Here is a 55,208-nt window from a genome sequence, read left to right on the forward strand (position 1 = left end):
CGCTTCCACGCCGCTTCCACGTCGCTTCCACGCCGCTTCCACATCGCTTCCACGTCGCTTCATCTGACGCACGATGAGGGCGAGTGTGGCGATGTGTGGAGGGAAGTGGCATCAAGCCGAACGAGATGGCGATGGGAGGTGTCAGCTGTCAAAAGCGGAGACCAGGCGTTGGTAGGGGGCGTTTGGCCAGATCGCTCAGTGAGCGATACTCGACCGGACACGGGGTTCCTCGATTGGACGTGGAGGGGGTGAACACCCCCACCCCTTCGTTTCAGGTGGAGTCGGGAAATGGAGGGGGAGGGGTGTTCAGCGACAGGCTGTCGTAGGGAGTTCTGTTCAATAAAACTAGACTAGTCGCCATATAAATGTAGAACACTAGACAATACTAGATAATACTAGACAATAGAAGAAATTTACACATCTGTTTCTTTTCTAGTGCGGCTTTGGTTATGGGGCATGTGTAATAAAGCTGTTCCTCTAGATTCAGTTCTATCTCACCGACCCCACCCCACCTTCTCTCCGTTCCACACGAAACGAAGGGGTGTGGGGGTACTCTCCCCCGCTTCCCGTGCATCAACTGGAGATTTCACTTCTCGATTTTTCCCACCGAGTTGAGCCCCTTCGTGGCTCTCTCAACGACGTGCTGATCCACGCGTCCCCCGCCAAGCTGAACCATCAATCACTGTACAGTGGTACACGGCACATCGACATCAAGCTCGCGCCGGCCGCGATAGAAACCACTCTCACATGGGGAGTGTTACGTTGTTACAGGCGACTTTCAGCCTCTCACGGGCTCGTTCAGATCGACACCTGAGGACGATTCTTTGTTCGTGACCGCAACGTTTAATATGATATTCCACCATCGGTTCCTCTGCATCAACTGGACGACCGGATTCGAGCCCTCGTGCCGCAATGGGCCTCTACCACCCGCATACGCCACGCTCGGTCGTCGCGCAGTATAGTTCCACACGAAATAGGGGGGTACGGAAACATGACTGACGATTCAACTTCAACCGAGACACCGGCCGACGAGGACACAGACGACGAGCGTGACGTATCGGGTTCCACCGAGCACCGAGAACCGGACTCCGACGTATCGTCGAACCCAGACCCTGCCGTCGAGGCACCGACCGACAGCGGCGACCGTTCCCCGGACGAACTGGTCGACGCAACGCTCTCTGATGAAGGTTCTCCAGTCGAAACAGGGGGGTCTTCGGAAGACGGCACCGCCGCCTCAGAGGGCGATACCGCCGATAACTCCCCACTCGCCGACGTCGGCACGGCGACCGCCGACCGGAGCGTCGACGGCTTCTCCGGCGACGTCGACCTGGACGATCTCGACCTCGACGCGGATTCAGAAAGTGAGGCCGACGAGGCCTCCCGCGGGCTCTTCGACGACCTGCTCGAAGGCGAACCCATCTTCGAGAACAAGGAGGTGCTCCGACCCTCCTACACCCCGCATAAACTCCCCCATCGTGAGGATCAGATCAATAACATGGCGACCATCCTCGTCACCGCGCTCCGGGGCGATACGCCATCCAACATCCTCATCTACGGAAAGACCGGCACGGGAAAAACCGCGAGCGCGAAGTTCGTCAGCGAGGAACTCGAAACGACCTCCCGGAAGTACGAGGTGCCGTGTGAAGTCGAGTACATCAACTGCGAAGTGACGGACACCCAGTATCGCGTCCTCGCACAGCTCGCAAACAAGTTCATCGACAAGAACGAGGAGTACATCGAAGAGCGCCTCGACGAATTCGAAACTCTCCGTGACGAGGCGGCCGAAGACCCCGATGCGCTCGCCGACAGCGAATTCGACAGCGTGGCCGGCGTCGAAACCGAGATTCGCGACCTTGAGGACGACCTCAAGGAGTTCGAGCCCGTCCCGATGACCGGATGGCCGACCGACCGCGTCTACCAGACGTTTTTCGACGCCGTCGACTACCACGAGCGCGTGGTCGTCATCATGCTCGACGAGATCGACAAGCTCGTCGAGAAATCGGGCGACGATACCCTTTACAATCTCTCGCGCATGAACTCCGAACTCGAGAACTCCCGGGTCTCTATCATGGGCATCTCCAACGACCTGAAATTCACCGATTTCCTGGATCCCCGTGTCAAATCCTCGCTGGGTGAGGAGGAGATCGTCTTCCCGCCCTACGACGCGACGCAACTCCGTGACATCCTCCAGCACCGTTCGGAAATCGCGTTCAAACCCGAGATTCTGACCGACGACGTCATTCCGTTGTGTGCAGCCTTCGCCGCACGGGAACATGGTGACGCTCGACGCGCGCTCGACCTTCTCCGAACGGCTGGAGAACTCGCAGAACGCGACCGCACGGAAAACGTCGAGGAGAAACACGTCCGCCATGCCCAGGAAAAGATCGAACTCGACCGTGTCGTCGAGGTCGTCCGCACCCTCCCGACCCAATCGAAGCTCGTCCTCTACGCCACCATCCTCCTCGAGAAGAACGGCGTCCACAACATCAACACCGGCGAGGTGTTCAACATCTACAAGCGGCTCTGCCAGGAGATTGACGCCGACGTTCTCACGCAGCGCCGCGTCACCGACCTCATCAGCGAACTCGACATGCTCGGTATCGTCAACGCCGTCGTCGTCTCGAAGGGTCGCTACGGCCGCACGAAAGAAATCAGCCTCTCGGTGCCTCTCGACGAAACCGAGGCTGTCCTGCTGTCGGATTCCCGCGTCGGCGAGGTTGAGGACGCCCAACCGTTCGTGCAGGCGCGATTCGACAACTGAATCTGAAGCGGCTCAAAAAGCGCCTTCCCTCACCCCCTACCGCCGAACCCCTTTGTTTCATATGGAGCTCTCAGTTATCATAACTCTCGCCAGCGCCGACCACGGCCTCGGCTTCGACTTCCACGACGTACTCCGAACCGATGAGTCTCGACACCTCAACCATACTTGAGGCGGGCCGAACGTCGCCGAAGAATTCCTCATGGACGCTGCCGACGGCCGCCCAGTCGTCGGCGTCAGTCACGTAAATTCGCGTACGGACGACGTCTTCTCGACGACCACCTGCCTCCTCGATTGCCGCCATGACGATTTCCAGCGCCCGCCGGGTCTGTGCCGCCGGGTCGCCCGGGGCGACGGGATTCCCGTCCTCGTCGGTGGCCGTTGTGCCCGAAACGAGGATGCGGTCTCCAACCCGCGTCGCTCGCGAGTAGCCGACCTTCGGCTCCCATTCGGTTCCACCCGAAACGTGGCGTCGTTCCATACCCCTTCCGCGCAGGCCACCCGCATAACTCCGGCGCGGGCGAACTGAAGGGTTTAAACGAATTCCGCCGGAACCCACGCATATGACTCAGGCCACCAAGGTCGTACTCGGGGCGCTCGGCGTGTCGCTCGTCGTCGGCCTCCTGCTGCTTGCAGTAATCACCGTCTAATGTTCGAGCGCCGCGAGGTGTCCGGCGAGCTGGCGGGGGTTCGCGACGAGCACGCGCCCGACGCGCTCGTCCTCGACAGCGACGGCGACTTCGAGACGATTCCGCCGTCGGTCGCCGAGAACCTCCTTCCCATCGTCGACAGCATCGACCCGCTCGACTACGATGAATCGTGGGTGCACGCGGACGCCCCGGAGACACTGCATCGCATCGCCGGCGACGAGTTCACCATCGGCGCGCCGGGTGACGGCGGCGTGGCGTGGACGCGACAGACCGTCCCGCCGACGGTGTTTCTCAAACCGCGACTCGAGGGGTCGCCCGAAGCGTTCATCGACTTCCTCGTCGCCGAGGCGTTCGTCGAAATCGGCCTCGGTCTTCCGGAGCAGTTCCTCGGCTTCTTCGAGAACGAGTATCGCGCCCTCGACGACGCCGTTCCGTTGTCGTCGGCCGACACCTACCAGCTCGCGGTCGCCCTGTTCGACGCCTACGTCGGTCTCCATAGCCGCGAGGTGTTCGAGGACTGGGCTGATGACTATCCCGGCCTCTACGACCAGTGGGTCGACGCCGGCGAACGGCTCGAACCACGCTTGACCGACCTTCCGAGCGACATCGCCCGTGGCCGAACGGAGTTCGCCGACGCGGCGGAGTTCGCTTGCAGCGCCCTCAAGCATGGCCTCGATTTACCGACGCCGTTCGACGCGCTGGACACGAGCGCCTACCGGCAACACGGGGCGCCCTACGCGGTGCAGTGGGCCGAGAAAACGTTCGAAGCGCTCACCGATACCGAGTAATCAAAATCCGAATCGGGCGACTGCGTTACTCGAAGGCCTGGAACCCGGTCAGGTCGGAACCGAGGATGAGGGTGTGGATGTCGTGGGTGCCCTCGTACGTGTAGACGGTCTCGAGGTTCGTCATGTGCCGCATCGGCGAGTAGTCGGCGGTGATACCGTTGCCACCGATCATCTCTCGGGCGACTCGGGACTGGTCGCGTGCCATCCGGACGTTGTTTCGTTTCGCCATCGACACCTGTTCGGGGCGCATCTCGCCGCGCTCCTTGAGGTCGGTTAGCCGGTAGACGAGCAGCTGGGCGAGCGAGATTTGGGTTGCCATCTCGGCGAGTTTGTCCTGCTGGAGCTGGAAGCGGGCGATGGGGCCGCCGAACTGCTCGCGGTCGGTGGCGTACTGCCGTGCGGTCTCGAAACAGTCGCGGGCGGCGCCGACGGCGCCCCACGCGATGCCGAACCGCGCCTGCGTGAGACAGGACAGCGGGCCTTTCATCCCCTCGACGCCGGGGAGCACGTCAGCCTCGTTGACTCGGACGTCGTCGAGGTGGATTTCACCGGTGATGGAGGCACGAAGCGAGAGCTTCTCCTCGATTTTGTTCGTTGTGACGCCGTCCGTGTCCGTATCGACGAGGAAGCCACGAACCGTGTCGTCGTCCGAGCGGTCTTTCGCCCACACGACCGCGACGTCGGAGATCGGGGAGTTCGTAATCCACGTCTTCGCGCCGTTGAGGATGTATTCGTCGCCGTCCTGTGTCGCCTCGGTCGACGCAGGGCTCGCCGAGCCGTGCTCGGCGGTGTCCTTCTCGGCGTGAGTCTCCATCGCTGTCGGGTTCGAGCCGTGTTCCGGTTCGGTGAGGCCGAAACAGCCGACCGTCTCACCGGTGCCGAGATCCCACAGATACTCCTCTTTCTGCGCTTCGCTGCCGTAGGAGTGAATCGGGTACATGACGAGCGCCCCCTGCACCGAGGCCATCGACCGGAGCCCGGAGTCACCGGCCTCCAGTTCCTGCATCAGGAGCCCGTAGGCGCGCTCCGAGAGGTCTGGCAGTCCGTAGCCGTCCAGGTTCGGCGCGTAAAAACCCAGCTCGCCCATCTCGGTGATAAGCTCCTTCGGGAAGGTGCCCTCGATCCAGTGTTCGCCCACGTCGGGTTTGACGTTCTCTTCGACGAACTCCCGAGCCGTATCGCGAACCATCCGCTCTTCCTCGTTTAGGTCGGCCTCCAGGCTGAGATAATCAAGCATGGCTGTTTGTTGGACTGTACCATCAAAAACGCTCGCACACGGGCCGGGAGTTGATACGTCCGAATCGGCGGAGCGGATTCAGTCGTCGGCCGCTGCCGTCTCCTCGGCACGGACCGTCGCACAGAAATTGTCGAACACGCGCTTTGCCGCCGTCGCGTCCGCAGTCGCGTCCTCGGTGATGCCCGCACAGACGGCCTCGATGCGCTCCTCCGAAAGGTGGTCTTTGCCCCGGACGACCGATTCGGCGGTTCGGGCGTCGTACTCCGGGTGCGCCTGAACGCCGTAGACGTCGCCGTGCCGGAAGCCGTGGATGCCGTAGTCGTTCTCGGCGATGCGTTCGGCGCCGTCGGGCAGTTCCGTGACCGCATCTGAGTGGGTCGTGAACACCGTGAACGACTCGGGGACGCCCTCGAAGAGGCGGTCGCCCGTGTGCCGCACCGTCCGGTAGCCGAGTTCGTACTCCCCCATGTCTTCGACCGTGCCGCCGAGTGCGTCGGCGAGTAGCTGGTGACCCCAACAGATGCCGAGCGCCGGCAGCCCGCGGTCGATGGCCGTCCGCGCCCACGAGCGCGTCTCGTCGATCCACGGCTCCTCCCAGTACACAGACGACCGCGACCCGGTGACGACGAAGGCGTCGAACTCGAAGCTCGACGGTAGCTCGCCGCCGCTGGCGTCGAACCGGGTCAGGTCGGCGTCGAGTTCCCGCCGGAAGTTCCGCGGAGTGTTCGGGTCGCCGTGGGAGGCGTCCAGCAGCGCGATTCGGGGTCGCATCAGTCGTCCGTATCGCTCCGAGGCACAAAAGCGCCGCGCCGCTGGCCCGATTCGCGGCGATCTGTGACAGCCACGTATCGGCCGAATCGCCGCTCAATCGCCGTTAGCGACGCTCGCGTCGATAAAATCGTCAAGCGCGTCCGTCACGGCCGGCGCGTGTTCGATGAAACAGCACCGTTTCCCCTCGACGGCCTCGAACCGCCCCCGTGGCAGGTCTGCGGCCAGTTCCTCGCCCGCCTCCATCGGCACGATTGGGTCGTCGACGCCGTGACAGACGAGCGTCGGCAGCGTGAGTTCGTAGAGCGGCTCGGCTTCGAATTCCTGGACGGCGTCGAGATGGCCGGCCAGCGCGTCGCCGGTCGCGTCCTCCTCGCGCCGCCACTCGACGATGCGGTCGACGAGGCCGGTTTCGGCGAAGAACGACTCGGAGAACGCAAAGGAAAGCGATTCCCGAAGTCGCGTCGGGTCGGAGGGGTGCAGCGCCGCCAGCGCATCGCTGTCGACCCGGTCGCCGGATTCGGCGGCGCCGAACACCGACAGCGAGCGTGCGCGGCCGTACTCGCGGGCGTAGCGGAGCGCGACCATTCCACCGAGGCCGGCCCCCACGATATGCGCCCGGCGCACACCTGCGTCGGCGAGGACGGCTTCCAGGTCGGCAGCGAACCGGTCGACGGTGTACGGTTCGTCGGCGTTGGAGCCGTCCGTTCCGCGCCCGGCGTAGACGACCGTCTGATACGGCCCGGCGAGCCCCGGTGCCTGCCAGCCCCACAGCCACGGCCCGAAGCCAGCGTCGGGGACGAACACGACCGTCGGCCGGTCGGCCTCTCCCGACACCTCGTAGTACAGCGTCGTTCCGTCGGTCGCGACCGTTGGCATACTCGCTTCGACGTGGGGTGGCCCTTTGCAGATTTCGGCTGGCCCCGACAGCCGCAGAGCCTTTGGGCTGGCCGCCGAAGCCATCCCATGGACACTGCGGCGCTCCGTGCTGACATCCCAGCCTGTGAGTCGTGTGCCTACCTGAACACGGGTGCGAGCGGCCCGAGCCCGCGACGCGTCCTCGATGCGGTCGAGGAGGCCCAGCGCGCACATGAATACGAGGCCTGTTCAGTCGGCCACTACGACGCAGCGGCCGACCTCCGCGAGGAGGCGCGTGCGTCGCTTGCGACCCATCTCGGCTGTCGGCCCGCTGATATCGCTCTCGTCGCCTCGACCGGCGACGGGCTCAGCCGCATCGCCAACGCCATCGAGTGGGAGCCCGGCGACCGCGTCGTCCGAACCGACCTCGAACACCCCTCCGGCGTGCTGCCGTGGCGCAGACAGCGCGACCGCGGCGTCGAGGTCGTGACGCTTCCCTGCCCCGACGGCCGGCTCCCGATGGATGCGTACACGGAGGCCGTCGCGGACGCTCGGCTCGTCTGTCTCAGCTCCGAAAGCTGGCTGCACGGCACCCGGCTCCGCATCGAGGAGGCGGTCGACATCGCTCACGACGCCGGTGCCCTGGTCGTCGTCGACGCCGTCCAGACGGTGGGACAACACTCCGTCGACGTCACCGAGTGGGGTGCTGACGCGGTCTGTGCGTCGGGGCACAAGTGGCTGCTCGGGCCGTGGGGGGCCGGATTCATCTACATCAATCCGGAATCACTCTCCGAGTTCCAGCCGCGCCATATCGGCTCCCGGAGCGCGGTCGACCCGACTGGCCCAGGGCTCGATTTCAAGCCTGACGCCAGTCGCTTCGAGGTTTCGACGACCGCAGTCGCACCGTACGCCGGGCTCGTCGAAGCCATCGACATCATCGAATCGCTCGGTATGGACAGGATCGAATCCCGAATCGAGAACCTGACCGACCGGCTCAAATCGCGGTTGGACGACCGCCTGAAATCGCCCGAGGCATACGAATCCGGGCTGGTCGCCTTCGAGGTCGACGACGCCCAGGGATTCGTCGAACACGCCAAGGAAAACGACGTTGTGGTTCGCGACATCCCGTCTGGCGACGTCCGGGCGTCGGTACATGCGTTCAACACCGACGGCGATATCGATGCGCTGCTCGAGTTGCTCTGAGCCACCGCCACGAAGCAATCGGGCCGACTGACGGCCGCTTCGACACGTTTCCGAAGATGCTACGGGGGCCGGTAACACACTATAATTATGTGTGTCGGGTTCTTCGAGTGGTGTATGCCGGAATGCCAGAACTGCGGCGCGTTCGTAACGGCAGCATATGCTCGGGTTTTCACGCCGAACGGAATCGAGAATCCGCGCGTCTGTCCCCAGTGCGAAGACAAGATCCGCGACGGGTCGGATGTCCGTGAAGCGCGCTCGACCCGCCGCACCTGACTGGCATCGCAACGGAATCACGGTACAGCAGCTGCGTTCCTTCTCACCGCCGCTTTCCCCGTCAGCGTGCGCTCTCGACTAGCTCCCTGGCCTCCGCCAGGAGTTTCTTCGCGTCTGCCTCCTCGCGAGCCTCCGCGGTCACCCGGATGAGCGGCTGGGTGCCGCTGGCTCGAATCAGGAACCACCCGCGCTCCGTTTCGACTCGAACGCCATCGAGCGTCGAAACGTCGTCGTAGTCGTCCAACACTCCTGTTTCGACGCTCGCCATCACGTCCCGCTTCCTCTCGACCTCGACGTTTGCACGCCGAATCGGGTACGACGGAAGTGCTGCGAGGCGCGATTCCAGTGGCTCCTCGGCAGCCATCTCGGCGACTCGAAGTGCGGCGAGCGCCCCATCCGGACACAGCGTCTCGTCGGGCCAGATCCACGCACCCGACGGCTCGCCGCCGAACGCGACGTCGGGTTCGGTCGCGGCCGCCGCCACGTAGACGTCCCCGACGGGCGTGCGCGTGACGCCGATATCCCGCTCGGCGAGGTAGTCCTCGACGGCGAGGCTGGTGTCGACGGGGACGGCGACCCGCTCGCCCGGTTCCGCAGCATCGGCCGCGAACAGCGCCAGCAGAGCGTCCCCCGAAAGGAAGGTGCCGTTGCCGGCGACCGCCCGCATCCGGTCGGCATCGCCATCGTGGGTGACACCGAGGTCGTACTCGCCCTCCGCGACGAGCGTCGCGAGCGCCTCGCAGTTCTCGGCGGTCGGTTCGGAGGGCCGGCCCGGAAACCGGCCGTCGGGCTGGGCGTTCACCGTCTCGACGTGGCAGCCGGTCTCGACCAGCGCATCGACGCTGACGCGTCCGGCGCCGTTCCCAAGGTCGACAGCCACGTCGAGGTTGAGTGTCGCTTCGCTCCCCGAGACGAGCGTGTCGACGTGGCGCTCGGCGGCGTCGGCAATCTCGCGCTCGCCTAACTCATTCCACGGCCGCAGTTCCGGCTCGTCGGCCTCGATGCGTGCCGTAATGCGCTCGCGTCCCTCGGCGTCGTACGCCTGGCCGGACGGCTGCCAGAGTTTCAGTCCGTTATCTTCCGGCGGATTGTGACTCGCCGTGACCGACACGCCGGCGTCGGCGTTCTCCCACGCGACGGCTCTGGCGACCGTCGGCGTCGCAGCCACGCCGATATCGACGACATCGGTGCCGAGTTCTCGAATCCCGGCGGCAAGCGAATCGACGAGCAGGGCGCCGCTCTCGCGGGGGTCGCGGCCGACGACGACCCGGTCGGTTTCGGCACCGAGCGCCCGCCCGACGCGGAGCGAAAGCGCTGCGGTTACCTCCTCACCGACGGGGCCCCGGATGCCGCTCGTTCCGAACATATCCACAGCTCTCGGCCGGCCGTGAAAACCTATTCGTCCGGCGACCACTGGCAGGCGGCGCCGTAGGTGAGCTCCGCGTCGTCGATGTGGGCATCGAGGCAGGCGTAGTTGCAGAACGCGCCCGCGGGGACGCGCTCGCCGTCCGCCGTCTTTTCGACGAACACCGGGTCGTAGTGTGCGAGGTCGCTCCCGCAGTAGGTACATTCCATACGCGTCTCTCGGAGTCGTCACCGCAAGTGCTTTTTCCGTATCGGTGCGAGAGACGCACATGAAACAGACCGGCGGTTCGGACGAGGCGAAGCGCCGCGCTGGCGAAAGCGCCGCCGACGCCGTCGTCGACGAGATGGTCGTCGGCCTGGGGACGGGGTCGACAGCCGCGGCCGCGATTCGGGCTCTCGGCCGCCGGGTCGACGCCGGCCTCGATATCCGCGGCGTTCCGACCTCATATCAGTCCCGACAGTTGGCCCGCGAGGTCGGGGTTCCGTTGACGACGCTTGAGGAGGCGACGCCGGACGTGGCCATCGACGGTGCCGACCGTATCGCGGACGGCGACTTAATCAAGGGCGGTGGCGCGGCTCACGCCCGCGAGAAACTGGTCGATGCCGCGGCTGACCGCTTCCTCGTAGTCGCCGACGAGACGAAACTCGCCGCGACGCTCGACGTGGCCGTGCCGGTCGAGGTGCTACCCGACGCCGTCCCCGTCGTCGAGGACACCCTCGAAGCGCTCGACGGCGTTCCGACGCTGCGGGCCGCAGAGCGGAAGGACGGCCCAGTCGTCACGGACAACGGCAATCTCGTCATCGACTGCGATTTCGGCGCGATTGCCGAGCCTGCGGCGCTTTCGGCCGATCTCGCTGCCATCCCGGGCGTCGTCGCACACGGCCTCTTTATCGACATGGCCGACGAGATACACGTCGGTACCGGTGACAGCGTTGACGTTCGCAACCGGGAGTAACGCTGGCGCTGCCGATAGCCGTCGCTGACCGGTAGCGCGAAAGAAAACAGAGCAGCCTCGACCTTACAGGTCGCGCGGCTGGACGGTCTTCCGGTCGTTTGCCTCGGCACGCCGTGCGGCGTCCTCGAGGAGCTCCTCGACCTCCTCGTCGAGGGCGTCGTAGAAGTCGGAGGCAACGTTCATATCATCGAGCGCTTCCTTCACAGCAGCTTTGACGATTAGGTCTGCCATACAGGCCGCGGTTTATCCGGCCCCCTTATATAATTTCCCAAAAGAGTGCCATTTGGCCGCTTCTAACGGCCGATTAGCCGTGAAGAACCGGGATGAACCAGATGTTCATTCGCCCTTTCATCTAATTTTTATGGCTGCCTCGACTGAATCGCGGTTGACGCCAACCGCGAGCCGACAGTTTCGTGGTTAGGGACACGAACGCGGATGTATGCGCGATATATTGGATGCGGTTGCGACAGGTGAGGTCTCTCCCGCGGAGGCGGAAGCCGAGCTTCGTGGCTACGCCCGCTCCGGCGCCGGGCGGTTCGACGCAGCTCGGGAGGCCCGCACCGGCATCCCCGAGGCTATCCTCTCCGAGGGGAAAACGCCCGAAGAGACCGCCGAAATGACTGTCACGGCAGTTGAGACGACCGGCAGCGCGCTCGTGACGCGGGCCGACGACGAGGCCGCTGCGGCCTGCCGGCAGCGACTCGCCGAGGAATTTCCCGACGCCGACATCGAACGCGACGGCCGGGCACACACCCTCGTCGTCCACGCTCCCTCGTACGAACCGCCAGCCCTCGACGCGACGGTGACCGTCGTCACGGCCGGCACTTCGGACGTGGCTGCCGCCAGCGAGGCCGCCGTCGTCGCGGATGAGATGGGCGCCACCGTCGAGTTCATCGACGATGTCGGCGTCGCGGGTATCGCCCGCCTGTTCGACCGCTTGGACGAGATACGAGCGGCCGACGCCCTTGTCGTCGCCGCGGGCCGGGAAGGCGCCCTGCCGACCGTCACCGCCGGACTGGTTGACGTGCCGCTCATCGGGCTGCCGGTCTCGACCGGATACGGCCACGGCGGCGACGGTGAGGCGGCGCTTTCCGGGATGATCCAGTCGTGTACACCAATCACGGTCGTCAACATCGATGCCGGGTTCACTGCGGGGGCTCAGGCCGGCCTCATCGCACGCTCTGTGTCGGCGGCTCGTGCGGAGCCGTGATCCCCGATATCGGCAGCGTGTTATGGTTCACCGAGGGTATTTGTGTATAGAGGCCGTATGACAACTGCCGACAATGGATACCCACGTCGGCGGCCATAATGCCCAGGTGTGACCACTGTGACGCGCACGTCTCGGATCGGTTCGCCCGCGTGTTCGCGGACGAACGGGGACAGGTGCATGCGTGTCCCAACTGCTCCGCGAACGCCGGAATCGCCGAGGTCTCGAGAGAGCGCGGACATGAGTGACGGCCGTGTGTCCGTGGAACCGTGTTCCAAACACAGGGTGCCCTCGTTTCTGTAATGCCACGTAGCGGCGGCCATCACGTCTACGTCGTCGAGTGTGCCGACGGGACGCTGTACACCGGCTACACCACCAACGTCGAGCGACGCCTCCGCGAACACAACGCCGGCGACGGCGCGAAATACACCCGCGGACGGACACCGGTTGAACTCGTCTACACCGAACCCTTCGACTCGAAATCGGCGGCGATGAGCCGCGAGTACGAACTCAAACAGCTCTCCCGGAACGAAAAAGAGCGCCTCGTCGACGGCGATTTGTAACCCTCTACGCCCCGCCGGTCGGCGTGGGCAGCGCCCGCAACTCCCGCGTCGGCACGAGGAAATTGCCGCGGTTCTTCACGAAGATGTACCGGAGGATGCCGTTGTTGACGCGCTGGCGAATCGCGGGCGTCTCCTCGACGACATCGGCCGCGTTCATCGCCTCACGGACGGCTTCGAACGACGAAATCTCCGTCTGGAGGCTCGGGAAATGGAGGCTCGCGATGTTCTCGTCGGTCGATTCGACGTGCCGGCGAACCAGCTTGGGGTTGCCCGACTCGTCGCGGTTCGCACGCGCCATCTTCTGGGCGTGGCCGATGGCGCCGTTGTCGCGCGCCTGCTCGACCAGTTGCTCGAGTTCCTCGGGGACGACACCGCTGTTGCTGCCGACGTTGTCGCCGACACCCTCGATATCGTCGGCGAGATGGGTGCTGAACAGTTTCTTCACCATCTCGTCGTGGTCGTTGTCCTCGTACCAGCGGTCGAGACGCTGTTGGAGTTTCGCGACGTGTTTCGTCGTGCCGCCGGCGAACGGCCCCGACTCGATCTCGATTGCCTCCTCGGTCGCCTGATTGCCGACGAAGCCGGCGTTGAACCCCATGAACAGTTTCGACGCTTCGGGCACGTCGGCGTCGTCCGGAATGCCATCGACCTCGTCCTGCCGTGCGGCGGGCATGCCGCGCCCGATGAAGCCCGTCCGTCGGTCGTCAACCGTGCCGGGGAACGACACCGCATCGATGCCGTTTGCCTCCGCTTTGTCGCCGAACAGCGCTTGTTCGGCTTCGAGCACCACGTCAGCGCGGTCGGAGGCGAGATGGAGCAACGCGTCCTGCGTGTCGAAGGTGGGGTTCTCGAAGTTCGACAACGCCCGCGGTTCGGGGAGGTCGACGCCCTCTGGCGGGGCGCCGTAGCGGTCGAAGTACGCCGGCGTGTAGCCGATAGAATGGATAAGGCCAGCCGGCGACCGCTCGTAGGCGCGGTCGAGCATCGACAGAGCTTCTCCCACCTGCGTCCGGTCGTCATCGGTCGGTTCGCCGTCGGCATCGAGCGTGACGTAGAGGAACGTCTGATGTCTCGGGAGGGCGTGGTTGCCGTGGTCGTCCGTTTCGAGCACGTCGTTCCAGGCGTGCTGGCGGGGTTCCAGTTGCGACGGGTCGTCGACGCCCTTCGGGACAGGGTCGGAGTCAGCAGAAAGGTCGAGACACGCCGACAGTGCGCTTGCACCGCCGGTCGCGACGGCGGCCTTCAGCAGCCGACGCCGCGTTGGCGTGTACCGGCGAGTCATTACACCTCTTTGTGCCCCTGCGGGCATGGTGGTTTTGGTTCAACTGACGAACAAGCGGGAACCGTCACTCGTAGCGGGCGGCGTGTTCCGCACAGAACGGCGGGTCGCGCAGTTGCGCCTCGACGAGTGCCGGCTGTCGGTGGGCGTCGTACAGCCGGCACTCGGGGTTCTCGCAAAACGCCTCGCCAGTCTCGAGGTAGTGATACGCGGCAAGGACGTACCCCTTCAGCGCCTCGGTCGTTCGGGGGTCGCCATCGACGAGGAAATCGCCGTCGACCTGCTCTTCGAGCACTTCACGCGGCGGCGCGTCGCCGGCCAGAAGCGCGTGCTGCTGTTTGGTCTTGTAGTAGGACTCGGGCTTCGCTGGCGCCTCGTAGAGACCGGGCACGCTCACGACCGCGGGCTGGCCAAGGACAGACACGCGTTTGTGCCAGCGAGCGTCGTGGTCGCCCCACGTCCCAACGACGCGGTCGAGAAGCGGGACGTGCAAGTGGTCGAGCGGCGTTTCAAGACGCTCACGGAGTGCGTCCTGTACTGCGAGCCCGTCGTAGATGACGCCGCCGGCTCGTTCGGGATGCTCCAGGGCGCGCTCTTCGTAACGTCGGATACCCAACATAGGGCCATCGCTCCGCGATGTCCCTTGCCCCGCGCTCGCTCCGCTCCCGCGGGACATCGTGTTGCCCGTCTCGCGTTCGTACGGCGAGGTGACACGCGCCTCCGCGAACGCTTCGGCGAGCGATTCGTCAGCGAGCTCTCCCAGCAGGCGGTCGTCGACGGCAACTGCACAGTCGATGCGCTTGCGGAGCCACTCGGCGATAGCGTCCGCGTCGACTTCGGTCGTCGGGGCGCGATAGAGGGTTATTCCGTCGGGCATAGCGAGTTCGAAGTATCCGGTGTAGCATCCGCGAGCGCTTCGCGCTCGTGGTTCCCGGCGACGAGACGGCGGAGCCGTCGAGTCGCCGTAGCGAGAGCCGACTAACGCGCCCGGAGGGCGCGGCTGGAGGCTCTCGCGCATATTTCCCCCAAGTTTTTGCCGAGAACCGGTATCGAGCGCTTCGCGCTCGATCCGCGTTCTCGTGCAAAAAGTGGGTGTTCAGTCGTCGGCGGGCTCCGCACGCGTCGTCATCTCGACGTCCGGTGCGTCGACCTCGAGCTCGTCGAGGGCGACCTGGGCGGCGCGCTTGCCCGACAGGAGCATCGCGCCGAAGGTCGGCCCCATGCGCGGGAGGCCGTACGTCGTCGCCGTGGCCATGCCGGTGACGATGAGGCCGTCGTGGGCGAGGCCGGTGTGTTCGACGACGGCGTCCTCGCTTTGGCCGACCCACATGGAGTCGTGGCCGGGCGAGTCGTGGCCGGGGGCACCATAGGAATCGTCGCCGGTATTGTCCATCCCTGTGTTGTTCTCCTCGGCGTGCTCGATGCCGGGGGCGTTGAGAACGCCGCGTTCCTGGAGTTTCGAGACGGCGACGGCGTCGTGACCAGTGGCGTCGATGACGAGGTCGGCCTCGACGGCGATGGGGTCGACGCAGGTGATCTCACGCGGCAGCGCGTGGACGGGCGTCCAGTTCATGACGATGCCGCCGACGCGGTGGTCTTCGCGGATGACGATGTCGGTGAACTCCGTCATGTTCTGCATCTTCGCGCCGGCGTCGCAGGCGGCCTTGATGAGGCCCGAACAGGCCTCCGGGCCGTTGGCGACGTACAACCCCTCCGAATCCTGGGACTGCTTGTAATCGACGTCGAGTTCGTCGAGTACCTGCTCTGCGGGGTCGCGCACGGTTACCTTGTTCATCAGGAAGCCGCCGAGCCAGAAGCCGCCGCCGAGGTAGTTGTTCTTCTCGACGACCATCGTCTTCACGCCGCGCTCGGAGAGCTCTTTGGCGGCCATCAGCCCTGAGGGGCCGCCACCGACGATGATGACGTCCGAGTCGGAGAAGTTCATGAACTCCTCGGTCCACTCCTGCCCGATGGCGCGCGTTACCTCCGCCTCGCCGACGTCGCTGAACTTGTCGAATCCAGTCATACCACCAAGTAGTATCACCCGCGAATACTAAGCCGTTGTGGTCGGCGAGAGCACGAACATCGAGCGGCGCTACGGGAGTACGACCGCGACAGTCTGGCTCGCCAGCGCGGCGACCGTCCCCGCGAGGAAGAACGCGGCGTTGGCTCGTGGATTCGCCGCCAGGGTGAGCTCGAAGCTGTGGTGGAACGACGAAGCGGGCGCGAACGGCCGAATCCCCATCGGCGTGATGCTGTCGGCGAGCAGATGCGAAGAGAGCGATATCGCAGCTGCGCCGCCGACGGTTGTGCCGAACGCGACGGGGCGGGCGAGGACGAGGCCCGCGAGCGTGCCCGAAAGCGCCGCAAGCAGCGCGACGCCGATGACGAACCAGACGGTGTGTGTCGGGCCGCGGTGCTCGATTGTGAGATGTTCGTCCGCGTCGGGCAGCGTCGACAGCGCGGCGGCGACGGCGAAGCCGACCAGTGCGAGCGTCGGGTCGCCGCCTGCGGTCAGAACGGCACCGACGGGCGCATACAGCAGGAGCGCCGCGCCAAAATGACCCACACGGTGCATACGCTCCGTTTCGCCCCGACGGCCATCAATCCCTCGCGGACGGGGTTCGTAAGGATTACCACGGGATGCCGCAAACACCGGTGTATGAGCGACAACGGCGACGAGGAAGCCGAGGCCGAGGCGGAGGAAGCCGAGCCAGCCGTCCCGCTCGGCGAGGGCGCCCCAGTCGAGGGCGCACCGCTGGCACGGGTAGCTTCCCGACTGCATTACGCCATCGAGAAGAGCGAAATCGAGCGCCGCGAGGGCGATACGACCATCCGAACGCCGGACGGCCCGCGAGAACTGGGCGATGTCCTCGCGGAGACCGACGAGGTCTACTTCGACACCCGGCAGTCCTTCGAGGACGCCGTTCGCGAGGTCATCGGCACCGGCACGATTCCGACCGCCGACGAGTAACTATCGCCGGTCGACGATGGCGATGTCGGTGTCCAGATTCTGAAGCCGCTCGAACGTGGGCGGCGAAATCAGTCGTGAGGCCCGGCTTCGGTCGCGGCTCGCGCCGATGATGACGAGGTCGTTCGTGCGCGCGATGCGCCGCAGGAACCGCTCGACCGAGGCGTTCGCGACGTGCGTTTCGATTCTGCCTTCGGCGGTCTCGACGAGGTTCGCGAGCATCCGGTCGCCCGCGCGGCGCCGCTTTTCGGAGTCGATGCAGTGGGCGACGCTCACGCGGCCGGTCGCACCCGCGATGCGGTGGGCGAAATCGATCATCGCGTGGGCAGTATCGCTGGGGCTTCTGACCGGCACGGCGATGCGTTGCCAGTCGGTCTGGCCCGTCTCGGATCTGTGGACGAGCACGTCGAGATCCGATTTCAGGAGCGTGCCGATGAACGGCGTTATCTCCCCGTCTTCGGTCTCGTAGGGCGCGGCGATCAAATCACAGTTGGTCTCGACCGCGGTCTGTTGCACCGTCCGGGCGGCCGACTGGCCCCGGGTCGCGACGACGACCTGACAGGGAACGTCGAGCGTCCCCTCGACCGTCCCGGCCAGCTCCTCGAGGCCGGAAACGGTCGCCGTGAGTTCCGGGTCGGCCTCCTCGTCAGTATCGTCCGGTGCCGCCTCCGGCGTCGTTTCCGCGTCCGCCTCCGCGTCGTCCTCCTCGACGACGTCGAGAAGCACGACCTTGCCGGCGTCGTGAGCGGCCGCAAGCCGGCCGGCGAGCATCGCCGTGGCCCGCGGATGGTCACCCCGGATCGGCACGAGCACGTGGTCGTCGCCCTTCGTCGACTGGTAGAGATACTCCGCGCGCTGTTCGTACAGCAAGTCGTGCCAGACCGTGAAGACGCCAGCGACGATGCTCGAGGCGATGAAGACGCTGAGGACGAACGGCACCTGCTGGCTTGGATCGACGAGGAGGCCGAGCAACGCCATCGAGAAGGCTGCGGCCTCCTCGATATCCAGAAGCCACGTGACGGCGCCGGTGAGCAAGACCGCGAAGGCGGCGCCCGGCGCATCCACCTCGATGGCTGACGGCGGAAGGGTCGGATAGACGACGTGTATCGCGACCTGCATCGCGATGACCGCACAGAGAGCGCCGGCGGTCAGTCCCGTGACGAACCGGACGGGTGAGGCGTACTCGCTTTCGGGGTTCGCGAACATCGCGTACGTCCCCGCGGCCAGCGGCGGGAAGACGAAAAAGGAGAGATACACCAGCCGGTTCGACAGGTAGGTCAAAAGGGCGACCAGGAACGGCACGAACAACAGAATCGAGACGTGGATGAGCGTGTTCGTCTCCTCCAGGCGCCTCCGGCCCGTCCGGAGCAGGCGACGGCCGAGCTGGCCGACCCGTCGCAGGCGGCCACTCGCCCGCTCGCGCAACCGATTCAGCATGTACGTCGACTCCGTGAGTGGCGACTTAAACTTACGGCGGCGGCCGGCGGTTCGGGTTCGGTCACGTTACCCCAGAAACCGCTCGAAGACGCCTCGCTCGTCGAGCGCCTTATAGAGGTACAGACACGGGAAAGCCAGAAAGAGGATGGACAACAGCGCGACGAAAAGCGCCGGGCCCGAAAGCAGGTCGGCGGCGTAGAGGGGGAGCATACTCGAGTGGTGCGCCGAGCCGGCCTTAACGGCTTCGAGAACTGCCGCCATCGACGCCTCCGGTGGCGCCGCCGCCGAACGCCGAGAGGTCGGCCTGGATGCCGGCGGCCATCGTCGATTTTCGCCGGAGGTCGGCCATCGAAACGGGGAGCTGCGGCACTAGGTGTCGGACGGCGTCGTGGAACGTCTCCGCGACCGCCGGCTCGCCGTCGAAGGCGTTCCGAATCGACTCGCGAATCTGCCAGACGCCGACCGGCGCCCAGTACTCGTTCGTGGCGTGCCGAATCACGAATACTTTCGCCTGTCGATCGCGCTCGGCCAACTCCTCTAAGACGCCGAGTCGGGAGGCGTAGTAGGCGCCCGAGGTCTCATCGACGTAGCTCGTCCGACCCTCGTAGCCCTCGCTGTCGGCAGCCATGTACAGCTGGCCGTTCGGGTCGGGATTCCAGATGGAGCCCGGCGCCTTGAGTTCGAGGAGTTCGAACTCCCACTCGCCGGGCGTCGCGATGACCCAGTAGTCGTTGCCGATGTAGCTGTTGTGCCACACGAACGTCTGGTCGATGCGTGGGGCGTTCCGAATCGTCCCCCGGAGATACGTTCCGAGCGTGTCATCGACGGCCGTAATCGACCACCGTGTCGGGACGAGCCGCCTGTTTTCGCCCTGTCCGAGCGCGCCGACAGAAAGGACGTTGTTGATGTCGTAGACATCGAAACCGCGGCGGTAGAGATACGTCATCGCGCCCTCGGCGCGCCAATCATCGTCAGAGAGCGTCTTCTCGATCGCACGCGGGACGTGAGGGTTCTCAGTCACCTGGGCGCTGCGTGCGTTCGCCCGGGGGCCGCGCGGGGCGGCGATGTCTTCGAGCGACCCATCGAGGTCGAACCCCGGCGAGTCGTTTAGGCCGAGTTCGATATCGACCGGGCGGTCGGCGATGGCGACCTCACGTTGGGTGCCGACGAAGCCGTCCCAGACGTCGTTGACGTCGACGTTCGCGCTCCGCGTGGAGTTGAGCAGGCCCGTCCGCCGCTGGAAAACGTCGTCGATGCTGTACCCCTGCTGGTACCACTCGCCGGTGGTGACGTACGACTCGGCGTCGGCCTCGTCGCCGACGGGTGCCAGCAATCCGGCCGAGACGTTGGGGTACGACGGCCGCCCGACGAAAACAGAGGGGGCCGTCGAGCCGACCATCGTATCGCCCGAGAGCGTCTCGTCGAAGCGCGTCCGGGCGTCGTCGAGGTGGTCGGTGATGGCGTAGGATTTCTCCTCGGCGAGCTTTCGCAACTCGACCGACTCGTCACGGTCGAGGTCGTCGACGTACTCGTCGAGGCGCATGCCGGTCGTTATGCGGGGACGGATAAAGGCTGTTCGGGGGCGGCGCTACGAGTGGATGCCCATCGCTTCGATCTGCTCTTGATAGCGGTTGCGGATGGTGACCTCGGTCACCTGCGCGACGTCGGCGACTTCACGCTGGGTTTTCTTCTCGTTGCAGAGCAGTGAGGCAGCGTAGATGGCTGCGGCCGCGTAGCCGGTGGGCGATTTCCCCGACAGCAGACCCTTCTCCGCAGTCGTTTCAATTATCTCGTTGGCTTTCGTCTGTACCTCCTCGCTCAACGCCAGTTCCGAGCAGAAACGGGGGACGTACTTCTTGGGGTCGACCGGCTCCATCTCGAGGCCGAGTTCCTGGGAGATGTAGCGGTAGGTGCGGCCGATCTCCTTGCGCTCGACACGGGAGACCTCGCTAATCTCCTCGAGCGAGCGGGGGATGCCCTCTTTGCGGCAGGCGGCATAGAGGGCAGCGGTCGAGACGCCCTCGATGGAGCGGCCACGGATGAGGTCGTCGTCGAGGGCGCGCCGGTAGATGACCGAGGCGACCTCGCGCACGGAGCGGGGGACGCCGAGCGCCGAGGCCATGCGGTCGGTTTCCGAAAGCGCAAACTGGAGGTTGCGTTCGCCGGCGTCTTTGGTTCGGATGCGCTCTTGCCATTTGCGGAGGCGATGCATCTGTGAGCGTTTCTTCGAGGAGATAGAGCGGCCGTAGGCGTCCTTGTCCTTCCAGTCGATGGTGGTTGTCAGCCCCTTGTCGTGCATCGTCTGGGTCGTCGGCGCGCCGACGCGGGATTTTTCCTGCCGTTCGGAATGGTTGAACGCCCGCCATTCCGGGCCGGGGTCGATGTGGTCTTCCTCGACGACGAGCCCACAGTCGTCACAGATCAGGTCACCCCTGTCGGCATCCTTAACGATATTGTCCGACTCACACTCCGGACAGACCGTCTCTGCCTCCTGTCCGGATGTCGTCTCGCCCTCGTCTTGCCGTTCGCGCTCCCGTTGGCGGGTGGGCCGTGTCATCGCATTTTTATACTGATTCGAGCGAGTCACTTAAACTCTCCCCAACACATTGTAAATTCTGACACGAACCGCCCGCAGGCGACGGGGTCGGTTTACCAGAACACCGTCTTCTGGATAGATACCGGAAGGGATAAAAATCGGAAGGAATGAGCGACGGACGATGCCCGTCATCGAATGTGACCCCGAGAACGCACGCGAGCGGCTGGAAGCCGCGGGAATCGACGTCGAGGCGGGCAATACCGAACACGAGCGATGGCGGGCCTCGCACGCGGGCGCGACTGCGGTCGCATACGATGACAAGGTCGTCATCCAGGGCGGCGAGCCGGCACGGCTCGTCGGCCTCCTGCAGGAGGGGGGTGGGCGCGCACACGTCTACTTCGATGGGGCCTGCCGCGGCAACCCAGGGCCGGGCGCCGTCGGGTGGGTCATCGTCACGAGCGACGGCATCGCGGCGGAGGGCTCGGAGCGCATCGGCCGCGTGACCAACAACCAGGCCGAGTACGAGGCGTTGGTTCGGGCGCTCGAAGCCGCCGTCGACTACGGTTTCGACGAACTCATCATCAAGGGTGATTCCGAACTCATCATCAAGCAGGTGCGCGGCGAGTGGGACACGAACGACCCGACGCTGCGCGAAAAGCGGGTTCGCGTTCGGGAGCTCCTCCAGCGGTTCGACGAGTGGTCTATCGACCACGTTCCGAGGGAGATAAACAGCCGCGCGGACGAACTAGCCAACGAGGCATTCGATGGCTGAAATCGACGACTCTACCGACACGCTGCCCGAGAACGTCGCCGAGCGTGCCGACCGGCTCACCCGGCTGGCACGCGACGCCGTAGACGAAAACGAGCGGGACGCCTACCTCGAAGAGCGGGCCGAACTGTTGGCCGAACACGGTTTCGCTGCCCGCCTCCGCGAGGACGACACCAGCGAAACGCTCGTGCTCCACCCCGAGGAGTGGCTCGAAGACGGCGTCGTCCAGATCGAGCGCATCGACGACACCGACCGTGCCGTCGAGCGGTCGCTCTCCGGCGTCGGCGACGCGGCGGATTGGGACGCGATCGAAGCGCACAATCGCGCGATCGCCGAGCGCGTCCGTGAGGAACACGGCGAGGCACACGGCGAGACGGCCCACGACTTCGCGGATTTCATGAGCAATCACTACGCCAAACGCATCGAAGCGGCGACGCCGGCCGAAAAGCGGGAGTTCCGCACGGAGTATTTCCCGCGGAACGCGTGGCCGACGGACGAACAGCTCGAGGTCGTCGAGCAGTCGCTCAGACTAATCGAAAACGCCGCTGAATAGCGGGTTAGTTCGCGTCGTCGACGAGGCCGCGGATGCGCTCTGCGCGCTCGTCGTCGGTGATGACCTTCGAGAACGTCCAGGAAAGCTGGTCGAGAACGGCGTCGAGTCCTTCTTCGGTGAGACCGTACTCGTTGGTTCGTTTGTCGAGTTCGCTCTTCTCGACGAGGCCCATCTCGACGAGGTCATCGAGGTTCGGATAGAGTCGACCGTGGTTGACCTCGCTGTCGTAGTAGGTCTCGAGCTCCCGCTTGATGGCGAGACCATAGCGGGCATCCTCTGCAAGGATGGTGAGAACGTTCTGCTGGAACGCCGTGAGGTCTTTTGCGACTCCCGGTTCGACGGTTGTTGTCTGCGCCTCTGACATATCAACCAACATGTCTGGAACGTACTTAACATTTATCAAACATCTATGGCTGTGCCGGTAAATCGACGCGAATGGCCCTGATATCCCGGATACCGGGCTTTTCTGCCGTCTCTCGGAGTTCTGATATAGCCGGGAGCGAGGCGGAACGGCCGCATGTCGAAAACTCTTTGCGGCCTAAGAGCGCACCCGCGAGCATGGCAAATCTCTGGGAAGACCTCGAGACGGGCCCGAACGCGCCCGAAGAGATCTACGCCGTCGTTGAGTGTCTGAAAGGCGAACGCAACAAATACGAGTACGACAAGGACATCCCGGGTGTCGTCCTCGACCGCGTCCTGCACTCGAACGTCCATTACCCCGCAGACTACGGCTTCATCCCGCAGTCGTACTACGACGACGAAGACCCCTTCGACGTCCTCGTGCTCGTCGAAGACCAGACGTTCCCCGGCTGCATCATCGAGGCCCGCCCCATCGCCCTCATGAAGATGGACGACGACGGCGAACAGGACGACAAGGTCATCGCGGTGCCGACCGAAGATCCCCGCTTCGACCACCTCGAAGACCTCGACGACATCCCACAGCAGACCATCGACGAGATCGACGAGTTCTTCTCGACGTACAAGAACCTCGAGGAGGGCAAGGAAGTCGAGACGCTCGGCTGGGAGGACAAACAGGCAGCGATGGACGCCATCGAACACGCCCAAGACCTTTACGAAGAGCACTTCGGCTAACGGCGAACTTCTGCGTTCTCTCGACCGCCCAGATGCATCGCTCGGCAGGGATCGAGATTCGCTCAACACATATGCTACGCGGTGAGATACCCAGTAGTAATCATGTATCGGCGCGCCGCTTGCTGTCGGTTTCTGGCCCATAATACCCGATAAGCATACCGAGTATTACGCCGATACATTATGCGTATGGAACGATACTTGATGGTAGAGCCGGAAGGGGTGTGTATGAGCGCCGAACAACGAGAGCCGCTTGGCATGCAGCATCTGACCGTCGTGCCGGAGAACTTCGAGCCGCCGGCCGAGGGCGAGGAATCCGACGACAGCTGACGTTGCCAGTTTTGCCGCTTTCGTGGAGCGGCGCCGCTTTTGGCAGTAGAAACGAACGTTCTTGTATCCACCTACCCAGGCAACGATATGGGATTGTTCGACCGGCTTCGCGGCGGCGAAGGGCCGCGAGTCGCCTTCTTCGGTATCGACGGCGTCCCGCACTCGCTGGTCGCCGAGAACGAAGAGACGTTTCCGAACCTCAACGCGATCGCCGACGAGGGCGCTGGCGGCGCTATCGACTCCATCGTCCCGCCCGAATCGAGCGCGTGTTGGCCGGCACTGACGACCGGCGTCAACCCCGGTGAGACCGGCGTCTACGGCTTCCAAGACCGCGAGGTCGGCAGCTACGACACGTACGTCCCGATGGGGCGTGACGTCCAGGCCACGCGCGTGTGGTCTCGTGTGACCGACGCCGGCCGCAACGCGACGGTGATGAACGTGCCCGTCACGTTCCCACCGGACAGGGACATCCAGCGGATGGTCAGCGGCTTCCTCTCGCCCGGCGTCGAGAAGGCCGCCTACCCCGACGAACTGCGGGACACGCTCGAAGGCCTCGATTACAAAATCGACGTCAACGCCAAACTCGGCCACGACGAGGACAAAGAGGAGTTCATCGAGGACGCCCACCGCACCCTCGACGCCCGCTTCGACGCGTTCAAACAGTACATCGAGCAGGACGACTGGGATCTGTTCTTCGGCGTCTTCATGACGACCGACCGGGTCAACCACTTCCTGTTCAAACACTACACACAGGACGGCGAGTACAAAGCGGAGTTCCTGGCCTTCTACGAGAAGGTCGACCAGTATCTCGGCGAACTGCGCGAGATGCTCGACGAGGAGACGACGATGGTCGTCGCCTCCGACCACGGCTTCACGCAACTCGACCACGAGGTCAAATGCAACGTCTGGCTCGAAGAGAACGGCTGGCTCTCCTACGAGGACGACGACCACGACAGCCTCGGCGACATCTCCGACGACACCGAGGCCTACTCACTCATCCCCGGTCGCTTCTATATCAACCTCGAGGGCCGAGAGCCGCGTGGTTCCGTCCCCGAAGACGAGTACGAGGCGGTACGGAGCGAGCTCAAGGCCGAACTGGAGGAGCTGGAAGGCCCCGACGGCCGGAAGGTCGCCGACCGCGTCGTGACCAAGGAGAAGGCCTTCCGTGGCGACCACGACGACATCGCACCCGACCTCGTCGTCATCCCGAACCACGGCTTCGACCTGAAGTCGGGGTTCAAGGGCGGCGACGACGTGTTCACCGTCGGCCCCCGAAACGGCATGCACAGCTTCGACAACGCCTGTCTGTTCATCGACGACGAGACCGCGAAGATTCAGGACGCCGACCTCTACGACATCGCGCCGACGCTTCTGGAGTTGGTTGACCTCGAAATCGACCGCAGCGACTTCGACGGCGCCTCGCTGGTGTAGGGCTGTCTCGGCACCACCACGGCCGAACATTTTTGAACGATTCCGGGGGCACACTCCCCCATGTCTCGAAACGACGCCGATTCGAGCCACGACCGCGATTCGGTCGAGCGCAGACTGGCCGCCGTCGAGCGGGCGCTCACCGAAAACGAGGACATCGACCGAACGACCAGGCTCGACGACCTCGATGAGCGCGTCACCGAACTCGAAGCGGCCGTGCAGGCGCTCCGTGGCTACGTCGGCTCCGTTCGCGCCGTCAACGACGACATCGAGCATCGGGCCGACCTCGCGCTTCGGAAGGCAGCAGCCCTCGAACGGCACGTCGGCGCAGTTCCCGAGACGCTCGAGCATGAGGGTGACGGCGACACCCGGGGAACACAGACCGAAACGGATGATGACGGCGGCGTACTCGCAGCACTTCGCCGCTAACGCCCGGGCACGTGCTTCGTCTCGTCCTCGCCGTGGTACTCGCGACGGCGCTTCTCGGCGCCAGTCTGCCGGCAGCAGAGCACGCCGAACGCGAGCGGAACACGGAACTCGCGACAGCAGAACTGGAGAGAGTCGCAACCGAAGCCGCCCGACTGGCGGCCCAGAACGACCCTATCGAATCCAGATACGCGCCCGCGAGGACAGTCATCGAGGTTGCCGTGCCACAGCCGACGCTGACCGACGGTGGACGACTCATCATTGAGTGTGACCGCCTCGTCTGGCAGCCGGTCGACGGCCGCAACCGAACCGTCGATAGCGATGTTCCGATTCACGTCGCCTCGCCGGTTCGGATTTCGGATCGAACACGGCTTCGGTTGTCGTTCGTCCGTATCGGCGGGCAAGCCGTGGTTCACGTCGAACGGGCGAGGGTTGAAAAGCGAAGCCGGAACCAGACGGCCCGTGCTCGAAGGATTGCTGCGTTCCGACGCCGAGTGCCGGTGTGAGGCGGAGTTCGAGGCAGATCACCTCCGCGTGGACAGCACCGACTGTGCCGGCGACGGACGGCTGGCCGAGAACCCGGCGTGTCGGGCAACCGTCGTGGAGGCGCTCGAAGCCCGCGATGCCGACATCGTTCACACCCGCTCATCCGGCTTCGAGCGCGTCTACGAGGACGGCGCCGCCGGGCTACTCGTCGCTGCCGGCCGCTTCGCTGCCGCGACGGCGTTCCACGACGGCGCGCTCGCAGAGCGGGCCCGGAGCGATCCACTCGGCGCCGCCCGAGTCGCGAGCGGCCGTGGTGACCCGCTGGCTCGAGTTGCCGCCGAGACCGGCTTGGCCTCGTTTCTCGGTGCCGAGTACGGAACCGCGTTGCGCCCGCACGTCGGCCCGACACTGGCTCGCTCGCGTGTCGCGGCACGACCGCCCGAGAACGCAACACTGCTCGACCGGCAGGAGCTCGACACGGGCGCTGTCGTCCGCCGGTACGGCACCGACGCCATGGACACCTTCCATCTCGTCCCGGTCGAACACCGGTTCGATCCTGCCGAAACAGCGACGCTCGCGGACGCCTACGAGCGGCTGGCCAGCGGTGCCGTCTCCGGAGGCGACCGGGCACCGGGCCGTGCCGTCCGCTCCGTCGCACCCTCGGGCGCGCCCGTCGAAACGCTCGTCGCCGCGCTCGAAAAGCACACGCGCGGCCTCGGCGTCATCGAGGATTGCTTCGCCGACCCGGCGGTCACCGACGTGTTCGCGACCGCGCCGGTCGCGGAGAATCTACTGCGCGTCCGCCGTGACGGCGAGACGCTCCGGACGAACGTCCGGCTCACCGACGAGGGCGCTGCCGCGCTCGCATCCCGGTTCCGTCGAGCCAGCGGCCGGGCCTTCTCGCGAGCGAGTCCGACGCTCGCAGCCACAGCCACGGCGGGCGACCGGCGGGTTCGCGTGGCCGGCGTAACCGACCCTGTCAGCGACGGCGTCGGCTTCACGTTCCGGGCCCACGATGAGTCGGCGTTCCGGCTGACCGACCTCGTGGCGAACGGGACGCTGTCCCCCGAGCCAGCCGGCTTTCTGTCGGTCGCAGTCGAGCGGGGCGCCGCCGTCCTGGTGGCTGGCGCCCGCGGTGCTGGCAAGACGACGCTTCTCGGCGCGCTGCTGTGGGAGCTGGCTCCGACCGTTCGGACGGTCGTCATCGAGGATACACCGGAGCTGCCGGTCGAGGAGCTCCAATCGGCGGGGCGAGACGTCCAGCCGCTCCGGGTCACGACCGACGACGGCGCCTCGATAACGCCGACCGAGGCGCTCCGAACCGCGCTCCGGCTCGGTGACGGTGCGCTCGTCGTCGGCGAAGTCCGGGGTGAGGAAGCGCAGGCGCTCTATGAGGCGATGCGCATCGGTGCCGCCGACGGAGCCGTCCTCGGCACCATTCACGGAGGGGGTGGTGACTCCGTTCGCGAGCGCGTCGTTACCGACCTCGGCGTTCCCGAAAGCGCGTTCGCCGACACCGACCTCGTTGTTACGCTCGAAGCATACGACAGCGAAGACGGACGAAAGCGGCGTCTTCGCTCCATCGAGTCGGTCACTCGAACGTCGTCCGGCGTCAGCTTCGAACCACTCCTCGACGCCGAACAGCGGACGCTCGACCTCCACGAAAGCCGACTGCCGGGTGCGCTGGCCGACCCGACGGAAACCGCCGCGGACGCTCGCGACGTGATCGAGTGTCGTATCGAAGCCTTCCAAGAGCGATGTGGGTAGGTAGGCTGCTCGCACGACTCTCGCCGCGTGACTCCGTCCCCGAATCGCTTCGAACGGTGTCGCCGTTTCTCGACAGCGACCCCTTGCTGTTGGCGAAAGCGGCGGACAGTGTCGGCATCGGTTTCGTGTGTGTCCTCAGTGCGATGGGTGTTCTGGTCGGTCGACCGTCGCTCCTGCTCGTCGCCGTCGGCGCGGGCTACGGTGCGACGGTTGCTGTACGCGGCGCTGCCGTTGCGGTGGCGAACGCCCGACAGAGCCGAGCACTCGGGGCTGCTCCGGCGCTCGTCAGCCGTGCCGTCCTCCGGACGCGAATCGAGCCGACTGCTGAGGCCGCAGCGGATTTCGCGGCCGGTTCCGGTGGACGACTCGGCGACCGCCTCGCCGAACACGTCAGGCGGGCACGCGGGACGCCACGATCCGGGCTGGGCACGTTCGCGGACGCGTGGCGCGAGGTGTTCCCCGCGCTGCATCGGTCGGTGACGCTGGTCGCCGCCGCGGCCGCCGCCCCGCCCGGCGAGCGCGACCGAGCACTCGACCGGGCGATGGACGCGATTCTCGATGGCACGCGAACCCGTGCGGTCGACGCAGCCGAATCGCTTCGCGGGCCCGCGACGGCCATCTACGCGTTCGGGGTGCTCCTGCCACTTGCGCTTGTCAGCGTGGTTCCAGCCGCCGGCGCCGCCGGCGTCGCCGCGACGCTACCGGCCATCGTCGTCATCTACGACCTCGTATTACCCGTTGGGCTACTGTGCGCCGGTGGCTGGCTCCTCGCGAATCGCCCGGTCGTGTTCCCTCCGGCGAGCATCGATAGCGCCCGGAAACGCCACCGGGCCGTGCCGCTCGCCGTTGGTGGGGTCGCTGGCACCTGTGGCTGGCTTTTGGCTGGCCTCATGGTACCGTCGTGGACGCGGCCGCTCGCGGCGCTTGGGATCGGCGTCGGCACGGCGCTGATCAGCCACTATCGCCCCATCGTCACCGTTCGGAAACGGGCCGACGAACTCGACGCCGCGCTTCCGGACGCACTCTATCTCGTCGGTCGGCGCGTCGCCGACGGCGTCGCGGTCGAACGCGCCGTCGCGGAGACGGCAACGGAGCTCGACGGCGTCGCCGGCACTGCCTTTGAGTCGGCCGCGAGACGCCAGCGGCACCTTCGCGTCGGCGTCGAAACAGCGTTTAACGGCGAGCACGGCGCGTTCGAATCGATGCCGAGTCGACGAGCCGAAAGCGTGGGACGACTGCTCGGCGTCGCGGCCGAATCCGGGCCCCCGGCTGGACGGGCACTCATCGAGACAGCCGACCATCTGGACAGCCTCCGCCGCGTCGAGGAAGAGGCCCGCCGTGACCTCGGGCGCGTGACCGCGACGCTGGGGAACACAGCTGCATTCTTCGCCCCGCTCGTCGGCGGCGCGACCGTTGCGCTTGCCGACAACGTCGGCACCGTGAGTACGCTCGGCGGGAGCGCACCCGAAACGGCGGGGTTGGGCACCGCCATCGGCGTCTACGTCCTCCTCTTGGCCGCGATACTCACGGTACTTTCGACCGGGCTCTCACGGGGCCTCGACCGCGCCACCGTCGGCTATCGAACCGGCGCAGCGCTGTGTGCAGCCACCGCCACGTATCTCGTCGCGTTCGCTGCCACCGGGATGGCTGCCGGGGGTTTATAACCCAAACCGCGACCAGGAGCCGTATGTTCGACATCCCGCTCGATGCGTTGTACGTTTGGCTCGGGCTCACCGTCGTCAGCGGGGCGGCGTTCGGCGTTGCGAGTGCGGTTCCAGCCGCGCCACCGCCAGACGCGAGCGGCGCAGCCGAAACGGTCGATAGCGTCGCAGCGAGTCGATACGGCTCGGTCGGATCGCATCCACTCTCGGCTGCCGACGCTGTCCGCATCGGCCGCGATACGGTATCGCTCCGCGGCCCCGGCGAGACGACCCACGCGACGCTTGGATACGGCCCAGTGACGCCGGCGACCACCAACGAGCGGTTGCTGGCCGTCCTCCACGGCGAACCACCGGAACGCGTCTTCGCGACGGCCGAAGCCTTCGAGCGCGCCGTCGAGTCGGCGCGAGCGGCCGACCCACGGTGGCACCGAACCGACCGACTCCTCGTCCGCCGGATTTCATGGGAGGAAACCGATGTCGTCCTCGTCGGGTAGGGGGCAAACCGAACCAGTGGCCGCGCTGGTCGCCGTCTTCGCTGTCGGCATGGGGTTGTCGCTGTATATCGGCGCCGTCGACGCGACGCTGCCGGCGCACTCGTCTGACCGGAACCTGGCGCCGACTGCAGCCGATCGGCTCATCGCGGAAACGTCGACACTCGGTGCGGTCGTTCCACCGCTCGAGACGGCGGCTACGGCCAGCCGCCCGACCGCCCACGAACTCAATGCGACACTTGATGCCGGCGACGAGGGCTGGGTCGTCGGGCCACCGGCACCGCGGTCGGCCGAGTGCGAACACCGACGCGTCAGCGTCCGCGTCGCTCCGGGCCGGATTCGGCCCGGTTGGCTGGAGGTGTGTGTATGGCGCGCGGCGTGAGCACAGTGCTCGACGTCACTGTGTGTCTGCTGCTCATCAGCGCCGCCGTCGCCACGCTTGCGGCCGTGTCCCCAGCGGATGGGGGCGACCAATCCCCGAGCGCGGACGCGACCGCAGCGAGACTCGCGACCGTGACGGCCGCGGTGCCAACGGCGGACGGACGGCTACAACACGACACGCTGGCTGGCCATCTCGCGACCGCAGCCGTCGAAAACACAGCACAGCCCACCGCCGAGTATCAACGGAACACGAGAAACGAGACGGTCGCACACGTCGACAACCGGACGTTCGTCACCGTGGTGTGGGAACCGTTCCGGAACGCGTCGGTCAGCAGTCGTTTCACGCTCGGGGCGGAGCCGCCGGAGCACGTCGATGTTGCTGTGACGACGCTGACCGTCGACATGGGGGTTCGGCCCCCGGAACGCCGGTCGTCGTTCACTGCGCTTGCCGATGCGCTCGCGGGCGCGTACGTCGACCGGCTGTTTCCGCCCGAGCGGACACGAGCAGCGCTTGTGGATTCACGAGCGGCGCCGTGGGCAATCTCCCGGTACCGGACGGCGACGACGAAGCTCGGCCTCGGTATCGACGTGGCTGACCCAATTACGGCGGCGAATGCACGTCGAGCCAACCGCATCCTTGCGAGCGCCCTCGCGGCCCGGTTCGAGCAGTCGCTTCGCGCAGAGTATCGAACGCCGGAGGCGGCCGCAGCCAACGTGACGACCGACGAGGTTCGCATCGTGGTTCGGCGGTGGGAGCCGTGAACGACCGCGCTCGCGTTCCGTTCGCGCTCGTCGGCGTGGTGCTTCTGATATCTAGCACGACGCTCGCGGCGACGGTCGGTACCCACGCCCCGCCGGGCAAGCCCGCTGCCGACCGAGCGGTCGACGGTGCGACGGCGGAACTGGCGACCGCCCTCCGCGGGGCGGCCGACGAAGCGGCGACGGACGCCGCGACAGCGCCCGTCACCACTCGGGCAAATACGACCGCAGGGCGCGCACTGAACGAGAGCCAACCGTTCCGGGACGCACTTCGACTGCGCATCTACCTTCGCGCGCGAGCCCGCCTCGGCGAGATCGCCGTTCGACGTGGTGGCGTTACCGTGACTGCCTCGTTGCCGGCCATTGAACCGACAACGGAGGGATATCGAACTGCCATCGAGCGCGTTCGAGTCGAGCGAGCTGGCAGCGATGGCGCCGCGCTCCGGGTCGAGCTGGATGGCGTCGAGCTGATAGCAGCCGACGGGAACCGAATCATCGCAACGGCCGAGCGCTCCCCCTCGTTCGTTATCGCCAACCCGTCCCTGCTGTTGCACGACCGAACAGCGCGGTTCGAGACGCGGGCGAACGCACCGGCCACGAGGCCGGGCACTGGGCGGCGGCTTACCGCACGGCTCTATCCGCTCGTCTGGACGCGCGGCTACGCCCAGTACGGCGGCGCACCCGTCAGTAACGTCCTCGCGACGCGACACGTGGAGGTGGCGACGAACGATGCGCTCCTCGCTGAGCAGCGGGCGGTGTTCGGAGCGGTCGACCCGGCGGGCCGACGCGGGATGGCAGCCGCCGGTCGACGAGTCGCCGTAACCGACGCGTTAGCCGCAGTTGGTGGTGAGAAGGCACGAACCGACGACGTGCTGGAGGCTGCGAACGGCCTCGATGCGGCACAGCCCGCACACGAGCCCGTCGGCGCACGGCGGAGGCAGACGCCAGCACCGGAACTACGCGTCGGCATCAACGCCTCCGCCGACCGGGCGCTCGCAGATCTCGTCGGCATCGATAGCGAAGACGACCTCTCGCGACTCATCGAACGCGTCCAGACGGTCGAGGCACGCGTCCACGTCGAGCGCGAACACCGCGGTAGCACCCAGCGGGGCGACGACAGCGCTGGCAGCGGCTGGGAGCGAACCGGGGTAACCACGACCAGTCGCGTCGAACTCCGGAGGGCCGACGGGACGCCACCGAAACCCGACGGCTGGAAGACGCGCGAGAGCGCGACCTTCGATGCAACTATAACGGAGACGACGACCCGAACGTGGCGACGGGGCAACGAGACGCGAACGACGACTGCCACCGTCGAACGGCGCTCGCGCATACGCGTCGCCGTACAGGCTCGCACGCTCCCGGTCGACGGTGCGCCGGCGGGGGCACTCGATGGCCGACTGGCCAACGCGACGGAGCGAGCGACGCGACGTGCAACACAGTCGGCTGGCGGTCTTCGAGGCGCTGCTCGAACGGCGGCCAGCGGACAGACGACAGCTGAGGCAGCGAGAGCGACCGCGACAGCACAGCACACGACCGACCGCGCACGGCTGGAATCGCGTCTTCGCCGCCTCCACCAGCACGTTCGAAACGTTTCGGTGACCGTCTCGGCACCAGCGGCCGGCGGTGGTCGTGCGAATCCGCCGGCTCTGCTCCGAGACGAGCTGGCCGACACACGCGAGGGGTTTCGAAGCGACGCAGGAACCACGCCCCAGCATCGAGCGAGACTCGCCGCCGAAGCCGCGTATCTCGACGCTGTCGAGACGCGGCTCGAAACGCGAGCTGACCGGCACGTCGAGACCAACGCTGGCATCGATGACGCGACTGCGGAATACCTCGACAACGACCGGCTCGACGGTGCGCTCGCAGCACACCGCCAAGCGAGTCAGCCGACGGCTGAATCGTACACCGACCCCGCAGGGAACCTCTCGCTTGCGGTCGACACTGCGCCGGCGTATCTGCCGACCGGTAGCGTGCAGCGCGACCGCATCGATGTCCGCGGCGGCGGCTCGATACGCCCGCTATCGACACGCAACGTCAACGTCTTCGTGACCCCTCACGGGCGGATTGCCAAATCACTCGTCAATCGAATCCCGTTCATCGGCGGCGACCGCGTCGCGCTTTCGACGGCCGCGGAAACGCTCGCAGCGATGGATACATCCGTGCCCAAGGAGCGACGGCGGCCACTGAAACGTGCGGTCGCCGCATCGGCGGCCCACGTCCGCGGCGAGTTGCTGGCCGCGATGGTCGATTCGGGCATCTCCGAACAGGCCGCCAGGCAGTCACTGGAAACCGACGCCACGACCGCTGACGCTGCGCTGGCACTGGCGAACGGAACGGTGGTCGACGAAGCGGTCAACTCGACTGATGCGGATGGCGTCGAGCGCGAACGCCTTCGACTTCGGCTGGAGACCACGCTCGACGACGCGCTCCGGGATGACGCTGCCCGACCGCCACGACGCCCGACGACGGCTGCCGCTGCTGCGGCACGCAGGTCGTATCGCAAGCAGCTTGAAACCCTGGCTTCGGACGGCATCCAGTCAGCCGAGGAGCGCGCCCGACGGCGTGCGCTCGGGAAACGAATGGGGTCGCTCCCGGCCGGCCTCCCCATCGCCCCTGTTCCTGGGTACTGGTATGCAACGGCGAACGTCTGGTATGTCAGTGTCGGGGGCACGTACGAGCGGTTCGCGGTTCGGGCCAATCGCGGCGGCCCGGCCGGAGCGACGACGTATCTTCGGGATGGCCGGGCAGCGTGGGTTCATCACGACGGCGAGCGGCGGCGTCTCGGGACGGCCACACGCGTCTCCTTTCGCACCGAAACGGCCGTGGTGGTCGTCGTGCCGCCGGGGCGCAGCGGCGTCGGCGATACGAACGGCGTTCCCGACGAGCGGTCATCGGGGTGGCCACCGTGACGGCAGCGACCCCGAACCGTACTTCAATCGGGAGGCCAAAGCGGGGGGTATGATTCACGAGGTCACCGAAAATCCCCACGAGTACACGCCGGCAGAGCTGCGCGAGCTGTACGAGGCCGAGCTCAGAGCGGCCATCGACGCACACGGGATACAGGAGGTCGCGGACGCTTCGGGCGTCGAACGGGCGACGCTTCGAGAGCTCCGAGATGGCAGCGCGCCGGAACTGACGCTGGAAGAAGCGTCGGCCATCCTCGCGGTTCTGGAAGACAAGCCGGACGCCGAAACCATCGCCACGCTGGCTCGCGACGCGCTGTTGATGGGCATGACGACCGCCGTCCTCGACGTCGAGGCGGTCGAATCCGGCATCGGCGGGCAACTGGAAGCCCGCGAGATTCAATCGAAAGTCGAGGGACGGTTCCCGATAACGCTCGAGGAGTTCGCGCTCCTGCATCAGTACATCGAGTCAAAGAAATGAGGGTCGCCATCCTCGGCTGCGGCTACGTCGGCCTCGAACTCGCCCGCCAGCTCGACGACGACCACGACGTTGTCGGCGTGCGGCGTTCCGATGACGGCGTCGCGGCCGTCGAAGCGACGGGCGCTGAAGCGGTGCAGGCGGACGTAACGGACGCGGCTGCACTCGAATCAGTTCCGGACGTCGACGCGCTCGTCTTTGCGGCTTCCTCCGGTGGCCGCGGCGCCGATGCTGCCCGACGCGTCTACGTCGAGGGGCTGCGGACGGCCATCGAGACGTTCGGTGGACGCGAGGATAGCCCCGAAACGCTCGTCTACACCTCGAGTACGGGCGTGTACGGCGACCACGACGGCGGCTGGGTCGATGAGACGACGCCGCTCGACCCGACGACCGATAAGACGCGCGTCCTCGCTGAAGCCGAACGCGTCGCCCGCGAGGTGGCACCCGAACACGGTATCGACGGGGCTGTCGCTCGCTTCGCCGGGCTCTACGGCCCCGACCGCTACCGGCTCGAACGCTACATCGAGGGGCCGGTCACGGAGGGATATCTGAACATGATCCACCGCGACGACGCCGCCGGCGTGGTTCGGTTCATGCTCGAATCGACGGACGAGGAACTGCTGCTTGCCGTCGACGACGAGCCGGTCGATAAATGGGCGTTCGCCGACTGGCTGGCTGAAGAATGCGGCGTCAAGGCGCCCCCGAAACGGGCGAAAGCGGAACGGCTCGACGACGACAGCCTCTCGGAGGCGTCTCGCCGGCGCATCCTGACGAGCAAGCGCTGCTCGAACGACCGGCTCCGCGAGCTGGGCTATCCCTTCGAGTACCCGACGTATCGGGAGGGCTATCGAGCGGCTATCGGCGCCTACCGCGCTGACGAGAACTGATACGGATTGTTGCAGTCGGTTCCCGGCGAACGACGAGCCGTACCGGCCCTCGCTGGTAATTTGGTACGACAATCCGTATGAACGGACGCGGCGCTTTTGTGTCCGACACGTCTACGGATTGGCATGGCGACGAAATCGGCGACGTGGGCCTATCGCGACCGTTTTCACGAGTCGTTCGCACGCGCGTATTTCCGTCGGTTCGCGGACTGTCTGGTCTCCTCGGTCGGCGTCGGCACGTATCTCGGTGACGCGACCGACACCGCCGACGAGCGGTACCACGACGCCATCGTCGAGGCGCTGGAGAACGGCATCAACGTCGTCGATACGGCGGTGAACTACCGCCACCAGCGCTCCGAACGAACCGTCGGCCGGGCCATCGACGACGCCGACGTCGACCGCGAGGCCGTCATGCTCTCGACGAAGGGCGGCTTCGTCCCTTTCGACGGTGAGCGTCCGGCGGACGCCTCGGCGTACATCGAATCGGAGTTCCTCGACACCGGCCTCATCGACCGCGACGACCTCGTGATGGGCAACTGTCTCTCGCCCGATTTCCTTGGCTGGAGTCTCGACCGCTCGCTGGCGAATCTCGACGTCGAGACGGTTGACCTCTACTACGTCCACAATCCCGAGGCCCAACTGGCTCGGTTCGACCACGAGACGGTGTACGACAAGCTCGAAGACGCGTTCACGCGACTCGAAGAACGGGCGGCGGCGGGCGATATCCGACACTACGGCGTCGCGACCTGGGAGGCGTTCCGCGTGCCCGAAGACCACGAGAAGTACCTCTCGCTTTCGGAGGTCGTCGCTCGGGCCCAGGCGGCGTCCGACCGCGCTGGCACGAACGCAACCCACTTCCGGGCCCTCCAGTTGCCGTTCAACGTCCATATGGCCGACGGGTTCACGCTCGACGTGCACGAAGGGGCCGAAGAGCGACAGAGCGTCCTCCGGGTGGCCCACGAGGCGGGCCTCGACGTGTTCACGTCGGCGTCGATTCTGCAGGGCGACCTCGCAGAGCCGGGCGGGATTCCCGAGGCCGTCGACGCGAAACTGTCCGGTGACACGCCGGCCCAGCGAGCGATCAACTTCGCTCGCAGCGCCCCCGGTGTGACGTGCTCGCTCGTCGGGACTGGCACACCCGAACACGTCAGCGAGAACATCGCGGCTGGCACGTTCGAGCCGATGGGGGCGGACGCGTTCGACGCCGTGTTCGAGTAACGCGGCGCGAGCGACGCGAGCCCTGGTGAAATCCAGCACCCGCCCGACGCGGCGGAGTCGAACACAGTTCGATCCGTTGAAATCGCGGGGCCCCGAACCGCCACTGTGTCCCGCCGCGAACTGTTCGGGTCGCTCTGTGCGATGGTGTTTCTGGTCAACCTCGCACGGGTGGTCTTCGCGCCGCTCGTCCAGCCGGTGGCCGCCGATTTCGGCGTGACGGCCGCCTCGCTCGGCATCGTCACCAGCGCCGCCTGGATGGGCAGCGCCGCACCCCGGCTCCCGACCGGCTATCTGCTGACGCGAGTGCCCAGACGCTACGTCGTTGGAGCGACAGGGATGCTGCTCGTCGTCACCGCGGCGTTCACCGCGTTCGCCCAGTCGGTCACGCATCTCACAATCGGCGCGTTCCTGATGGGGCTCTCAAGCGGCATGTACTTCATCGCCGCAAACCCCCTCGTGAGCGAACTGTTCCCGGAGAGCGTCGGCCGCGCCATCGGCATCCACGGCATGGCGAGCCAACTGGCAGCGGTCACGGCGCCGCTTGCGGTCAGCGCCATCCTGCTGGTCGGCGACTGGCGAACGACGTTCCTCTGTATCGCCGGCGTCGCGGCAGCGGCGACCGCGTTCCTCGTGTGGGCGGCCCGCCGAACCGACCTCCCGGAAGCCGGCGGCGAAGACCGGAGCCTGCTCGCTGCTGCTCGCGCCCAGTGGCCCATCATCCTCACGGGCATCGCCTTCATCGGCGCCGCCGGCTTCCTCTGGAACGGCGTGTTCAACCTCTACGGCGACTATTTGGAGACGGTGAAAGGCATCGACCCCGCGACAGGGCGGGCGATGCTGTCGATGATGTTCGCCGCCGGTGTCCCCGCGTTCCTCGTCACCGGTCAACTCGCCGACCGCTTCCCGAACGTGCCGCTGCTTTTGAGCATCGTCGGTGGGTTCGTGGTGTGCGTCGTCGCGTTGACGCTGGCCGAGGGACTCATTGCCGTCGGCGCGGTCAGCCTCCTGCTCGGCTACGTCATCCACTCGCTGTTCCCGGCCGTCGACACCTATATGCTCGCCTCGTTGCCCGACAAACACCGCGCGAGCGCCTACGCGCTGTATTCCTCGACGATGATGTTCGTTCAGGCGCTCGGGTCGGGGTCGGTCGGCACGGCCGTCGCCCGCGGCGTCAGCTACACGGTCGTCTTCCAGGGACTTGCGGCCGCCGTCGGTGGTGTCGTCGTCGTCATGTTCGTTCTCTATCGGGCCGGGCGGCTCCCCGCCGGCGGCCGGCCGGAATCGCGGGCCAGCGAACCGGCCGCGTAACCCCGCACGGAATGCCGGAACGACGCCCTTTTTCGAGCCGTAGCCCGTCCATCCGGTAATGGAATACGTCCAGGAGCGGGTGACGACGCTCCACGATTTCGGTGACGCCGCGCCGTCGGCGCCGACCGACCGCGCCGCCGTCGTCGTTCCCATGACCGAGCGGGAACACGCCGGCCTCGCCGCCGAACGTGTCCTTTCGGCGCTGGAGGCTGTCGACCCAGCACGGGTCATCGTTCCGTTACGTGCCTCGGCGGAGCGCGTCGAGGCCGTCGCCGAGTGGCTCGCCGGGTTCGAGTTGCCGCTCGACGTGCTGTGGTGTGACGGCCCGAAACTCGGAAAGTTGCTTCACGACCACGGCCTCAACGGCACGCGCGGAAAGGGCCGCGACGTGTGGCTCGCGCTCGGCCTCGCCGCCGAACAGGAGTACGTCGTCGTCCACGACGCGGACGCGAAAACGTACGACGAACACCACGTCCCGAAGCTGCTCTATCCGCTGGCGAACGGCCGTGAGTTCTCGAAGGGGTACTACGCCCGCGTCGAGAACGGCCGGCTGTACGGGCGCCTCTTCCGGCTGTTCTACCGGCCGATGGTCGAGGCGCTTTCGGATGACGACGACGCGGCCATCCTCGAGTATCTCGGTGCGTTCCGGTACGCCCTGGCCGGCGAGTTCGCGATGCATGGCGACCTCGCCCGCGAGATGCGCATCCAGCGCGACTGGGGACTCGAGGTCGGCACGCTCGGGGAGGCGTTCCGCCTCGTCGGCGCGTCGGGCAGCGCACAGGTTGACCTCGGCGTCCACGAACACGACCACCGCTCCGTGTCGGGGCCGAGCGGCCTCGAAGACATGTCCGAGCAGGTCGCCGCGGCGCTGTTCCGCGCCGTCGAGGACAACGGCGGTGACCCCTCGTATGCGACGCTGGGACAACGCTACCGGTCGGCCGCCGAGCGGCTCATCGACGATTACGCGCTCGATGCGGCGTTCAACGGCCTCGAATACGACCGCACCGACGAACGCCAGCAGGTCGACACCTACGCCGAGGGCATCGCGCCGCCTGGCGAGGATACGCGACTGCCGGCGTGGCGCAACGCCCCTATCGAGCCGACCGATGTCGTTGCGGCCGCGGCTGACGACCTTCGGGCAGCGACCACGGAGGAGGAACCGCTCGGCGTGACGCCGGAAGGCTCTTGACCGAGGCTCTCGCTCCCGCAGATATGTTCACGCCCGACGACCTGGCCGGCATCGTCGACCTCTTCGGCGCGCTCACGCGCGGGGAGTTGGCCGAGGCCCTCTCCGAACTCGCCTACAGACAGGGGGCCGATGTCCCCGAGGACGCCATCGACGACGCCATCGATGCCTTCGCACTGGTCGCCTTCGAGCGTGGTGACGAAAGCGAGGAGCTGCTTGCGCCCGGCCCCGCAGCATTCCCGACGCTGCCTGACGGCGCCGAAGACCTCCCGCACATCCTCGACGTAGAGTCGCGGGGTATCGACCGCGCGGCCGTCGGGCGGGCGGCCGAAGAACGACTCCGAGTCGAAGCCGCACAGGCCGTCGCCGCCGGCGACACCGAGCGGGCCGACGAACTGCTCGACGTGAGCTACGACCTCGAAGCGTGGGGTGGCGTCGACCTCGGGAGCGTCCGGGAGCGACTCGACGCTGCCGATGGGACGAACTAAGAGCGCCCGGCCATTATGAGGGGTATGGACTGGGAGCGAGTGGCCGCACACGAGCCGGCCGAGGTGTCCGGGGCCGAGCGGGAGGCCGCCATCCTCGCGCCGGTCATCACTCGTTCCGACGACGAGGCGTTGCTGTTCACGAAACGGGCCGACCACCTCGGGGAACATCCCGGCCAGATGAGCTTCCCCGGCGGCGGCCGTGAGCCGAGCGACGACGACCTCGAAGCCACCGCGAAACGCGAGGGCTTCGAGGAGATCGGCCTCCGGCCCTCCGAGGTCGAAGTCGTTGGCCGCCTCGACGACATCCGCACGATAACCGAGTACGCCGTCCGGCCGTTCGTCGCGCGCGTCCCCGACCGCGAATACACCCCCGACGAGCGCGAGGTGGCCGAAATCGCCGTGCTCTCCTTGGACGACCTCATCGACCTCTCGAACTACGAATCCGAGCGCCGCGACCACCCACACTACGGCGAGATTCGACTCCACTTCTTCCACGTCGACGGCTACACCGTCTGGGGCGCCACGGGCCGGATGCTCGTGCAGTTTCTCCAGCTCGCGACCGACTGGGAGATGCCCGACGAGGTCGACCGCGTCGTCGACCCCGACGCCGAATATCCGGTGTGAGCGGGACTGCTTAACTCTCGATAATGATGCCGTCGTCGCGTTCCTCGATACTGATGTCGTAGCCGAACTGCTCGATGACCGTACGGTTCGTCTCCATGTGACTCGTCAGTTCTGGCGCGTAAACGGCATCGCCCGCGAGCGCTTGAAACACCATGAGCTGGTCGGCGAGATGGGAATCGACCGCGCCCGGCCCGTCGTGGAATTTCTGGAACGCCGCAGCCGCCTCCGCGGCCACCTCCTCGGAGGGCGTTCCTGCCGACCCGAGTGCTGCGAATCCCGCTCGGCTTCGCTCGTAGACGGCCGCCAGAACGACGACCGACCCCGTGCAGTCGGCCTCGACGTAGTTCGTCTCGGTGCCCATCGGGACGTCGATATCGGCGTTTTCGGCCGCCGCGGAAGCCTGCCGCTCGGCGACATCGGCGTCTTCGAGCGCCGCCTCTGCCGTCGAGTACACCTCGATGCGGCGGAGGTCGCCGCGCCCCTCGAACGCCAGCGGCGATAGCGAGGAGGGGGCAAGCGAGAGCGTCGTCTCGCCGCCGCCCAAGGGGTAGAAGCCGCGCTCGTCGACGGAGAGGGACGCCTCGAGGCCGGCCTCGGCGAGCAGCGGGAGTTTCACGTGCCGATGGTAGCCGACCGGCGGCGCCCATTTGACGTCCGTGCCCCCGGAGACGGTGACCGACGCGGGGTCATCGAGTGCCACCGCAAGCGGGAGGACGGTGTCGAGAACGAGCGCGACGCTGCCGGCGGTGCCGACGTCGACGGAGACGTCGGTAGCCTGCACCTCGTTCGGCTCGAACACGAGCGTCTCCGATTCCTGCTCGGCGCCCTCGACCGAGGCGCCGCAGAGTTCGGCTGCGGCGTCGATAGCGGCGAGGTGCTGCGGGCGAAGGCCGGGGGTCGAGCGGTTGCCGCGGACGTTCTCGATACGAATCGGCTCACCGGAGAGCGCCGAGAGCGAGATTGCCGTGCGGATGATCTGGCCGCCGCCCTCGGCGCCGTCGATTTCCTGCATTACTCGGAGTGCGACGCCGACGGCAACAAAAGTTCCGACCGCCTACGGCCACGGCTCCGAACGCATCTCGATGGGGTTGTCGGGTTCGAGGTTGATGCCGAAATCAGGGTCGACATCGGGCACCGTGCCGTCGGCGAACGTCCAGCGGCGCTCGGCGACGACCGCCGAGATGACGAGCGGCAACTCGAGCATTGCGAGCTCCCGGCCGGTGCACATGTGCGAGCCAGCCGAGAAGGGGAAGTAGGCGAACTCGTGGCGGTCGTCGCTTCGCTCGGGGCGGAAGCGGTCGGGGTCGAACGCCGACGGGCACTCCCAGAAGCGAGCGTCCCGGTGGGCGAGATACGGCGAGATGATGAGCGTCGCCGATTCGGGGATATCGTAGCCCCCGAGTTCGACCGGCTCGTCGGTCTCCCGGCCCATCAACGGCACCGACGGATAGAGCCGGAGCGTCTCCTTGACGACGCGGGTCGCCTCCTCGAGGTCGCCAATCGTTTCCAGCGACGGTGAATCGAGGTCGACGTCCCGAACCGACTCGTAAAGCCGGCGGTGCGCCGCGGGGTTCGAGGCGAGCAGATACCACGTCCACGTCAGCGCGGCGGCGATGGTGGTGTGGCCGGCGATGAGGAACGTGATGACCTCGTCGCGAACCTCCTCGTCGGTCATGGATTCGCCCGTCACCTCGTCCTCAGCGGTGAGCAGCAGCGACAGCAGGTCGGTTTCGGCGTCGGCGTCGCCGCGGCGCTCCTCGATGAGCTCTTCGGCCACCGTCCACAGCAAGTCCCGGGCCTCGTGGATGCGGCGGTTCTCGGGCGTCGGCATCCACAGCGGCGGCGACACCGGCGAGTAGTTACGCCGCTTGAAGCCGTTCCGGAGCGTCGTCAGCGCCTCGTAGATGTCGGGCTCACGCTCCTCGAGGTTGGTACTGAAAAGCGCCTGCCCGATGATTCTGAGCGCGATGCGTTTGGCCTCCCGGAGGAGTTCGAACTCCTCGCCGGGGTCGTGTTCGGCGGCGGCGCGTCGGGCCTCTCGAACGAAGAGGTCACAGAACCGCTCGACGCTCTGTTTGTGGAACATCGGCGTGATCATCCGCGTCTGTCGGAGCCAGTGGTCGCCGTCGCTCGTGACCAGCCCCTCGCCCATCACGACCTTGAAATCCTCGCGTGCGCGGGTCTCGTGGGCGCGGAACTTCGTCTGCTCGGTCAGGAGGACGGTGCGGATATCGTCGGGGTGACAGACGAGATAGCCGCTGCCACCGACGCTCGGATGATACGGGAACTTGACGACATCGCCGTAGTCCTCCCGGAGCGCGGTCGCTGACTGGAGCGGGTCGTTTCGGACGGCGTCCGGGAGCATCGCGACGATGTCGCGCTTTCCGGGACCGGGCGGCCCTGTGGAGCTCATAACAATGGACGTAGTCGGTCGAGCGCCATATGGCTTGTTAACAATACACAAGTATCTGGGGCGCGTATAATATGGGCCATCCCAAAGCGCCGCGAGCAGCAGGAGTTTGATGTATCTGGCTATCAGTCCCGGTCGATGGCGTCGTCGAAGCCCCACTCTTCGGCGCGCCGAGTCGCCTCCTGCCGTGCCGATTCTCGGATGTCTTCGACGGCTGCCTCGTTATCGAGGAACGCGGAGAGGGCGTCGCCGTCCGTCGTGTGGTCGTTCGTTGCTATCCTCCGGGTTCGCTCGGCCAGCGCTGAGTCACCGGCCAGTCGTTCCGCGGGCATGCCCGGCGGGATGCGGAGGGCATCGGCCGCGTGTGGCACGTCGAGGTCGGCCGCATCGAGCGCGTAGAGGTCGAACCGATGGGGGCCGGCGCCGATATCGGCCAGCGCTGGCGGCCCGCCGCGGTCGGTGCCGGCGTGGTAGGCGAGGGTGGGAACGCCGTCCTCGAACGTGAGGACGCCGCGCGCGTCGGCGGCGGTGTCGGTTTCACCGAGGAGCGCAGCGCGAGATTCCAGAACGGCGTAACCGTCGAGGCGGCGGTCGAGGACATCCTCAAGCGCGACCGCGAGATCGGTGACGACCCGCGAGCGCAAGATGTCGCCGTCCGGTATCATGGCGGGTCGGGGATGACCGCGGTTCGGAACCGCTCGGCGACGGCGTCCTCGTCGCCGTCACGGGGAGCCAGCCCATCAGCAGCCTCCCGATAGGCGGCCGCGGCAGGCGAGTCAGGGGCGTGCGCGAGGAGGGGTTCACCGGCCGAGCGGGCAGCCCGCACCGCGTCGCTTTCCGGCACCGTCGCGAGCAGCGGCCCCTCGAAGTAGCGGTCGGCCTTCTCGGCGGCATTCGTGACGTCGCCTTGCACGCGATTGAAGATCGTCCCGGCAATGTCGGAGCCGTACGACAGCGCGTACTCCTGAACTTTCAGCCCGTCCGAGACGGCGGGGATGGTCGGCTGGAGGACGACCACGACGCGGTCGGCCAACACGATGGGGAGGACGGCGCTTTTCGAGCCGAGCGTCGCCGGCGAGTCGAGCAACAGCACGTCGGTGTCGGCCGCGAGTTCGGCGACGGCCGCACGCAGTCGCTCGGGGTCGGCCGACTCGAAGGCCGCAAGCGAGGTGCCGCAGGGAACGACCGACATCCCGAACCGCTCGTAGGTGGCCGCCTCGACGGGGGCTCCCCCCTCGACGAGGACGTCGTGAAGCGTCGTCTCGACGTCTGCGAGACCGGCGTGAAACAGGAGGTTCGCCATCCCGGTGTCGGCGTCGACGACGGTCACGTCGTACTCGTCGGCCAGCGCCATCCCGAGTGCAAGCGTGCTCGTCGTCTTGCCGGTGCCGCCTTTCCCGGAGGCAACCGCGAACGCTTCGACCATTTGCTTTCGAGTGCTTCGTTTCCGTACCTAAAAGTTGGGATAGCCGGCTGGCAAGGATTGCCGTAACTTTGACTAACAATCATTAAGGTTTAAGACCGTGTAGAATCTGGTACAAGACAGATGACCCGAGACGAAATCGAGCCGCTCGTTCCCGTCATGCCCACCGAAGACGAAACCGACACCATCCGCGCCGACGGAGGCCGTCGCAAACGCTACGACGCCGGCGAAGTAGACGCCCCGCTCGTTTCCGACCTTCGGTAACGCGGCTCGATTTCTCCCGTTCGTTAGTAATCGTCACCGAGCAGCAGGTACAGCACGAGGCCGAGCAATGGCGCGAGGAACACGATAATCGCCCACAGCAGGGCGTTGTCGCTACCCTTCGACTTCGCGTCCGTGTACACCCAGTACGGGAGAACGATGGCGAAGATGACGAACAGAAGCAGGCCGAGCAGGAACGCACCGCCGGCCTGTGCGGGGACGATCGGAATGCTACTCGCTGTCACAATGGTGTGGAGGGCTCCCATGGCGACGCAATCGGATACTATCGGCAAACGCTTTTCGGTGAGGAAAGTGACGCAGGCCGCCGTTACACGACGTCGCCGCGAACCGTGACGCCGTCCTGGTTCTCGTGGTACGCTTTGAGCTCGGCTGCGGCCTCGCTGGCCTCGGCCTCGTCCATGCCGAGCATCTCCAGGGAGGCCGAAAGCGTCGGGAAGACGAACTCGCCGGTTTCGAGCTTCCGGAACGCCTCCTCGCTCGTCTGCCCACCCTCGTCCGAGTCCACCCACAGACAGGCCGCGCGAGGGTCGAGCAACTGCGTGTAATCGTCACGGGCACGGGCACCCTTGAGCCGCTGGGTGACGTTGTTCTCAAAGCCCGTGTTACACACCTCCAGATGGATGGGTTCGGCATCGTCAAGCAGGTGTGCGGCGAGGCATTTCTCGGGGGCTACGTGACCGTTCGCGTTGGCGCGGACGTACTCCGGGTGCTCGTCGGCCCAGGCTGCCGAGACGGTCTTGCCGACGCCGGCGACGCCGAGGCGCTCTTTGAACGCCGGCTCGCGGTCGGGGGCGTCCTTGAACAGCAGGTCTTTCGTCAGATACACGTCCAGACGGTCGACCGGATCCATCCCGAGCACGATGTCGCCGTACACCCACACCTCTCGAACCGGGACGGGAATCGGCTCGGATGTGACTGTCTCGACGATATCGCGCAGGCGGTCGACGGCCTCCGCACGGCTGAAACTCATTGACGTCAGTAGCGGGGCAGCGCCGAAAACAGTTTCTCGTCGCGTTGGGGGCCTGCACCTGGATGCCGCTGGGCTGAGGCAGCGGATCTCTCGAGTCGAAACCGGTATGCCGCCGTATCGGCAATCGTCAGGTAATGGAGTGTGACAAATGCGGCCGCGAGGCCGTCATGCACGCCGCCTACTCGGGGATGCATATGTGCGAGACGCACTTTCGGGAATCCGTCGACACCCGGGTGCGCAAGCGCATCCGCGAGGATAGCATGCTCGCACCCGACACCAGGCCCGACAACCCCGAGACGTGGCTCATCGGCCTGTCCGGCGGCAAGGACAGCGTCGTCCTCACACAGATTCTCCACGAGACGTTCGCCGACGACCCCCGCATCGAGCTGGTCGCACTCACCATCCACGAGGGCATCGAGGGCTACCGCGACGCCTCACTCGACGCCTGCATCGAGTTGACCGACGACCTCGACATCGAACACGAGGTCGTCAGCTACGCCGACGAGTACGGCATCGAGATGGACGACGTCGCCGCCGACGACCCGTTGAACATGGCCCCCTGTGCGTACTGCGGCGTGTTCCGCCGCGATGCGCTTGCGGGATACGCCCAGGAGTACGACGCCGACAAACTCCTGACCGGCCACAATCTCGATGACGAGGCTCAGACCGCGATGATGAACCTCCTTTCGGGCGATATCAAACAGGTCGCGAAACACTTCGACGCCTCGCTGGGTGACTTCGAGGAGCGAGAGGTCGGCGACGCCCCCTTCGTTCCCCGAGCCAAACCACTGCGGGACATCCCCGAAAAGGAGGTCGCCCTCTATGCGCACCTGCGTGACCTCCCGACGCACATGGCGGAGTGTCCCCACGCCAGCGAGGCGTACCGTGGCGAACTTCGCGACCACCTCCACGAACTCGAGGAGAACCACCCGGGGACGCGTCACTCCATCATGTCCGGCTACGAGGAGCTGGCGAGGCTGGCTGCCGAAGCCTACCGCAACGGCGACGGTGCCCGTGGCGAATGTGAACGCTGTGGCGCGCCGACGAAAAACGACGTCTGCCGGAAATGTGACCTCCTCGATGCCGTCGGGGGCACCCCCGCCGAATCCGTCGAGTGACGGCACCGCCGCGGAAACAGCACCGTCAGCCGAGCGTCATACGCGTCGTTTTACGCAACACCTATCAGATTAGATAGATTGACAAAAGCAGCCGCTAATCGCACAGCAGCGCCACAAAAATAACCACTCGGGATTTTGACTTATCGGATCACGTCAAGCCCGTTGTTCTTCTCTTCCGCCGACCGGCCGCCGTCAGTCTCGCCGCGACTGAAGCTGCTGGAGCGGCTGGTGCCCGTCTGCTCGGGCGGCGTCGAGGCGAAGTCGTCCTCGTCGTCGACGCCCTCGATGGCCTCACGGGAGGCATCGGCCTGCTTCTGCGTCGTCGGGCCGAGGATTTGGGCCGACTGGACACCCGTCATGATGGCCATGACGCGCACCTTGCCCTTGTACTCGTCCTGGATGCGAGCGCCCCAGATGACGTTCGCGGAGGCTTCGAGCCGTTCCGTGATGTTCTGGGCGATGCCCTCGGCCTCTTTCAGCGTGAGGTCTGGGCCGCCAGTGATGTGCACCAGCCCGCCGGACGCGCCCCGGTAGTCGACATCCAAAAGCGGATGGTTCATCGCGTCGCTGACCACCTCTTTGGTCTTGTTCTTGTCCTGGGTCTCGCCGACGAGCATCACCGCGACGCCGCCCTGATTCATGATCGACGTCATGTCGGCGTAGTCGAGGTTGATGAGGGACGGCTGCGTGATGGTCTCGGAGATGCCCTTCACCGTCTCGGCGATGATCTGATCCATCACCGAGAACGCCTTGCCGATCGGCAGGTTCGGGACGTAATCGAGCAGGCGGTTGTTGTCGAGGACGATGATGGAGTCCGCTTCGTTGCGGAGTTTCTCCAGGCCTTCCTCGGCTTTCACCGTCCGGGCACGCTCGACGTTGAACGGCGTCGAGACCATGCCGACGACGATGGCGCCTTGCTCTTTGGCGATCTTCGAGACGACCGGAGCCGCACCGGTACCGGTGCCGCCACCCATGCCCGCCGTCACGAACACGAGGTCTGCCTCACCGAGAACCTCCTTGATGGTACCCTGCGCCATCTCCGTGGCGCGTTCGCCCATCGAGGGGTCGCCACCGGCACCGAGCCCCTGCGTGAGCGATTTACCCACGAGGATTTTGGTGTCGGCCTCGATCATCTGCAGGTGCTGCTTGTCGGTGTTGATGGCGATCGTTTCGGCGCCATCGACGCCGATGTTGTACAGTCGGTTGACAGTGTTGTTACCGGCACCGCCGGCGCCGACGATGACGATGCGGGGGTCGCCGAAACCGCTCCCGTCACCGGCGTCGGCGTCCATCTCACGCGACTCTTTCTCCGCGTTTTCGAGCGCGGAGTTGACGATATCCTGCATCGTCTACACCTTGGCCCACGGGCGGTTGCTGTCCCGTGTTTCGCCGTCTTGTTCATTCAACATCTCGCGCACGGCTGAGCGAATCGCCTCGCTCCGATTCGGGTACTCTCCCGTATCGACCATGCGTTCGACCTCTTCGATCTGCTGCTTCGGAATCCGTAGTGTCACACGCTCCATTTTTGATCTTCCCCTTTGTCTGTGGTAAGACGGCGTTGCACACGCGAATCGTTTCGCGTTTACACCGGGAAACCGCGCCGCAGCGACCGTGTATGTACGTTGGCCGCCCAGGTGTAAGACGCACCGTCTTACGCAGACGTATCCACAGAAGGAGAATACTTAAACTTTTGGAAGGGTGTAAGACAGAACCGTAAGAAGCCCGTTTACGAGCCTATCGGCGCTGTTTTCGGCGTTTACGAATCACCGAGAACGTCCGCTGCGGGGGTGCGACGACCGCAGCTCGGGCAGAATCCCCAGTCCGATCGGATCTCATCGCCGCATTCACAGAACACTCTGTGTGACGTTTTCTCGCCGCAGTTCGAGCAGTAAACGGCAGACTGCGGCAGGTCTTCGCCGCATTGTTTACACGATTCGTGTGCGTCGTCGCCCCCCGTCTCCGGCTCGCGCGCGGTTGTCTTACGCTCCTCGTCGGCCTCGTGTGACACAGCCGTAGAATCGCCATCAAGCGAGATGTTTACGTTCACGTCCTGGGGCTCACGCGGCGCAAACGTCCCCTCCAGCCGGTCGGCGAGGACGGCGTCCACGCGCTCGGCGATGAGGTCGTCGAGCGAATCCTCGGCCGAGGCGGCGCCCGTCTCCGCGTTTACGGCGCTCTTGGCACCGTTTACGGAGGATTGGCCGTCCTCGTCGAGGTATTCCCGGAGCGCCTCACGCATGACCTCGCTTTTCGAGGCGTCGAACTCCTCGAGTTGGCGAATGAGGTCATCGTCCGCCCGGAACGTTATCTTGCTCATTACTCGTCAGACCGTTGTGTGTGACAGTATTTCAATCTTCCCGCCATGTCTGACAGGTGTCCGTCAGACGACCGACGGCGTGTGCCACGGCCACACCGCCGCCGGAGGTCAAAACCGTTAAGTCCCGGAGTCATCTCCTAATAGATGCGCGCCCGCCCTTAGCTCAGACTGGTAGAGCAGTCGACTGTAGATCGACTTGCCCCCCGTTCAAATCGGGGAGGGCGGACTTCTCTGATTCTGACCGTGAGCGAAGCGAACCGTCAGAATCGAAAACGTCCAACCGAGCCGATTTGAACATGGGAGTCGCAGCGCGCGAACGGAGTGAGCGCAACCGTCTCCCACCTGTTCAAATCGTGGAACGGAGTTCTCTGAATCCGGCGCGAACAGTGTGAGCCGAGAGCCCGTCTCCCGGCCCCTTCGAGCCAACGTTCCGCCCTACACCGGCACACGATAGTAAGACAGACTGCTTCGTGGTCAATAAGCCTACACGCACGGGTGGCGACACGCGAGCCAATGGCCGACACTCACACCGTTCCGGTCGGGGATGACAGCGACGAATCCATCGCGGCTGTCCACCACACTCCGGACTCCGATACCGATGCGGAGCGCCGCTGGCTCGTCTTCTGTCACGGCTTCCGCAGCGACAAGACGGGCAGTTACGAGAGCCGTTGTAAGCGAGCCGTCGCAGAGGGGTACGACGCCGTCCGGTTCGACTTCCGCGGGAGCGGCGACTCCGACGGCGCGTTCATCGACCAGACGCTTGGCTCTCGCATGCGAGATCTGCGGGCTGTTCTCGAATACTTCGACCCGGACGAGTGCGTCCTGTTCGGCTCCAGTTTCGGCGCCAAGGTCGCACTGCACACCGCGAAAGACGACCCCCGAATCGAGGCTGTCGTCGGACGGGCGCCGGTTACCTACAACCGCGCATTTGAGCCCTACCGCGGGCTCGTAAGGGAGGCGGGCACGCTCCAGCTCGATGCCGACCACGCCATCGACGCGCGGTTCTTCGAGGAGTTCGACGACCACCCATTCACCGAGGTCGAGGCGGCGCTTGACGTGCCCGTCGCGTTGGTTCACGGCACCGACGACGATTCGGTGTCCGTGACCGACAGCCTCGATGCAGCGGCGAACCTCGGGACGGACGTCCTCCTGCAGAAATATACGGACGAGGGGCATCGCTTCTCCGAGGGGGCCGAGGCGCGATTGCGACAGCAGGTCTTCGACTGGCTGGCGGTCGTCTAGAAGTCGGCGATGACGTTGTTGTGGTAGGCGAGATACTGGGCGCCGACATCGTGGTCGGCGGTCGTCGCGAGCGTGTGGCCGTCCACTGCTGGCTCGTACGCGTGCGTGATGGCGAGCGTCTGTGGGTCGACAGTCAGGAGGCCGTGTTCGAAATCAGCGCGGTGGTTCGGGCAGACGACGACGGCGTTGGACGGCTCTGCTGGCCCGTCGTGTGGCTCCGCGAGCGGCATCGGATGATGGACGAGCGAATACCCCTCATCCGGCGTCCGCCGGCGTCGGTCACCACAGACCATGCAGGTGTCGTCGTAGCGCTCGCGGAGGGATTCCGCGTAGTCGTCGTCCGTCGGTTCCACAGATCCGGTGGCGGCGTCGGACGGCGTGTCTGACGAGGATGTTTCCCCGCTTGCTGGCTCGGAGGCGCTCTGCCCACCCATCGCTTGCGCTTCCGTGGTATCGGCGCCGGGCGGCGTCAGTTCGTCGTCGGTTTTCACCAGCCGCCGGCCCGCCCGAGTCAGTTCGTTGATGCCGTCGTCGTGGGTGACGTAGCCGAGCGCCTGCAGCCACTCGCGGTGAGGGTGAACGGCCTCTGGCGATTCCAGTTCCGCATCGAACGCGCGGTTCAGCAGATCCATGAACTCCACGTCGGTTAGCGGTCGAACCGCCAGCGATTCGAGCAGCGGTTCGAAGCCGGCGACCGTGTCGGTGAGCGCCGAATAGAGGACGCGCTCGTCGTGGGAATCCAGGAACTCACGTCCGGCACGGCCGACTGTCCAGGGGCCGTCGGCGTGGTCGAGGACGTCGATGGCGTCGAGAAACGCCATCAGTTCTTCGGGAGTCCCGTCCGCGGCTGTCCGGTCGCGCCACCACGCTGTCAGCGACTCCGTGTCCGGCGAGTCCGCTTCGACGTACCGGAGCACGTCGCGCAGCGTCGCCAGCCACTCGGCAGGGTCGCCAGGGAGCGTCTCGACGGTCGTGCGTCGGTCGTCGCTCATTGTCGAACGATGGGGCCAGCGCCCACAGGAACCTTCGGGTTCACGCCCGGTCGCGCGGGGGCCGCAGGCGCGCTCGGGTACACACCAACGTGTATAACTGGGCGTAGTCGTGCGTTTGAAACGTCGGAACTAATTATATGGACGCCATTCGAACGGTAGAGACAGGCCCGCGAGGGGAGGACGCGGCGCCACTGCGGAGCGGCAGCGAACCTTCCAGAGACACACCCATGGCATTGATGAGACACGTACGGCAGCTGCTCGGCACGACCCACGACCTCTACGAGTGTCGGAACTGCGGAACGACGCTCGAACCCGAGTGTGACTGCTGTACGAACTGCGGTTCCGAGGAGATCGCCCGCTACGATATCGAGTATCCGGCCTGATTCGTTCTGACGCGTCGAACGCCGGCAGCTCGGCCGTGGCTATCCAGATAGCCGAGCGGCGAGACCATCCAGCGTACCACAAAGCGTTTTATGAGTCGTCGAAACACGCCTAGCTATGTCCGCCCTCCACGCGTTGCTGGCCCTCCGCCAGCGGCGACCACGGTTCGTCGCTGGATCGCTCGCTGCCCTCGGGTTCTTGCTTTCGTACCCGGCGATCCACTGGTGGCTCAACTCGCTCGGCATCGCCGGCGAGTTCGGCTTCTACGATTTCGGCGTGTACCGAACCGCGGTCGCCCACTGGGAAGCCGGTGAAGCGCTGTACGTCCCGAACGAGGACGGCGGCTACCACGGGAGCTATCTCTACCCGCCCGTGTTCGTGCTGCTTTTCGTCCCGCTGTCGGACATGGCGTTCCGGCAGGCCGCCATCGTCTGGAACGCCGTCTCGGTCGCGCTGCTTTGGGTCGGCCTGCAGGCGCTCGTCGCCACCTACCGAGTTCGGCTGGCGTGGTACGAACGCGGCCTGCTGCTGTGGGCCATCCTCGGCTTCCAGCCGGTCATCCTGTCGATGCGATTAGGACAGGTATCGGTCTTCCTCGCCGGCCTGCTGGCCGTCGCCCTCGCCGCGATGCGGCACGCCGAGAACGGCACTGGCGGCCCGGCCGCCCAGTACGCAAGCGGCGCGCTCACGGCGGTTCCCGGGACGATGAAGCTCATCTTCGCTCCCGCGGGCGCACACCTGTTACAGAACCGCCGGCGCTTCGCAGGCGCCGTCGGGATGGGTCTCACGCTGCTCGTCGTCTCGGTCGCGGTGTTCGGCGTCGATTCTCACCGTGCGTATCTCGACGTGCTCGCGTGGGGGAAAGGCTGGGGTGAGTCCCGCGACCCGCGGCTGTGGGGCGTCGCCTACTATCGGCCGCTGTACGTCATCGGCGCGACCGCGAGCCTTGTGGTTCGGTTCGCACTCGCGGCCCTCATCTCCGTGCTCGCGCTGTTGACGACCGACGAGGGCCTCGACAGCGAAGTGTTCGCACTCGGCGTCGCCGCCATCCCATTCATCGCACCGCGGGCCTACACCCAAGACCTCGCGATTTTTCTGCCGGTCGTCGTCGTCCTCATCGCCAGCGAACTCTCCCGGAACGACGGTGGCCGACCCCTCGTTCCCGTCATCGGCCTGTGGCTTGCGGCCGTCCACGCCTACGGCCTCTACGCGCTCGTGAACGTGCTACCGGGCCGGGTTCCGGGCGGTGCGTTCATCGCCGCTCACGCTGGCTACCTGCAGCCGGGGCTGTGGGCGACACTGTTGCTAATGGGGCTACCGCTCGTTCGCGTCATACAGGCGACAAATATCGTCGAGACGCTCGAGAATCGTTTTCCGTGGGTGCCAGTACCCTTATGACCCGAGGTGGCCCTAGCACGAACAGTGCCACCGCGGACACAGGTATTACACGTCGACGACGATGACGCGTTCCAGGAGCTTTCGATGCGGCATCTCGAAGCCGAAGGGTACGACGTCGTCACGGCCGACAGCGCCGAAGCGGCCCTCGACATGCTCGAATCCGACGACATCGACTGCGTCGTCTCGGATTACGATATGCCACATCGGAACGGCCTCGAGTTGCTCGAAGACGTCCGTGAATCCCACTCCGACCTGCCATTCATCCTGTTCACCGGCAAGGGGAGCGAGGAAATCGCGAGCGAAGCTATCAGCGCCGGGGTCACCGACTACCTCCAGAAGGACACCACGACCGACCAGTTCACGCTTTTGTCGAACCGCATCGAGCGCGCCGTCTCCGAGCGCCGCACCGAGGCGGCCCTCGAAGAGAGCGAGCGCATGCTCTCGACGCTCGTGTCGAACCTCCCGGGCATCGTGTATCGCTGCCGCAACGAACCCGACTGGCCGATGGAGTACATGGGTGGCAACGTCGAGGAGCTGACGGGCTACGAAGCCCAAGAATTCCTCGGCGGTGACCGGGCGTGGTCGGAACTCATCGAGGAACCCAGCAATGAGACCATCTGGGAGACGATACAGGAAGCCCTCGATGAACGGCGCCCCTTCGAGGTGACCTACCAGATCACCGACGCGGACGGCGACACCCGCTGGCTCCGCGAGAAAGGACAGGGCATCTTCGAGAACGAGGACGATGCGGAGCCGGTCGCACTGGAGGGGTTCATCACCGATGTCACCGGCCGGAAGCGCCGCAAGCGCGCGCTCACCGAGTATGACCGTCTGGTGGATGCGATGGGCGACCCCATCTACACCATCGACGACGAGGGCAACTTCACGGGGTTCAACGACCGCGCCGAGGAACTCCTTGGCTACGACGCAGAGGAACTCATCGGTGAACACGTCTCGGCAATACTCGATTCCAGCGACGTCCAGCGAGGCGAGGCCGTCATTCGCGACCTGCTCGATGGAACCGGGGAGACGACCGCCACCTACGACATTACCATCGAGACGGGCGATGGCGAGCTGTTGGACATGGAGAATCACGTCGCACCCCTTATCGACGATGGCGAGTTCAAAGGCACCGTCGGCGTCCTGCGTCGCGCCGACGAACGCTACGACACGCGACTGCGCCGGCTGCACGATGCGACACGGAAGTTGATGGCCGAAAGCGACCCCGAGCGTATCGCGGAACTAACGACGGAAGCCGCGGAGGATATCCTCGGCCTCCCGATTGCCGCGGTGCGGTTCAAGGAGGGCGACACGCTGGAACTCGTCGCCGTCACCGAAGAGACAATCGAGAAGATGGGCGACCGACCGCCGTACCCCATCGAGGGGCCGGCGGCCGGCCAGGCGTTCCAGGCAGGCGAACCCCGCGTCGAACCGGATGTCGCGACGGTCGAGGACACTGTCGACCGCGGCGCGGCGAAATCGGCCGCGTACTTCCCACTCGGGGACTACGGCATCTTCATCATCGGTGCGACCGAGCGAGACGCCTTCGACGAGGGCGACATCCGGTTGGCGACGGTGCTTGCGGCCAACGCGGAGGCGGCCATCGACCGCGCCCAGAAGGAAGCGGCACTCCGACAGGAGCGAGACAATCTCGCGGCGCTGTTTGAGAACATTCCCGACCCGACCGTCGAGATCAAAATGGTTGACAAACGCCCGATCATCCAGCAGGTCAACCCCGCTTTCGAGGCGGTGTTCGGCTACACGAACGAGGACGTGGTCGGCAAGAACCTCGACGAATGCATCGTCCCGGAGGAAGCCCGATCGAACATCGGCCAGTACAACGAACGAATCGCGGCTGGTGAAGGGTTCCACAACGAAGTGCGGCGACAGACCGCCGACGGGCTCCGAGACTTCATCCTCCATGCCGCGCCACACGACGGTGGCGATGACACCACCCGTGGCTACGCCATCTATACGGATATCACGGAGCAAAAGCAGTACGAGCGGGAACTGGAACGCCAGAACGAGCGCCTCGACCAGTTCGCAAGCGTCGTCTCACACGACCTCCGGAACCCCCTGAGCGTCGCGCGTGGCCGGCTCGACCTCGCGGAAATGACCGGCGAAGCGGAGCATTTCGTGGCCATCGACCGCGCCCACGACCGCATGGAGGAGCTCATAAACGGGCTGTTGACGCTGGCCCAGCAGGGTGAACTCTCCGCCGACCCGATTCCAGTCGGGCTGCGGTCGGTCGCCGAACGCGCCTGGGAAACCGCCGAGACGGGCGACCTCGAGTTGGCCTTCGACGAGCCGCCGACGGTCGACGCCGACCCCGAACGGCTCCGGCAACTGCTCGAGAACCTCTTTCGGAACGTCCACGACCACGGCGAAACCGCCACGAGGGTTACGGTGGGCGGTCTCTCCGACGGCTTCTACGTCGAGGACAACGGCGTCGGCATCCCCGAATCCGAGTGCGAGCCCATCTTCGAGTCCGGTTACTCGGGCGGCAACGGAACTGGCTTCGGCCTCTCCATTGCCGACACGATCACGGAGGCCCACGGTTGGCGTGTCAACGTGACAGCCGCCGAATCCGGCGGGGC

58 protein-coding genes and 1 tRNA gene (1 of these 59 running past the window's edge) are annotated in these 55,208 nt (G+C 65.8%); 33 read left to right on the plus strand and 26 right to left on the minus strand.

Annotation, left to right across the window (positions count from 1 at the left end; genetic code table 11):
* The first annotated feature begins 991 nt into the window (after positions 1–991).
* Positions 992–2,761 (plus strand): AAA family ATPase, encoded by a 1,770-nt coding sequence (locus tag ACI8UR_RS01855; RefSeq protein ID WP_415087497.1) that lies wholly within the window; start codon positions 992–994, stop codon positions 2,759–2,761.
* A 70-nt stretch (positions 2,762–2,831) separates the two neighbouring features.
* Here the strand turns inward: ACI8UR_RS01855 and ACI8UR_RS01860 are convergent, their stop codons facing one another.
* Positions 2,832–3,239 carry a RidA family protein gene (locus ACI8UR_RS01860; RefSeq protein ID WP_411714056.1) on the minus strand — a complete coding sequence of 136 codons (408 nt, stop codon included), beginning with the start codon at positions 3,237–3,239 and terminating at the stop codon, positions 2,832–2,834.
* A gap of 168 nt (positions 3,240–3,407) precedes the next feature.
* Here ACI8UR_RS01860 and ACI8UR_RS01865 point away from each other — a divergent pair, with 168 nt between their 5' ends.
* Positions 3,408–4,196, plus strand: a complete 789-nt coding sequence (locus tag ACI8UR_RS01865; protein WP_411714055.1) for a hypothetical protein — start codon at positions 3,408–3,410, stop codon at positions 4,194–4,196.
* A 25-nt stretch (positions 4,197–4,221) separates the two neighbouring features.
* On the opposite strand, the gene ACI8UR_RS01870 is transcribed toward ACI8UR_RS01865, so the two are convergent.
* The 3 genes from ACI8UR_RS01870 to ACI8UR_RS01880 all read right to left on the minus strand — a co-directional run bounded on the left by ACI8UR_RS01870 (position 4,222) and on the right by ACI8UR_RS01880 (position 7,080).
* Complete coding sequence (locus tag ACI8UR_RS01870; RefSeq protein ID WP_411714054.1) at positions 4,222–5,433, minus strand: acyl-CoA dehydrogenase family protein; 1,212 nt, start codon at positions 5,431–5,433, stop codon at positions 4,222–4,224.
* A gap of 78 nt (positions 5,434–5,511) precedes the next feature.
* Positions 5,512–6,204: a type 1 glutamine amidotransferase gene (locus tag ACI8UR_RS01875; protein ID WP_411714053.1), complete on the minus strand. Its 693-nt coding sequence runs from the start codon at positions 6,202–6,204 to the stop codon at positions 5,512–5,514.
* Positions 6,205–6,297: 93 nt separating this feature from the next.
* Entirely contained in the window at positions 6,298–7,080 is a 783-nt protein-coding gene (locus ACI8UR_RS01880; protein ID WP_411714052.1) for an alpha/beta fold hydrolase, read from the minus strand.
* Between the two features lie 87 nt (positions 7,081–7,167).
* On the opposite strand from ACI8UR_RS01880, the gene ACI8UR_RS01885 reads away from it, so the two are divergent.
* Positions 7,168–8,262 carry an aminotransferase class V-fold PLP-dependent enzyme gene (locus ACI8UR_RS01885; protein WP_411714051.1) on the plus strand — a complete coding sequence of 365 codons (1,095 nt, stop codon included), beginning with the start codon at positions 7,168–7,170 and terminating at the stop codon, positions 8,260–8,262.
* Between the two features lie 334 nt (positions 8,263–8,596).
* Here ACI8UR_RS01885 and glmM read toward each other — a convergent pair whose 3' ends face one another.
* Both glmM and ACI8UR_RS01895 read right to left on the minus strand, forming a co-directional pair.
* Complete coding sequence (gene glmM, locus ACI8UR_RS01890; protein WP_415087500.1) at positions 8,597–9,901, minus strand: phosphoglucosamine mutase; 1,305 nt, start codon at positions 9,899–9,901, stop codon at positions 8,597–8,599.
* A 29-nt stretch (positions 9,902–9,930) separates the two neighbouring features.
* Positions 9,931–10,110, minus strand: coding sequence for a hypothetical protein (locus tag ACI8UR_RS01895; RefSeq protein WP_411714049.1), 180 nt, complete (start codon positions 10,108–10,110; stop codon positions 9,931–9,933).
* Between the two features lie 59 nt (positions 10,111–10,169).
* Here ACI8UR_RS01895 and rpiA point away from each other — a divergent pair, with 59 nt between their 5' ends.
* Complete coding sequence (rpiA, locus tag ACI8UR_RS01900) at positions 10,170–10,856, plus strand: ribose-5-phosphate isomerase RpiA (RefSeq protein ID WP_411714048.1); 687 nt, start codon at positions 10,170–10,172, stop codon at positions 10,854–10,856.
* Between the two features lie 63 nt (positions 10,857–10,919).
* On the opposite strand, the gene ACI8UR_RS01905 is transcribed toward rpiA, so the two are convergent.
* A complete protein-coding gene (locus tag ACI8UR_RS01905) occupies positions 10,920–11,087 on the minus strand; it encodes a DUF1931 family protein (protein WP_254858004.1) in 168 nt (55 codons plus the stop codon).
* Between the two features lie 208 nt (positions 11,088–11,295).
* Here ACI8UR_RS01905 and larB point away from each other — a divergent pair, with 208 nt between their 5' ends.
* Together larB and ACI8UR_RS01915 are read left to right on the plus strand one after the other, a co-directional pair.
* Entirely contained in the window at positions 11,296–12,066 is a 771-nt protein-coding gene (gene larB, locus ACI8UR_RS01910) for a nickel pincer cofactor biosynthesis protein LarB (protein WP_411714047.1), read from the plus strand.
* Positions 12,067–12,365: 299 nt separating this feature from the next.
* A complete protein-coding gene (locus ACI8UR_RS01915) occupies positions 12,366–12,626 on the plus strand; it encodes a GIY-YIG nuclease family protein (RefSeq protein ID WP_411714046.1) in 261 nt (86 codons plus the stop codon).
* A 4-nt stretch (positions 12,627–12,630) separates the two neighbouring features.
* On the opposite strand, the gene ACI8UR_RS01920 is transcribed toward ACI8UR_RS01915, so the two are convergent.
* The 4 genes from ACI8UR_RS01920 to ACI8UR_RS01935 form a co-directional block, all read right to left on the minus strand.
* The gene (locus tag ACI8UR_RS01920; protein ID WP_411714045.1) at positions 12,631–13,908 is read right to left on the minus strand and encodes a Tat pathway signal protein; all 1,278 of its coding nucleotides are present in this window, start codon (positions 13,906–13,908) and stop codon (positions 12,631–12,633) included.
* A 64-nt stretch (positions 13,909–13,972) separates the two neighbouring features.
* A complete protein-coding gene (locus ACI8UR_RS01925; RefSeq protein WP_411714044.1) occupies positions 13,973–14,782 on the minus strand; it encodes a DUF7001 family protein in 810 nt (269 codons plus the stop codon).
* 219 nt (positions 14,783–15,001) lie between these two features.
* Complete coding sequence (locus ACI8UR_RS01930; RefSeq protein ID WP_411714043.1) at positions 15,002–15,931, minus strand: sulfide-dependent adenosine diphosphate thiazole synthase; 930 nt, start codon at positions 15,929–15,931, stop codon at positions 15,002–15,004.
* Between the two features lie 69 nt (positions 15,932–16,000).
* The gene (locus tag ACI8UR_RS01935) at positions 16,001–16,483 is read right to left on the minus strand and encodes a metal-dependent hydrolase (protein WP_411714042.1); all 483 of its coding nucleotides are present in this window, start codon (positions 16,481–16,483) and stop codon (positions 16,001–16,003) included.
* A gap of 84 nt (positions 16,484–16,567) precedes the next feature.
* On the opposite strand from ACI8UR_RS01935, the gene ACI8UR_RS01940 reads away from it, so the two are divergent.
* Positions 16,568–16,879, plus strand: coding sequence for a DUF5789 family protein (locus tag ACI8UR_RS01940; RefSeq protein WP_411714041.1), 312 nt, complete (start codon positions 16,568–16,570; stop codon positions 16,877–16,879).
* Here the strand turns inward: ACI8UR_RS01940 and ACI8UR_RS01945 are convergent, their stop codons facing one another.
* From ACI8UR_RS01945 to ACI8UR_RS01960, 4 genes are all read right to left on the minus strand, one after another.
* Positions 16,880–18,313: an HPP family protein gene (locus ACI8UR_RS01945; RefSeq protein WP_411714040.1), complete on the minus strand. Its 1,434-nt coding sequence runs from the start codon at positions 18,311–18,313 to the stop codon at positions 16,880–16,882.
* Between the two features lie 66 nt (positions 18,314–18,379).
* Positions 18,380–18,523 (minus strand): hypothetical protein, encoded by a 144-nt coding sequence (locus tag ACI8UR_RS01950; protein WP_411714039.1) that lies wholly within the window; start codon positions 18,521–18,523, stop codon positions 18,380–18,382.
* Positions 18,524–18,548: 25 nt separating this feature from the next.
* Entirely contained in the window at positions 18,549–19,856 is a 1,308-nt protein-coding gene (gene nreA / locus ACI8UR_RS01955) for a DNA repair protein NreA (protein WP_411714038.1), read from the minus strand.
* Positions 19,857–19,901: 45 nt separating this feature from the next.
* Entirely contained in the window at positions 19,902–20,870 is a 969-nt protein-coding gene (locus tag ACI8UR_RS01960; protein WP_411714037.1) for a transcription initiation factor IIB, read from the minus strand.
* Positions 20,871–21,030: 160 nt separating this feature from the next.
* Between ACI8UR_RS01960 and rnhA the strand changes: the two genes are divergently transcribed.
* On the plus strand, positions 21,031–21,621 hold the full coding sequence (gene rnhA / locus ACI8UR_RS01965; protein ID WP_411714036.1) for a ribonuclease HI: 591 nt from the start codon (positions 21,031–21,033) through the stop codon (positions 21,619–21,621).
* On the plus strand, positions 21,614–22,171 hold the full coding sequence (locus tag ACI8UR_RS01970) for a rnhA operon protein (protein ID WP_411714035.1): 558 nt from the start codon (positions 21,614–21,616) through the stop codon (positions 22,169–22,171). The genes rnhA and ACI8UR_RS01970 overlap by 8 nt, the downstream gene beginning before the upstream one ends.
* 4 nt (positions 22,172–22,175) lie before the next feature.
* Here ACI8UR_RS01970 and ACI8UR_RS01975 read toward each other — a convergent pair whose 3' ends face one another.
* Positions 22,176–22,535 (minus strand): PadR family transcriptional regulator, encoded by a 360-nt coding sequence (locus ACI8UR_RS01975; protein WP_411714034.1) that lies wholly within the window; start codon positions 22,533–22,535, stop codon positions 22,176–22,178.
* Between the two features lie 194 nt (positions 22,536–22,729).
* On the opposite strand from ACI8UR_RS01975, the gene ACI8UR_RS01980 reads away from it, so the two are divergent.
* From ACI8UR_RS01980 to ACI8UR_RS02060, 17 genes are all read left to right on the plus strand, one after another.
* A complete protein-coding gene (locus ACI8UR_RS01980) occupies positions 22,730–23,263 on the plus strand; it encodes an inorganic diphosphatase (protein WP_411714033.1) in 534 nt (177 codons plus the stop codon).
* A gap of 414 nt (positions 23,264–23,677) precedes the next feature.
* On the plus strand, positions 23,678–25,021 hold the full coding sequence (locus ACI8UR_RS01985) for an alkaline phosphatase family protein (RefSeq protein WP_411714032.1): 1,344 nt from the start codon (positions 23,678–23,680) through the stop codon (positions 25,019–25,021).
* A gap of 60 nt (positions 25,022–25,081) precedes the next feature.
* Complete coding sequence (locus ACI8UR_RS01990) at positions 25,082–25,447, plus strand: hypothetical protein (RefSeq protein ID WP_411714031.1); 366 nt, start codon at positions 25,082–25,084, stop codon at positions 25,445–25,447.
* Positions 25,448–25,479: 32 nt separating this feature from the next.
* Positions 25,480–25,950, plus strand: a complete 471-nt coding sequence (locus tag ACI8UR_RS01995; protein ID WP_415087501.1) for a hypothetical protein — start codon at positions 25,480–25,482, stop codon at positions 25,948–25,950.
* Positions 25,907–27,697, plus strand: coding sequence for an ATPase, T2SS/T4P/T4SS family (locus ACI8UR_RS02000; protein WP_411714029.1), 1,791 nt, complete (start codon positions 25,907–25,909; stop codon positions 27,695–27,697). The genes ACI8UR_RS01995 and ACI8UR_RS02000 overlap by 44 nt, the downstream gene beginning before the upstream one ends.
* Positions 27,688–29,361: a type II secretion system F family protein gene (locus ACI8UR_RS02005; RefSeq protein WP_411714028.1), complete on the plus strand. Its 1,674-nt coding sequence runs from the start codon at positions 27,688–27,690 to the stop codon at positions 29,359–29,361. The genes ACI8UR_RS02000 and ACI8UR_RS02005 overlap by 10 nt, the downstream gene beginning before the upstream one ends.
* 23 nt (positions 29,362–29,384) lie before the next feature.
* Positions 29,385–29,852, plus strand: coding sequence for a hypothetical protein (locus ACI8UR_RS02010; RefSeq protein WP_411714027.1), 468 nt, complete (start codon positions 29,385–29,387; stop codon positions 29,850–29,852).
* A 16-nt stretch (positions 29,853–29,868) separates the two neighbouring features.
* On the plus strand, positions 29,869–30,231 hold the full coding sequence (locus ACI8UR_RS02015; protein ID WP_411714026.1) for a hypothetical protein: 363 nt from the start codon (positions 29,869–29,871) through the stop codon (positions 30,229–30,231).
* Entirely contained in the window at positions 30,216–30,992 is a 777-nt protein-coding gene (locus tag ACI8UR_RS02020; protein ID WP_415087502.1) for a hypothetical protein, read from the plus strand. Before ACI8UR_RS02015 ends, ACI8UR_RS02020 begins: the two co-directional genes overlap by 16 nt.
* Positions 30,980–33,898, plus strand: coding sequence for a hypothetical protein (locus tag ACI8UR_RS02025; RefSeq protein ID WP_411714255.1), 2,919 nt, complete (start codon positions 30,980–30,982; stop codon positions 33,896–33,898). Before ACI8UR_RS02020 ends, ACI8UR_RS02025 begins: the two co-directional genes overlap by 13 nt.
* A 49-nt stretch (positions 33,899–33,947) precedes the next feature.
* Positions 33,948–34,373, plus strand: a complete 426-nt coding sequence (locus tag ACI8UR_RS02030) for a DUF5791 family protein (RefSeq protein WP_411714254.1) — start codon at positions 33,948–33,950, stop codon at positions 34,371–34,373.
* Complete coding sequence (locus tag ACI8UR_RS02035; RefSeq protein ID WP_411714253.1) at positions 34,370–35,257, plus strand: SDR family oxidoreductase; 888 nt, start codon at positions 34,370–34,372, stop codon at positions 35,255–35,257. Before ACI8UR_RS02030 ends, ACI8UR_RS02035 begins: the two co-directional genes overlap by 4 nt.
* A gap of 123 nt (positions 35,258–35,380) precedes the next feature.
* The gene (locus tag ACI8UR_RS02040) at positions 35,381–36,472 is read left to right on the plus strand and encodes an aldo/keto reductase (protein ID WP_411714252.1); all 1,092 of its coding nucleotides are present in this window, start codon (positions 35,381–35,383) and stop codon (positions 36,470–36,472) included.
* 105 nt (positions 36,473–36,577) lie between these two features.
* Positions 36,578–37,780 (plus strand): MFS transporter, encoded by a 1,203-nt coding sequence (locus ACI8UR_RS02045; RefSeq protein WP_411714251.1) that lies wholly within the window; start codon positions 36,578–36,580, stop codon positions 37,778–37,780.
* 58 nt (positions 37,781–37,838) lie between these two features.
* Positions 37,839–38,969 (plus strand): glycosyl transferase family 2, encoded by a 1,131-nt coding sequence (locus ACI8UR_RS02050; protein ID WP_411714250.1) that lies wholly within the window; start codon positions 37,839–37,841, stop codon positions 38,967–38,969.
* 23 nt (positions 38,970–38,992) lie between these two features.
* On the plus strand, positions 38,993–39,454 hold the full coding sequence (locus ACI8UR_RS02055) for a hypothetical protein (RefSeq protein WP_411714249.1): 462 nt from the start codon (positions 38,993–38,995) through the stop codon (positions 39,452–39,454).
* Positions 39,455–39,478: 24 nt separating this feature from the next.
* A complete protein-coding gene (locus ACI8UR_RS02060; RefSeq protein WP_411714248.1) occupies positions 39,479–40,078 on the plus strand; it encodes an NUDIX hydrolase in 600 nt (199 codons plus the stop codon).
* Positions 40,079–40,088: 10 nt separating this feature from the next.
* Here ACI8UR_RS02060 and rtcA read toward each other — a convergent pair whose 3' ends face one another.
* From rtcA to ACI8UR_RS02080, 4 genes are all read right to left on the minus strand, one after another.
* Entirely contained in the window at positions 40,089–41,090 is a 1,002-nt protein-coding gene (gene rtcA / locus ACI8UR_RS02065; RefSeq protein WP_411714247.1) for an RNA 3'-terminal phosphate cyclase, read from the minus strand.
* Positions 41,091–41,132: 42 nt separating this feature from the next.
* A complete protein-coding gene (locus ACI8UR_RS02070; RefSeq protein ID WP_411714246.1) occupies positions 41,133–42,491 on the minus strand; it encodes a cytochrome P450 in 1,359 nt (452 codons plus the stop codon).
* 122 nt (positions 42,492–42,613) lie between these two features.
* Positions 42,614–43,153, minus strand: coding sequence for a hypothetical protein (locus ACI8UR_RS02075; protein WP_411714245.1), 540 nt, complete (start codon positions 43,151–43,153; stop codon positions 42,614–42,616).
* Positions 43,150–43,914, minus strand: coding sequence for an AAA family ATPase (locus ACI8UR_RS02080; RefSeq protein ID WP_411714244.1), 765 nt, complete (start codon positions 43,912–43,914; stop codon positions 43,150–43,152). The genes ACI8UR_RS02075 and ACI8UR_RS02080 overlap by 4 nt, the downstream gene beginning before the upstream one ends.
* 120 nt (positions 43,915–44,034) lie before the next feature.
* Here ACI8UR_RS02080 and ACI8UR_RS02085 point away from each other — a divergent pair, with 120 nt between their 5' ends.
* Positions 44,035–44,175, plus strand: coding sequence for a hypothetical protein (locus tag ACI8UR_RS02085; protein WP_411714243.1), 141 nt, complete (start codon positions 44,035–44,037; stop codon positions 44,173–44,175).
* Between the two features lie 23 nt (positions 44,176–44,198).
* Here ACI8UR_RS02085 and ACI8UR_RS02090 read toward each other — a convergent pair whose 3' ends face one another.
* Positions 44,199–44,438 (minus strand): PLDc N-terminal domain-containing protein, encoded by a 240-nt coding sequence (locus ACI8UR_RS02090; RefSeq protein ID WP_411714242.1) that lies wholly within the window; start codon positions 44,436–44,438, stop codon positions 44,199–44,201.
* Between the two features lie 62 nt (positions 44,439–44,500).
* A complete protein-coding gene (locus tag ACI8UR_RS02095) occupies positions 44,501–45,163 on the minus strand; it encodes a hypothetical protein (protein ID WP_411714241.1) in 663 nt (220 codons plus the stop codon).
* Between the two features lie 134 nt (positions 45,164–45,297).
* Between ACI8UR_RS02095 and ncsA the strand changes: the two genes are divergently transcribed.
* On the plus strand, positions 45,298–46,281 hold the full coding sequence (gene ncsA / locus ACI8UR_RS02100) for a tRNA 2-thiolation protein NcsA (RefSeq protein ID WP_411714240.1): 984 nt from the start codon (positions 45,298–45,300) through the stop codon (positions 46,279–46,281).
* Positions 46,282–46,421: 140 nt separating this feature from the next.
* Here ncsA and ftsZ read toward each other — a convergent pair whose 3' ends face one another.
* The 3 genes from ftsZ to ACI8UR_RS02115 all read right to left on the minus strand — a co-directional run bounded on the left by ftsZ (position 46,422) and on the right by ACI8UR_RS02115 (position 48,598).
* Positions 46,422–47,627 (minus strand): cell division protein FtsZ, encoded by a 1,206-nt coding sequence (gene ftsZ, locus ACI8UR_RS02105; protein WP_411714239.1) that lies wholly within the window; start codon positions 47,625–47,627, stop codon positions 46,422–46,424.
* A gap of 3 nt (positions 47,628–47,630) precedes the next feature.
* Complete coding sequence (locus ACI8UR_RS02110; RefSeq protein ID WP_411714238.1) at positions 47,631–47,804, minus strand: ribbon-helix-helix domain-containing protein; 174 nt, start codon at positions 47,802–47,804, stop codon at positions 47,631–47,633.
* 233 nt (positions 47,805–48,037) lie between these two features.
* On the minus strand, positions 48,038–48,598 hold the full coding sequence (locus tag ACI8UR_RS02115; RefSeq protein ID WP_411714237.1) for a double zinc ribbon domain-containing protein: 561 nt from the start codon (positions 48,596–48,598) through the stop codon (positions 48,038–48,040).
* 152 nt (positions 48,599–48,750) lie between these two features.
* Between ACI8UR_RS02115 and ACI8UR_RS02120 the strand changes: the two genes are divergently transcribed.
* Positions 48,751–48,824: transfer RNA gene (locus tag ACI8UR_RS02120), tRNA-Tyr, on the plus strand.
* Positions 48,825–49,111: 287 nt separating this feature from the next.
* Positions 49,112–49,840 (plus strand): alpha/beta hydrolase family protein, encoded by a 729-nt coding sequence (locus ACI8UR_RS02125; protein WP_411714236.1) that lies wholly within the window; start codon positions 49,112–49,114, stop codon positions 49,838–49,840.
* Here ACI8UR_RS02125 and ACI8UR_RS02130 read toward each other — a convergent pair.
* Positions 49,837–50,832, minus strand: coding sequence for a hypothetical protein (locus ACI8UR_RS02130; protein WP_411714235.1), 996 nt, complete (start codon positions 50,830–50,832; stop codon positions 49,837–49,839). The two genes, ACI8UR_RS02125 and ACI8UR_RS02130, sit on opposite strands and share 4 nt — an antisense overlap.
* Positions 50,833–51,068: 236 nt before the next feature.
* Here ACI8UR_RS02130 and ACI8UR_RS02135 point away from each other — a divergent pair, with 236 nt between their 5' ends.
* The 3 genes from ACI8UR_RS02135 to ACI8UR_RS02145 form a co-directional block, all read left to right on the plus strand.
* Complete coding sequence (locus ACI8UR_RS02135; RefSeq protein ID WP_411714234.1) at positions 51,069–51,215, plus strand: hypothetical protein; 147 nt, start codon at positions 51,069–51,071, stop codon at positions 51,213–51,215.
* Positions 51,216–51,330: 115 nt separating this feature from the next.
* On the plus strand, positions 51,331–52,611 hold the full coding sequence (locus ACI8UR_RS02140; protein WP_411714233.1) for a glycosyltransferase family 87 protein: 1,281 nt from the start codon (positions 51,331–51,333) through the stop codon (positions 52,609–52,611).
* A 24-nt stretch (positions 52,612–52,635) separates the two neighbouring features.
* Positions 52,636–55,208 carry the 5' portion of a PAS domain S-box protein gene (locus ACI8UR_RS02145; protein ID WP_415087503.1) on the plus strand. Its footprint extends 43 nt past the window's final position, so the window shows 2,573 of its 2,616 coding nt (coding positions 1–2,573); the start codon lies at positions 52,636–52,638; its stop codon lies beyond the right edge, outside the window.

Source organism: Natronomonas sp., from assembly GCF_047616845.1.
Lineage (GTDB): Archaea > Halobacteriota > Halobacteria > Halobacteriales > Haloarculaceae > Natronomonas.

Excerpts from the sequence above, each read along its gene's own strand:
- ACI8UR_RS01855 (WP_415087497.1), top strand. The coding sequence starts at position 992 with ATGACTGACGATTCAACTTCAACCGAGACACCGGCCGACGAGGACACA.
- ACI8UR_RS01860 (WP_411714056.1), bottom strand. The coding sequence starts at position 3,239 with ATGGAACGACGCCACGTTTCGGGTGGAACCGAATGGGAGCCGAAGGTC.
- ACI8UR_RS01865 (WP_411714055.1), top strand. The coding sequence starts at position 3,408 with ATGTTCGAGCGCCGCGAGGTGTCCGGCGAGCTGGCGGGGGTTCGCGAC.
- ACI8UR_RS01870 (WP_411714054.1), bottom strand. The coding sequence starts at position 5,433 with ATGCTTGATTATCTCAGCCTGGAGGCCGACCTAAACGAGGAAGAGCGG.
- ACI8UR_RS01875 (WP_411714053.1), bottom strand. The coding sequence starts at position 6,204 with ATGCGACCCCGAATCGCGCTGCTGGACGCCTCCCACGGCGACCCGAAC.
- ACI8UR_RS01880 (WP_411714052.1), bottom strand. The coding sequence starts at position 7,080 with ATGCCAACGGTCGCGACCGACGGAACGACGCTGTACTACGAGGTGTCG.
- ACI8UR_RS01885 (WP_411714051.1), top strand. The coding sequence starts at position 7,168 with ATGGACACTGCGGCGCTCCGTGCTGACATCCCAGCCTGTGAGTCGTGT.
- glmM (WP_415087500.1), bottom strand. The coding sequence starts at position 9,901 with ATGTTCGGAACGAGCGGCATCCGGGGCCCCGTCGGTGAGGAGGTAACC.
- ACI8UR_RS01895 (WP_411714049.1), bottom strand. The coding sequence starts at position 10,110 with ATGGAATGTACCTACTGCGGGAGCGACCTCGCACACTACGACCCGGTG.
- rpiA (WP_411714048.1), top strand. The coding sequence starts at position 10,170 with ATGAAACAGACCGGCGGTTCGGACGAGGCGAAGCGCCGCGCTGGCGAA.
- ACI8UR_RS01905 (WP_254858004.1), bottom strand. The coding sequence starts at position 11,087 with ATGGCAGACCTAATCGTCAAAGCTGCTGTGAAGGAAGCGCTCGATGAT.
- larB (WP_411714047.1), top strand. The coding sequence starts at position 11,296 with ATGCGCGATATATTGGATGCGGTTGCGACAGGTGAGGTCTCTCCCGCG.
- ACI8UR_RS01915 (WP_411714046.1), top strand. The coding sequence starts at position 12,366 with ATGCCACGTAGCGGCGGCCATCACGTCTACGTCGTCGAGTGTGCCGAC.
- ACI8UR_RS01920 (WP_411714045.1), bottom strand. The coding sequence starts at position 13,908 with ATGACTCGCCGGTACACGCCAACGCGGCGTCGGCTGCTGAAGGCCGCC.
- ACI8UR_RS01925 (WP_411714044.1), bottom strand. The coding sequence starts at position 14,782 with ATGCCCGACGGAATAACCCTCTATCGCGCCCCGACGACCGAAGTCGAC.
- ACI8UR_RS01930 (WP_411714043.1), bottom strand. The coding sequence starts at position 15,931 with ATGACTGGATTCGACAAGTTCAGCGACGTCGGCGAGGCGGAGGTAACG.
- ACI8UR_RS01935 (WP_411714042.1), bottom strand. The coding sequence starts at position 16,483 with ATGCACCGTGTGGGTCATTTTGGCGCGGCGCTCCTGCTGTATGCGCCC.
- ACI8UR_RS01940 (WP_411714041.1), top strand. The coding sequence starts at position 16,568 with ATGAGCGACAACGGCGACGAGGAAGCCGAGGCCGAGGCGGAGGAAGCC.
- ACI8UR_RS01945 (WP_411714040.1), bottom strand. The coding sequence starts at position 18,313 with ATGCTGAATCGGTTGCGCGAGCGGGCGAGTGGCCGCCTGCGACGGGTC.
- ACI8UR_RS01950 (WP_411714039.1), bottom strand. The coding sequence starts at position 18,523 with ATGCTCCCCCTCTACGCCGCCGACCTGCTTTCGGGCCCGGCGCTTTTC.
- nreA (WP_411714038.1), bottom strand. The coding sequence starts at position 19,856 with ATGCGCCTCGACGAGTACGTCGACGACCTCGACCGTGACGAGTCGGTC.
- ACI8UR_RS01960 (WP_411714037.1), bottom strand. The coding sequence starts at position 20,870 with ATGACACGGCCCACCCGCCAACGGGAGCGCGAACGGCAAGACGAGGGC.
- rnhA (WP_411714036.1), top strand. The coding sequence starts at position 21,031 with ATGCCCGTCATCGAATGTGACCCCGAGAACGCACGCGAGCGGCTGGAA.
- ACI8UR_RS01970 (WP_411714035.1), top strand. The coding sequence starts at position 21,614 with ATGGCTGAAATCGACGACTCTACCGACACGCTGCCCGAGAACGTCGCC.
- ACI8UR_RS01975 (WP_411714034.1), bottom strand. The coding sequence starts at position 22,535 with ATGTCAGAGGCGCAGACAACAACCGTCGAACCGGGAGTCGCAAAAGAC.
- ACI8UR_RS01980 (WP_411714033.1), top strand. The coding sequence starts at position 22,730 with ATGGCAAATCTCTGGGAAGACCTCGAGACGGGCCCGAACGCGCCCGAA.
- ACI8UR_RS01985 (WP_411714032.1), top strand. The coding sequence starts at position 23,678 with ATGGGATTGTTCGACCGGCTTCGCGGCGGCGAAGGGCCGCGAGTCGCC.
- ACI8UR_RS01990 (WP_411714031.1), top strand. The coding sequence starts at position 25,082 with ATGTCTCGAAACGACGCCGATTCGAGCCACGACCGCGATTCGGTCGAG.
- ACI8UR_RS02005 (WP_411714028.1), top strand. The coding sequence starts at position 27,688 with ATGTGGGTAGGTAGGCTGCTCGCACGACTCTCGCCGCGTGACTCCGTC.
- ACI8UR_RS02010 (WP_411714027.1), top strand. The coding sequence starts at position 29,385 with ATGTTCGACATCCCGCTCGATGCGTTGTACGTTTGGCTCGGGCTCACC.
- ACI8UR_RS02020 (WP_415087502.1), top strand. The coding sequence starts at position 30,216 with ATGGCGCGCGGCGTGAGCACAGTGCTCGACGTCACTGTGTGTCTGCTG.
- ACI8UR_RS02030 (WP_411714254.1), top strand. The coding sequence starts at position 33,948 with ATGATTCACGAGGTCACCGAAAATCCCCACGAGTACACGCCGGCAGAG.
- ACI8UR_RS02035 (WP_411714253.1), top strand. The coding sequence starts at position 34,370 with ATGAGGGTCGCCATCCTCGGCTGCGGCTACGTCGGCCTCGAACTCGCC.
- ACI8UR_RS02040 (WP_411714252.1), top strand. The coding sequence starts at position 35,381 with ATGGCGACGAAATCGGCGACGTGGGCCTATCGCGACCGTTTTCACGAG.
- ACI8UR_RS02050 (WP_411714250.1), top strand. The coding sequence starts at position 37,839 with ATGGAATACGTCCAGGAGCGGGTGACGACGCTCCACGATTTCGGTGAC.
- ACI8UR_RS02055 (WP_411714249.1), top strand. The coding sequence starts at position 38,993 with ATGTTCACGCCCGACGACCTGGCCGGCATCGTCGACCTCTTCGGCGCG.
- ACI8UR_RS02060 (WP_411714248.1), top strand. The coding sequence starts at position 39,479 with ATGGACTGGGAGCGAGTGGCCGCACACGAGCCGGCCGAGGTGTCCGGG.
- rtcA (WP_411714247.1), bottom strand. The coding sequence starts at position 41,090 with ATGCAGGAAATCGACGGCGCCGAGGGCGGCGGCCAGATCATCCGCACG.
- ACI8UR_RS02070 (WP_411714246.1), bottom strand. The coding sequence starts at position 42,491 with ATGAGCTCCACAGGGCCGCCCGGTCCCGGAAAGCGCGACATCGTCGCG.
- ACI8UR_RS02075 (WP_411714245.1), bottom strand. The coding sequence starts at position 43,153 with ATGATACCGGACGGCGACATCTTGCGCTCGCGGGTCGTCACCGATCTC.
- ACI8UR_RS02080 (WP_411714244.1), bottom strand. The coding sequence starts at position 43,914 with ATGGTCGAAGCGTTCGCGGTTGCCTCCGGGAAAGGCGGCACCGGCAAG.
- ACI8UR_RS02085 (WP_411714243.1), top strand. The coding sequence starts at position 44,035 with ATGACCCGAGACGAAATCGAGCCGCTCGTTCCCGTCATGCCCACCGAA.
- ACI8UR_RS02090 (WP_411714242.1), bottom strand. The coding sequence starts at position 44,438 with ATGGGAGCCCTCCACACCATTGTGACAGCGAGTAGCATTCCGATCGTC.
- ACI8UR_RS02095 (WP_411714241.1), bottom strand. The coding sequence starts at position 45,163 with ATGAGTTTCAGCCGTGCGGAGGCCGTCGACCGCCTGCGCGATATCGTC.
- ncsA (WP_411714240.1), top strand. The coding sequence starts at position 45,298 with ATGGAGTGTGACAAATGCGGCCGCGAGGCCGTCATGCACGCCGCCTAC.
- ftsZ (WP_411714239.1), bottom strand. The coding sequence starts at position 47,627 with ATGCAGGATATCGTCAACTCCGCGCTCGAAAACGCGGAGAAAGAGTCG.
- ACI8UR_RS02110 (WP_411714238.1), bottom strand. The coding sequence starts at position 47,804 with ATGGAGCGTGTGACACTACGGATTCCGAAGCAGCAGATCGAAGAGGTC.
- ACI8UR_RS02115 (WP_411714237.1), bottom strand. The coding sequence starts at position 48,598 with ATGAGCAAGATAACGTTCCGGGCGGACGATGACCTCATTCGCCAACTC.
- ACI8UR_RS02125 (WP_411714236.1), top strand. The coding sequence starts at position 49,112 with ATGGCCGACACTCACACCGTTCCGGTCGGGGATGACAGCGACGAATCC.
- ACI8UR_RS02130 (WP_411714235.1), bottom strand. The coding sequence starts at position 50,832 with ATGAGCGACGACCGACGCACGACCGTCGAGACGCTCCCTGGCGACCCT.
- ACI8UR_RS02135 (WP_411714234.1), top strand. The coding sequence starts at position 51,069 with ATGAGACACGTACGGCAGCTGCTCGGCACGACCCACGACCTCTACGAG.
- ACI8UR_RS02140 (WP_411714233.1), top strand. The coding sequence starts at position 51,331 with ATGTCCGCCCTCCACGCGTTGCTGGCCCTCCGCCAGCGGCGACCACGG.